The sequence below is a fragment of the Methanobrevibacter oralis genome (assembly GCF_001639275.1).
GTDB lineage: Archaea > Methanobacteriota > Methanobacteria > Methanobacteriales > Methanobacteriaceae > Methanocatella > Methanocatella oralis.
Window position 1 is genome coordinate 1 of sequence record NZ_LWMU01000048.1, and the last position, 57,671, is coordinate 57,671.

Annotated in this window: 57 protein-coding genes and 2 tRNA genes (1 of these 59 running past the window's edge); 14 read left to right on the top strand and 45 right to left on the bottom strand. The window is 28.5% G+C overall.

Annotated features, from left to right (window positions below; genetic code table 11):
- Positions 1-642: 642 nt before the first annotated feature.
- On the bottom strand, positions 643-1,428 hold the full coding sequence (gene dph5 / locus MBORA_RS02235; protein ID WP_106787292.1) for a diphthine synthase: 786 nt from the start codon (positions 1,426-1,428) through the stop codon (positions 643-645).
- Positions 1,429-1,464: 36 nt separating this feature from the next.
- Here dph5 and MBORA_RS02240 point away from each other — a divergent pair, with 36 nt between their 5' ends.
- Complete coding sequence (locus MBORA_RS02240; protein ID WP_042691239.1) at positions 1,465-2,469, top strand: class I SAM-dependent methyltransferase; 1,005 nt, start codon at positions 1,465-1,467, stop codon at positions 2,467-2,469.
- Here the strand turns inward: MBORA_RS02240 and mtnA are convergent.
- From mtnA to mmp3, 10 genes are all read right to left on the bottom strand, one after another.
- Positions 2,466-3,395 carry an S-methyl-5-thioribose-1-phosphate isomerase gene (gene mtnA, locus MBORA_RS02245; RefSeq protein ID WP_042691242.1) on the bottom strand — a complete coding sequence of 310 codons (930 nt, stop codon included), beginning with the start codon at positions 3,393-3,395 and terminating at the stop codon, positions 2,466-2,468. The two genes, MBORA_RS02240 and mtnA, sit on opposite strands and share 4 nt — an antisense overlap.
- A 14-nt stretch (positions 3,396-3,409) precedes the next feature.
- On the bottom strand, positions 3,410-4,330 hold the full coding sequence (locus MBORA_RS02250) for a manganese-dependent inorganic pyrophosphatase (RefSeq protein ID WP_081738301.1): 921 nt from the start codon (positions 4,328-4,330) through the stop codon (positions 3,410-3,412).
- A 506-nt stretch (positions 4,331-4,836) separates the two neighbouring features.
- Entirely contained in the window at positions 4,837-7,488 is a 2,652-nt protein-coding gene (locus MBORA_RS02255; protein WP_052331718.1) for a transglutaminase domain-containing protein, read from the bottom strand.
- Between the two features lie 476 nt (positions 7,489-7,964).
- Entirely contained in the window at positions 7,965-8,441 is a 477-nt protein-coding gene (locus MBORA_RS02260; RefSeq protein WP_042691248.1) for a hypothetical protein, read from the bottom strand.
- Positions 8,442-8,527: 86 nt separating this feature from the next.
- On the bottom strand, positions 8,528-9,394 hold the full coding sequence (locus tag MBORA_RS02265) for a radical SAM protein (protein ID WP_042691251.1): 867 nt from the start codon (positions 9,392-9,394) through the stop codon (positions 8,528-8,530).
- Between the two features lie 70 nt (positions 9,395-9,464).
- Positions 9,465-10,025: a methanogenesis marker 17 protein gene (locus MBORA_RS02270; protein WP_042691254.1), complete on the bottom strand. Its 561-nt coding sequence runs from the start codon at positions 10,023-10,025 to the stop codon at positions 9,465-9,467.
- A gap of 18 nt (positions 10,026-10,043) precedes the next feature.
- The gene (locus MBORA_RS02275) at positions 10,044-11,279 is read right to left on the bottom strand and encodes a methanogenesis marker 15 protein (RefSeq protein ID WP_042691256.1); all 1,236 of its coding nucleotides are present in this window, start codon (positions 11,277-11,279) and stop codon (positions 10,044-10,046) included.
- 1 nt (position 11,280) lies between these two features.
- Positions 11,281-11,733, bottom strand: coding sequence for a methanogenesis marker 5 protein (locus MBORA_RS02280; RefSeq protein WP_063720172.1), 453 nt, complete (start codon positions 11,731-11,733; stop codon positions 11,281-11,283).
- Positions 11,734-11,749: 16 nt separating this feature from the next.
- On the bottom strand, positions 11,750-12,217 hold the full coding sequence (locus tag MBORA_RS02285; RefSeq protein WP_063720173.1) for a methanogenesis marker 6 protein: 468 nt from the start codon (positions 12,215-12,217) through the stop codon (positions 11,750-11,752).
- Positions 12,195-13,736 carry a methyl-coenzyme M reductase-associated protein Mmp3 gene (mmp3, locus tag MBORA_RS02290; RefSeq protein ID WP_042691263.1) on the bottom strand — a complete coding sequence of 514 codons (1,542 nt, stop codon included), beginning with the start codon at positions 13,734-13,736 and terminating at the stop codon, positions 12,195-12,197. The genes MBORA_RS02285 and mmp3 overlap by 23 nt, the downstream gene beginning before the upstream one ends.
- Before the next feature lie 131 nt (positions 13,737-13,867).
- Here mmp3 and MBORA_RS10785 point away from each other — a divergent pair, with 131 nt between their 5' ends.
- On the top strand, positions 13,868-14,587 hold the full coding sequence (locus MBORA_RS10785; protein WP_063720174.1) for a thermonuclease family protein: 720 nt from the start codon (positions 13,868-13,870) through the stop codon (positions 14,585-14,587).
- 12 nt (positions 14,588-14,599) lie between these two features.
- Here MBORA_RS10785 and MBORA_RS02300 read toward each other — a convergent pair whose 3' ends face one another.
- Genes MBORA_RS02300 through MBORA_RS02310 form a run of 3 tightly spaced genes read right to left on the bottom strand, consistent with a single transcriptional unit; the run spans position 14,600 to position 17,213 of the window.
- Positions 14,600-15,574 carry a methanogenesis marker 2 protein gene (locus tag MBORA_RS02300; protein WP_042691266.1) on the bottom strand — a complete coding sequence of 325 codons (975 nt, stop codon included), beginning with the start codon at positions 15,572-15,574 and terminating at the stop codon, positions 14,600-14,602.
- A gap of 17 nt (positions 15,575-15,591) precedes the next feature.
- Positions 15,592-16,710, bottom strand: coding sequence for a DUF2117 domain-containing protein (locus MBORA_RS02305; protein WP_042691268.1), 1,119 nt, complete (start codon positions 16,708-16,710; stop codon positions 15,592-15,594).
- On the bottom strand, positions 16,707-17,213 hold the full coding sequence (locus MBORA_RS02310; protein WP_042691271.1) for a PIN domain-containing protein: 507 nt from the start codon (positions 17,211-17,213) through the stop codon (positions 16,707-16,709). The genes MBORA_RS02305 and MBORA_RS02310 overlap by 4 nt, the downstream gene beginning before the upstream one ends.
- 161 nt (positions 17,214-17,374) lie before the next feature.
- Between MBORA_RS02310 and MBORA_RS02315 the strand changes: the two genes are divergently transcribed.
- From MBORA_RS02315 to MBORA_RS02330, 4 genes are read left to right on the top strand one after another with little or no spacing between them, the layout of a single operon-like run.
- The gene (locus MBORA_RS02315; RefSeq protein ID WP_042691274.1) at positions 17,375-18,166 is read left to right on the top strand and encodes a helix-turn-helix transcriptional regulator; all 792 of its coding nucleotides are present in this window, start codon (positions 17,375-17,377) and stop codon (positions 18,164-18,166) included.
- Complete coding sequence (locus MBORA_RS02320) at positions 18,166-19,005, top strand: helix-turn-helix transcriptional regulator (RefSeq protein WP_063720175.1); 840 nt, start codon at positions 18,166-18,168, stop codon at positions 19,003-19,005. The genes MBORA_RS02315 and MBORA_RS02320 overlap by 1 nt, the downstream gene beginning before the upstream one ends.
- Positions 18,966-19,274, top strand: coding sequence for a winged helix-turn-helix domain-containing protein (locus MBORA_RS02325; protein WP_042691277.1), 309 nt, complete (start codon positions 18,966-18,968; stop codon positions 19,272-19,274). Before MBORA_RS02320 ends, MBORA_RS02325 begins: the two co-directional genes overlap by 40 nt.
- A complete protein-coding gene (locus MBORA_RS02330) occupies positions 19,274-19,780 on the top strand; it encodes a MogA/MoaB family molybdenum cofactor biosynthesis protein (protein ID WP_042691279.1) in 507 nt (168 codons plus the stop codon). The genes MBORA_RS02325 and MBORA_RS02330 overlap by 1 nt, the downstream gene beginning before the upstream one ends.
- A 34-nt stretch (positions 19,781-19,814) precedes the next feature.
- Here MBORA_RS02330 and pyrE read toward each other — a convergent pair whose 3' ends face one another.
- Entirely contained in the window at positions 19,815-20,342 is a 528-nt protein-coding gene (gene pyrE, locus MBORA_RS02335) for an orotate phosphoribosyltransferase (protein WP_063720210.1), read from the bottom strand.
- A 5-nt stretch (positions 20,343-20,347) separates the two neighbouring features.
- Positions 20,348-20,581, bottom strand: a complete 234-nt coding sequence (locus MBORA_RS02340) for a PRC-barrel domain-containing protein (protein WP_042691281.1) — start codon at positions 20,579-20,581, stop codon at positions 20,348-20,350.
- Positions 20,582-20,741: 160 nt separating this feature from the next.
- On the opposite strand from MBORA_RS02340, the gene xseA reads away from it, so the two are divergent.
- On the top strand, positions 20,742-22,064 hold the full coding sequence (gene xseA / locus MBORA_RS02345; RefSeq protein ID WP_063720176.1) for an exodeoxyribonuclease VII large subunit: 1,323 nt from the start codon (positions 20,742-20,744) through the stop codon (positions 22,062-22,064).
- Between the two features lie 8 nt (positions 22,065-22,072).
- The gene (locus MBORA_RS02350) at positions 22,073-22,291 is read left to right on the top strand and encodes an exodeoxyribonuclease VII small subunit (RefSeq protein ID WP_042691284.1); all 219 of its coding nucleotides are present in this window, start codon (positions 22,073-22,075) and stop codon (positions 22,289-22,291) included.
- Here MBORA_RS02350 and MBORA_RS02355 read toward each other — a convergent pair whose 3' ends face one another.
- Together MBORA_RS02355 and thsA are read right to left on the bottom strand one after the other, a co-directional pair.
- Positions 22,292-23,308 (bottom strand): adenosylcobinamide amidohydrolase, encoded by a 1,017-nt coding sequence (locus MBORA_RS02355; protein WP_063720177.1) that lies wholly within the window; start codon positions 23,306-23,308, stop codon positions 22,292-22,294.
- 42 nt (positions 23,309-23,350) lie between these two features.
- Positions 23,351-24,964 carry a thermosome subunit alpha gene (thsA, locus tag MBORA_RS02360; RefSeq protein ID WP_042691287.1) on the bottom strand — a complete coding sequence of 538 codons (1,614 nt, stop codon included), beginning with the start codon at positions 24,962-24,964 and terminating at the stop codon, positions 23,351-23,353.
- Positions 24,965-25,222: 258 nt separating this feature from the next.
- On the opposite strand from thsA, the gene MBORA_RS02365 reads away from it, so the two are divergent.
- Positions 25,223-25,843 carry a cyclase family protein gene (locus tag MBORA_RS02365; protein ID WP_042691289.1) on the top strand — a complete coding sequence of 207 codons (621 nt, stop codon included), beginning with the start codon at positions 25,223-25,225 and terminating at the stop codon, positions 25,841-25,843.
- 11 nt (positions 25,844-25,854) lie between these two features.
- On the opposite strand, the gene MBORA_RS02370 is transcribed toward MBORA_RS02365, so the two are convergent.
- From MBORA_RS02370 to MBORA_RS02420, 11 genes are all read right to left on the bottom strand, one after another.
- Positions 25,855-26,991, bottom strand: coding sequence for a coiled-coil domain-containing protein (locus tag MBORA_RS02370; protein WP_063720178.1), 1,137 nt, complete (start codon positions 26,989-26,991; stop codon positions 25,855-25,857).
- Between the two features lie 230 nt (positions 26,992-27,221).
- Positions 27,222-28,271 carry an aspartate-semialdehyde dehydrogenase gene (gene asd, locus MBORA_RS02375; protein WP_042691291.1) on the bottom strand — a complete coding sequence of 350 codons (1,050 nt, stop codon included), beginning with the start codon at positions 28,269-28,271 and terminating at the stop codon, positions 27,222-27,224.
- Positions 28,272-28,280: 9 nt separating this feature from the next.
- Positions 28,281-29,102: a 4-hydroxy-tetrahydrodipicolinate reductase gene (gene dapB, locus MBORA_RS02380; protein WP_042691293.1), complete on the bottom strand. Its 822-nt coding sequence runs from the start codon at positions 29,100-29,102 to the stop codon at positions 28,281-28,283.
- 12 nt (positions 29,103-29,114) lie between these two features.
- Positions 29,115-30,008: a 4-hydroxy-tetrahydrodipicolinate synthase gene (gene dapA / locus MBORA_RS02385; protein WP_042691296.1), complete on the bottom strand. Its 894-nt coding sequence runs from the start codon at positions 30,006-30,008 to the stop codon at positions 29,115-29,117.
- Positions 30,005-31,225: an aspartate kinase gene (locus tag MBORA_RS02390; RefSeq protein ID WP_042691298.1), complete on the bottom strand. Its 1,221-nt coding sequence runs from the start codon at positions 31,223-31,225 to the stop codon at positions 30,005-30,007. The genes dapA and MBORA_RS02390 overlap by 4 nt, the downstream gene beginning before the upstream one ends.
- Before the next feature lie 320 nt (positions 31,226-31,545).
- Positions 31,546-31,743, bottom strand: coding sequence for a 30S ribosomal protein S17e (locus MBORA_RS02395; RefSeq protein ID WP_063720179.1), 198 nt, complete (start codon positions 31,741-31,743; stop codon positions 31,546-31,548).
- Positions 31,730-32,071, bottom strand: coding sequence for a chorismate mutase (locus MBORA_RS02400; RefSeq protein ID WP_042691301.1), 342 nt, complete (start codon positions 32,069-32,071; stop codon positions 31,730-31,732). Before MBORA_RS02400 ends, MBORA_RS02395 begins: the two co-directional genes overlap by 14 nt.
- Positions 32,072-32,391: 320 nt before the next feature.
- Entirely contained in the window at positions 32,392-33,258 is an 867-nt protein-coding gene (locus MBORA_RS02405) for a shikimate kinase (protein ID WP_063720180.1), read from the bottom strand.
- On the bottom strand, positions 33,258-34,337 hold the full coding sequence (locus MBORA_RS02410; RefSeq protein WP_063720181.1) for a glycosyltransferase family 4 protein: 1,080 nt from the start codon (positions 34,335-34,337) through the stop codon (positions 33,258-33,260). The genes MBORA_RS02405 and MBORA_RS02410 overlap by 1 nt, the downstream gene beginning before the upstream one ends.
- Before the next feature lie 14 nt (positions 34,338-34,351).
- A complete protein-coding gene (cbiD, locus tag MBORA_RS02415) occupies positions 34,352-35,425 on the bottom strand; it encodes a cobalt-precorrin-5B (C(1))-methyltransferase CbiD (RefSeq protein WP_063720182.1) in 1,074 nt (357 codons plus the stop codon).
- A 32-nt stretch (positions 35,426-35,457) separates the two neighbouring features.
- Positions 35,458-35,718 (bottom strand): thioredoxin family protein, encoded by a 261-nt coding sequence (locus MBORA_RS02420; protein WP_042691304.1) that lies wholly within the window; start codon positions 35,716-35,718, stop codon positions 35,458-35,460.
- Positions 35,719-35,820: 102 nt separating this feature from the next.
- Here MBORA_RS02420 and MBORA_RS02425 point away from each other — a divergent pair, with 102 nt between their 5' ends.
- Positions 35,821-37,890 carry a DEAD/DEAH box helicase gene (locus tag MBORA_RS02425; RefSeq protein ID WP_063720183.1) on the top strand — a complete coding sequence of 690 codons (2,070 nt, stop codon included), beginning with the start codon at positions 35,821-35,823 and terminating at the stop codon, positions 37,888-37,890.
- A 13-nt stretch (positions 37,891-37,903) separates the two neighbouring features.
- Here the strand turns inward: MBORA_RS02425 and MBORA_RS02430 are convergent, their stop codons facing one another.
- Entirely contained in the window at positions 37,904-38,200 is a 297-nt protein-coding gene (locus MBORA_RS02430; protein ID WP_042691306.1) for a DUF2098 domain-containing protein, read from the bottom strand.
- Between the two features lie 12 nt (positions 38,201-38,212).
- Positions 38,213-38,494, bottom strand: a complete 282-nt coding sequence (locus tag MBORA_RS02435; RefSeq protein ID WP_042691309.1) for a PRC-barrel domain-containing protein — start codon at positions 38,492-38,494, stop codon at positions 38,213-38,215.
- A gap of 120 nt (positions 38,495-38,614) precedes the next feature.
- Here MBORA_RS02435 and MBORA_RS02440 point away from each other — a divergent pair, with 120 nt between their 5' ends.
- Positions 38,615-40,276 carry a tRNA uridine(34) 5-carboxymethylaminomethyl modification radical SAM/GNAT enzyme Elp3 gene (locus MBORA_RS02440; protein ID WP_063720184.1) on the top strand — a complete coding sequence of 554 codons (1,662 nt, stop codon included), beginning with the start codon at positions 38,615-38,617 and terminating at the stop codon, positions 40,274-40,276.
- A 48-nt stretch (positions 40,277-40,324) separates the two neighbouring features.
- Positions 40,325-41,056 (top strand): deoxyribose-phosphate aldolase, encoded by a 732-nt coding sequence (deoC, locus tag MBORA_RS02445; RefSeq protein WP_042691311.1) that lies wholly within the window; start codon positions 40,325-40,327, stop codon positions 41,054-41,056.
- A gap of 70 nt (positions 41,057-41,126) precedes the next feature.
- Here the strand turns inward: deoC and MBORA_RS02450 are convergent.
- The 7 genes from MBORA_RS02450 to tes form a co-directional block, all read right to left on the bottom strand.
- Positions 41,127-41,199, bottom strand: a tRNA-Phe gene (locus tag MBORA_RS02450).
- Positions 41,200-41,202: 3 nt separating this feature from the next.
- Positions 41,203-41,274 (bottom strand) — tRNA-Val (locus tag MBORA_RS02455).
- Positions 41,275-41,401: 127 nt separating this feature from the next.
- On the bottom strand, positions 41,402-41,602 hold the full coding sequence (locus MBORA_RS02460) for a histone family protein (protein ID WP_042691314.1): 201 nt from the start codon (positions 41,600-41,602) through the stop codon (positions 41,402-41,404).
- Positions 41,603-41,804: 202 nt separating this feature from the next.
- Positions 41,805-43,085 (bottom strand): tRNA (N(6)-L-threonylcarbamoyladenosine(37)-C(2))-methylthiotransferase, encoded by a 1,281-nt coding sequence (locus MBORA_RS02465; protein WP_042691317.1) that lies wholly within the window; start codon positions 43,083-43,085, stop codon positions 41,805-41,807.
- 14 nt (positions 43,086-43,099) lie between these two features.
- A complete protein-coding gene (locus MBORA_RS02470; protein WP_042691320.1) occupies positions 43,100-43,717 on the bottom strand; it encodes an HVO_0476 family zinc finger protein in 618 nt (205 codons plus the stop codon).
- Positions 43,718-43,739: 22 nt separating this feature from the next.
- Entirely contained in the window at positions 43,740-44,225 is a 486-nt protein-coding gene (hacB, locus tag MBORA_RS02475; protein ID WP_063720185.1) for a homoaconitase small subunit, read from the bottom strand.
- Positions 44,226-44,306: 81 nt separating this feature from the next.
- On the bottom strand, positions 44,307-45,815 hold the full coding sequence (gene tes / locus MBORA_RS02480; protein ID WP_063720186.1) for a tetraether lipid synthase Tes: 1,509 nt from the start codon (positions 45,813-45,815) through the stop codon (positions 44,307-44,309).
- A 151-nt stretch (positions 45,816-45,966) separates the two neighbouring features.
- Between tes and MBORA_RS02485 the strand changes: the two genes are divergently transcribed.
- Positions 45,967-46,530: a CDP-2,3-bis-(O-geranylgeranyl)-sn-glycerol synthase gene (locus MBORA_RS02485; protein ID WP_042691328.1), complete on the top strand. Its 564-nt coding sequence runs from the start codon at positions 45,967-45,969 to the stop codon at positions 46,528-46,530.
- Here the strand turns inward: MBORA_RS02485 and MBORA_RS02490 are convergent.
- The 7 genes from MBORA_RS02490 to MBORA_RS02520 all read right to left on the bottom strand — a co-directional run bounded on the left by MBORA_RS02490 (position 46,527) and on the right by MBORA_RS02520 (position 56,725).
- Positions 46,527-47,546, bottom strand: a complete 1,020-nt coding sequence (locus MBORA_RS02490; RefSeq protein ID WP_063720187.1) for a hydantoinase/oxoprolinase family protein — start codon at positions 47,544-47,546, stop codon at positions 46,527-46,529. The two genes, MBORA_RS02485 and MBORA_RS02490, sit on opposite strands and share 4 nt — an antisense overlap.
- Before the next feature lies 1 nt (position 47,547).
- Entirely contained in the window at positions 47,548-48,636 is a 1,089-nt protein-coding gene (locus MBORA_RS02495) for an ATP-grasp domain-containing protein (protein ID WP_231475702.1), read from the bottom strand.
- A complete protein-coding gene (gene wecB, locus MBORA_RS02500; protein WP_042691333.1) occupies positions 48,626-49,942 on the bottom strand; it encodes a non-hydrolyzing UDP-N-acetylglucosamine 2-epimerase in 1,317 nt (438 codons plus the stop codon). The genes MBORA_RS02495 and wecB overlap by 11 nt, the downstream gene beginning before the upstream one ends.
- An 815-nt stretch (positions 49,943-50,757) precedes the next feature.
- A complete protein-coding gene (locus MBORA_RS02505) occupies positions 50,758-52,506 on the bottom strand; it encodes a double zinc ribbon domain-containing protein (RefSeq protein WP_063720188.1) in 1,749 nt (582 codons plus the stop codon).
- Between the two features lie 450 nt (positions 52,507-52,956).
- Positions 52,957-53,820, bottom strand: a complete 864-nt coding sequence (truA, locus tag MBORA_RS02510; protein ID WP_042691339.1) for a tRNA pseudouridine(38-40) synthase TruA — start codon at positions 53,818-53,820, stop codon at positions 52,957-52,959.
- A 70-nt stretch (positions 53,821-53,890) separates the two neighbouring features.
- Positions 53,891-56,329, bottom strand: a complete 2,439-nt coding sequence (locus MBORA_RS02515) for a heavy metal translocating P-type ATPase (protein WP_063720189.1) — start codon at positions 56,327-56,329, stop codon at positions 53,891-53,893.
- Between the two features lie 9 nt (positions 56,330-56,338).
- Positions 56,339-56,725, bottom strand: a complete 387-nt coding sequence (locus tag MBORA_RS02520) for an ArsR/SmtB family transcription factor (protein WP_042691344.1) — start codon at positions 56,723-56,725, stop codon at positions 56,339-56,341.
- A gap of 204 nt (positions 56,726-56,929) precedes the next feature.
- Here MBORA_RS02520 and hisA point away from each other — a divergent pair, with 204 nt between their 5' ends.
- Positions 56,930-57,671, top strand: the 5' portion of a protein-coding gene (gene hisA / locus MBORA_RS02525; protein ID WP_042691346.1) for a 1-(5-phosphoribosyl)-5-[(5-phosphoribosylamino)methylideneamino]imidazole-4-carboxamide isomerase. 5 nt of this gene lie beyond the right edge of the window; the window shows 742 of its 747 coding nt (coding positions 1-742); it begins with the start codon at positions 56,930-56,932; its stop codon lies off the right edge, out of view.

The following is a 57,671-nucleotide window of genomic DNA, read 5'->3' on the forward strand; positions in this document are numbered from 1 at the left end:
AAGAAAATTCTCAGGAACAAATAAAAGTAAACATACAAGACTACAAAACAAAGAAACAAGACTCAAAACAGCAATATACAACATCGATAGAGTAGTAAAAATTTTAAATTAGGATTTCAACAAAGTCGTTTTTTAAAAAAGTTTAAATAATATAAGAAATATATGAATTATACGATATGAAGTAATTTTCATATCTATTTAAATATCAATCCAATCTATTATGATCCCCAAAATCAACTGCCAATTGATTAGTGAAGTATAACATAATACTTCCCCATCACCATATTCAATTAAAAATGTTTAACAAATAATAAGATTTCCATTATCAGTTGTTATATTATCAACACGATAATCAGAAAGTATGAAAATCACCACAAGAATAATTACTGCAATAACTACGGTTTATAATAGTTTCACTAATTAATCCAGATTTTGTTTCAGCTTCAAAATCTATTGAATGTTATTAAAAATGCAACCAATATAACTGAACTAAATAAATATATATCCCCTAAATCTGGAAATATAGAACAATATGTTATTACAACAGTGCAAATTAAACAAAAAAATATTTTAAAGTTAATATTTAACTCCGATTAATTCACCTACAATACAAGATTAGTGTTATAATTTAAAAATCAAACATTATTCCAATATATCTGGACTTGCATCAGCTATTTCAACTAAATATTCCGCTTCGACAATATGAAGAGTAGCTGGAATTACAATACAATGAAGAGGACCACCAAAGTCATAATCAATTAAATCTTTGATATAACCTGCTTTTACAACAACATCTTTTGAACCAACACGTGCAATACCAATAGCTAACGTATCCTCAACAATAGCTCCTTCATGATCCAATTTATCTTTAATATTCATTAAATATTCTAAACCTTCATTTATAGTCATATATCTATCTTTATGAGCTTGAATATCAAGTAATACTAAAGTATGTAAATTCATAGCTAAATTTTCTTCAATAACTTCATATGGAGATTTAGGATAAAAATTGTAATCTGGAAATGGAATAGTTGTTACTTTACCAAACTTATAACCTTGTAGACCTGAAATAGCTGGAGCTGAAGATAATATTGAAGATCCATGTATTACTTCATAATTTATTCCTCTTTTTGCACATTGAACTAAAAAATCACTATGAGTAGTTGCTATTAATGGATCACCGCCAGTTATTAATGCAATATCACTATTTAAAGCTTCATCAATAAATTTAGATTCTTCTTCAACTTCAGATCTAATTAAAACTTCAATTTTTTGACCAACCAATTCTTCAATTTTATCAAAATTAGAACCAAATAATCTAGATGTGAAAAATTCAGCATAAATTTTATCAACATTTCTTAAGGCTTCTAATCCTTTAAGTGAAATATCTTTTTCATCAAATAATCCTAAACCCACTAAATAAAACATAATATAATATATACAAATTTAAACATAAATAACTTTATGAAATGTGTAAAAGTTCCATTAAAAAAATTAAATGACACTCGTAGAAGTTTAATGGAAAAAAATCTAATGAATATGAACTATAAAATTAAAACCAAAAACGAATATGGTTTTATAGCCATAAATAAAAATATTGATGGATATGAGATAGTTGATATTGATTTAGATAAAATAAAAAGACATCCAAAAAATATTACAGAATTACTTAAAGATGAATTGTCTGCAGAAGAGATTGAAGATTTAAAAACTTCTTTTGATATTATTGGAGATATTGTAATATTAGAAATTCCTGATAATTTAAATTCAAAAAAATCTAAAATTGGTGATGCTACACTTGAATTTACAAAAAGAAAATCTGTCTATATGAAAAAAAGTGCAATAAAAGGAACAATTAGGATTAGAGATTTGGAATTTTTAAGTGGTGTTGATAATCCAGTTACAATCCATAAGGAACATAACACAAGACTAAAATTAAATGTCCGTGAAGTTTATTTTTCACCTAGACTTGCTACTGAGAGAAAAAGAGTTAGTGACAGCGTTAAAAACTGTGAAAATATACTGGATATGTTTTGTGGAATCGGATCGTTTCCAATTGTGATTGCTAAAAACAATGATGTAGATATAACAGCCGTTGATATTAATGATGTAGCTATAAATTATTTAAATGAAAATATCCAACTTAATAAACTTAAAGGTAATATCACCCCAATTATCGGAGATATAAATGAAGTAAGTAAAATCTTTAATCAAAAATATGACCGGATAATAATGAACTTACCTGGATTAGCTTATAATTTTCTTGACCTTGCAATGAATTTAATTGAAGATGAAGGAATAATTAATTATTATGAATTTTCTGATTCATATGGACAAGGTATAGAAAGGCTAAAAAAAGCTGGAAAAAAATTTAAAAAAGAAGTAGAAATAATAAATACACGTAAAGTTAAATCATCAAGTCCTGGAATGTGGCATGTAGCTATTGATGGGAAAATAAAATCCATTTAAATTGGATCAATGATCCCTTTTTCAGTAATAATACCAGTAACTAATTCTTTTGGAGTAATATCAAAAGCAGGATTTATAACCTCCGTACCCTCAGGACAAATCCTAGCACCACCATAATACCTTACCTCATCTCCATCTCTTTGTTCAATAACTGTATCAAAAATTGAAATTTCATTATCAAAAGTAGAATAAGGTGCAGCTACATAAAATGGAATATTATGATGTTTTGCAGCTAATGCAACCATAAAAGAACCAACTTTATTTACAACACCGCCACGAGCAATCCTATCAGCACCAATAACCACTTTATCAATTAATCCCTGAGACATTAAAAATCCTGATGCTGCATCAGGAATTAATTTAACTGGAATATTTTCTTGTTGCATTTCCCAAACACTTAAACTAGCTCCTTGACCCCGAGGACGAGTTTCATCACATATTACATTAATATTTTTTCCCTGAGTATAAGCTGCCCTAATAACTCCTAAAGCTGTTCCATAATCCACACAAGCCAGTGCCCCTGCATTACAATGAGTTAAAATAGTATCTCCATTATCAATTATCTCAGCACCATACTTTCCAATAGCTCTATTTGTATCCATATCTTCGCGATACATTTTTAAAGCCTCACTTAATGGATCATCGCTAGCTAATATCCTATCAACAGCCCAAAATAAATTAACCGCAGTTGGTCTTGCAGCTTTAATTTCTAAAGCAACTTTATCCAAATTTTCACCATTAATACTGGCTAATGCCATTCCAAATGCAGCAGATACTCCAATAGCTGGTGCTCCCCTAACAGTCATATTTTTAATAGCTACAATCACTTCTTTATAATTGCTGCAGTATATATATTCTAAAGTATCTGGAAGTTTTCTTTGATCAATTAACTTTAATTTATTATCTACCCATTCAAGTGTTTTCATAAACATATACTCCTTTAAGCATTTTCTGTCATAATTGGAACAACTTGTTTTTTACGTGAAACAACACCTTCAAGAAGTGCAGTATTATCCTCTAATTTAACATTATATGCTTTTTCAACTAAACTAGCAGATTCACCTAAAACAATTACTTGAGAATTACTGTTTACAATATCAGTAATCAAAAGCATGAATAAATCTAAGTCTTCTTTTTCAATGATCTTTTTAATACCCCTTTCAAGCTCATCTTTCATTTCTAAAACATCAGAAATGCTTGCAGTATTAACTTGGTTTACAATAGATTTAATATTCTTAAAATCAATTTGTTTTGCATCTAAAGCTAAAATTTCATCAATTGTAAAACCACTTAAATCAGTTCCTGCTTTTAACATATCTAAACCATAGATATTATAATCAATTTCAGCAATTTTTGCGAGTTTTTCAACAGCTTTTTTATCATCAACAGTTGTAGTTGGAGACTTTAAAAGTAAAGTATCTGAAATAATTGCAGATAACATTAAAGTAGCTATTTCTTTTGATATTTCAACATTATTCTCTTTATACAATTTAAATAAAATTGTTTCAGTACAACCTACAGGTTCTGATCTATAAAATAAAGGATAAGAAGTATTTAATGCAATTTTATGATGATCTATGACTTTTAAAATTTGAGTATTTTCTAAATTATCAATAGATTCAGAAGGGCTGTTATGGTCAACTAAAATTACATTAGCTCCATCTTCAACACTTTCAATTAATTGAGGAGCATCAATTCCCAAATAATTTAAAACATATTCAGTTTCTTTGTTTAAATTACCTAATCTACATGCAACTGCATCATCATTTCCCAATTCTTTTTCTAAGTTAGCCATTACTAAACTTGAAGTAATAGTATCAGTATCAGGACTTTTATGTCCAAAAATATAAGTTTTAACCATATTATCTCCCATAAATTCTTATAATTAATAAAATTATATTTTCATAACTATTTAATGTTTTAGGAGAAATAATAATCAAATAAAGTTTTTAAGTTAAAATCCTTTAAAAAAATAAGCAAAGGAAATTAATCCATTATTTTTTAATTTCAATTGTGTTTTTTATTTTTGATTTGCGTATTGTGTTTAGATATTGTATTTTCCTACTTTTGGATTCTTAATTTTTATTGCTGCAATTCCATTTTCTTGTTTTTAGAGAACTTAAATTACCAATAAAACTTCTCATTCAATAGCACCACCATTTGCAGCAGAATTATTAACAAAATAGCAATTATTTATTTTTTCTCCTTATCTACCATTCATTTAAATAAGATTTGATTAAAATGGTTACTAAGTTGTTTATACAAACAAATATATGGATAATGGTTTTATAAAATCCCATTAATTAATCAGTACATTATAAAACCAATCACAAAAGTTTTAAAAAAAGAGATATTAATCCAAAAGGATTAATATGGTAATGTATTGTATATTCCTCTTGGAGTATAAGAAGCAGTATTCCAGTTATTTATTTTATTATAAGTATTTCTACTGCTTGTTGTATCTAAAGCATGCCATGCACCATTTACATAAATTTGAACCCATACATGCCCATAAGTATTTCCACTAGTAAATGTACAGTATCCGGTTGCAAATCTAGCAGATAATCCTGCAGACCTCGCAAGTGCAACTAATAGTTGAGCTTGATCACAACAATTACCTGATTTGGTAATTAATGTTTTAGAAGCTCCTTTTACAGTATTATAATAAAATGAATAATCAATATTATCCCTAACCCATACAAATAATGCATTTGCTTTTGCTTTATTACTAGTTAATCCACTTGTTAGTTGTTTAGCTAATGTAATAATATTATTTGAATACTGCATTTTATAATTAATAGTTACATAATTAGGTAGTTTATTGTTTGTAGCATAATAATCTAAAATTTTTGAAAATGAATTTGCTAATTCTTGATATATTATGTTTCCAACACTAGAAGAAGCATAATTTGGAGCTCTACCATTAGATTTAATATAATTTTCAACATTTTTAGCTAAAGTAAGATAATTTGTTTTAGATAAGTTTTTTGAATTAATAGTATTACCTGAAGGAAAAGTAGGATTAGCTACTTTAATTGCAGTTACAGGAGTGGTTTTTGATTTGCCCAAGTTATCAATAGCTTTACTCATCAAATATAAAAATTCGGCTACTTTATAACTACACTTACCTGCCACTACTTCAGAAGGTAGTTTATTATACTTTGCATAATAATTTTTTAAGGATTTTGCACCAGAAATAATATCTGAAAGGTTTACAGCAATATATTTAGATTTTACAATAAGTTTTGTAATATTTGAACTTGGAGCATAAGAATTATCTCCGGCAAATTGAATATTTGCAGAAAAATTACCTGAATCTAAAATAACATAAAATGAAGCATAACCATTAGATGAAGTAGTTGCAAAATAGGTTTTAGAGTTAACTATTAATTTAACACTTTTACCAGACAAGACTTTACTACTATTATCCATTAATAAAACTTTAAAAGTATGAGCTCCCTCATAAACAGAAGTTCCGCTTTTCCAAATGATAAAATTTGGATTTCTTTCTTTAACTGTTATATTAGTACTACCACTAGCAGGATTTATCTTAGATTCACCGTTAAATGAGTAATCAACAGTATAATTACCAATAGCTAAATTAATAGGAAGCGATACAATACCCTTACTATCAGTAATTTTTTTATAAGAATTGCCATTTACCTTAATAATCACGGTTCTTTTTTCAATTGGAATATTATTTGCAGTTAAAGCTACTTTAAATTGTGTTCCAGCACCATGACCAAAAGTAGTTGTACTTTTAACAGACAAAGCAGAATTTTTATTAGAAAGAATTATGACTTTATTAGAAGCACTTGATGAATAATAATAATTATTGCCTTTAAAATTATATTTAACTGTATATGCTCCATTAGCTAAATTTGGCAACTTAAGAGTAGCTATACCCTTGGAATTTGTTTTTTTATTATATGTTTTACCATTAATTTTAAATTTAATAATTTTTCCAGAAGGCGGAGCATATCCAAACTTATTAAGTAATTTAACTTTTATATATTTAGAATCAGCCTTTAAAAAGACATAAGAATTAGTAGTGAGTTTAGTTGATGATTTTTTAATGACTATAACTTTATTAGTTTTAGTTAAACCATCTTTATTATAAGATATTATTTTATATGTGCCTTTTTTAAGCGTATTTAATTTTAAACCAGCTACACCTTTATTATTTGTTTTTACTTTGTAGGTTTTACCATTAATCTTAAACCTGATATATTTATTGGCTAATGCTTTACCATTACTTTTTAAAAATTTTGCACTAAACTTTTTACCATCACGATAAACTTTAGATATATCACTTGCTGAAACTGTTGATAAAACCTTAACTGTATTTTTTAAAGAATAACCAGTAATAGGATCATATGCATATGCAAAGTAAGTTCCTGGTCTAAGATTAATTGCTAAACTAGCTATTCCTTTATTATTAGTCTTAATAGTATATGTTTTACCGTTAATTTTTATTTTTACATAAGTATTTGTTAATGTTTTTCCTTGTGTAGTTAAAAATGTAGCTATGTATTTTGAACTACCCTTATAATATTTATTAATATTGTTAGAAATTATTGTAGGGAGTACTTTAACATAGCTAGACAAGTTAACACTAGTATAATTTGTGTTTCCTTCATAAAAGATTTGCACTGTATAGAAAGCTGGATTAATGTAAAGTTTTACACTTGCCATGCCATTAGAATTAGTTGTAGCTTCATAATTTTTAGTATCTATTTTAATAATTATTTTTTGATTAGAAATACCTGTACCATTAGAATCTTTTAAAATGATATTATAATCAGATCCATAATATATATTTGTATTTAATACCTCTAATGTAGTATTTGTATTTGAAGAATTAGATAAAACTTCATCATCAAAAGATTTCAGTGTATCATTAAAATCTTCAAGTACCTCATCATCATTTGTTGAAACATCAGATGAGTTATCAGTTAAGTTTTCAGAAAATAAATCTGTATCATTTTCATCATTTGCAGAAATTGCACTAATCGACAAGAAAATCGTCAACACAATAAATATTAATAAATATGTCCGTTTTTTCAAAATAATTATACCTCCATAACATTTCTCTATACTTATTGTATTAATATAACATTATATCAGAAAATACTATATAAAGCTATTTATTTAATAAAACCTCCCAAAATAGTTTAATTTTTAAAAACAAATCTAAAATCACATTAATTATAAGTAATTAATAAAAATTCTAATGATTTATCCTTTAAAAAATTAATATTATCTTAAATATAATTTAAACAAAATGGAATATATGAATTTTAAAACCCTAATTAAAGCTCTTATTAAAATAAATTAACAATATCTAAAATTTTTTATAAATATAAACATACATTAAAAAAGAATTATATCTATAACCAAATAATTTAAAAAGAAACAAGTAAAAAATACTATGTATAAAGAGAAATATTAAAAAAAATAAGATCTAATGCAAGAGCATTAGATTAACCAATAACCTAAATTACAACATCTTCATAAATTTTTTCATCACTAGCTGTAATTATAACCAATTTTTCATTTTTTGCATAGTTAAACATGGATAAATTTGTATCATTAACTAAATAACCGGATTGACCATTAAAAGTAGTTTTAGTTCCACCCAAGTATGCTGCTAGTGAATCATTAGCAGGATATCCATCATATACTGCTACAGCAATAGAAATGACATCCCCCTTATCATTTTGGAATGTTTTTCCATTTGTAGTGTATGAAACACCACTACTAGAATTTGTTTGATTGTTTATTGCATAATCCTTATCTTCTTGAAAACCTGCAGGGATTTGAAAGTTTATACCATCAATAGTGATATTTTTAGCTTCTGCAGTATTATCTCCACCAAATAGGGAACCTAAATCAAATGCAGAAGCCGAACCTAATACAACCATAGCCATCAAAAATACTGATAGCAAGAATAAAACATGCTTATTACTCAATTTTATACCTCCATAAAGTATGTAATACTAATTTTGTAAGTATAAGTAAATAAAGATATAAGATTTAAATTTTAAAAAAAGAAAAATTAGTAATGACTCTGTGGAGTCATTCCTAAATGATGGTCTTCACTTTTTTTACCTGGAATTCCAAATGCATCTGCTCTACATTGAGTACATGCTCTAAATACTGGTATAATTTCTTCAACTTCATCTCTGACTTTTTCCATCATGGAACAATCAGGACGAGGATAATTTTTCAATTTAGCTAATGGAATGAGTGGCAAAATATTCATTAAAGAAGCACCTCGTTTTTTAACTTCTTTAGCAATATCAACAATGTGTTCATCATTTAATCCCGGAATTAAAACAGAATTAACCTTAACAATCATACCATTAGCTGCTGCTTTTTCAACACCATCTAATTGGTTTTTAATTAAAATTTTAACTGCTTCATATCCTTTGTATACTTTTCCTTCATATTTAATGAAAGAATAAATATCAACAGCAATGTCTGGATCAACTGCATTAATTGTTACAGTAACAGAATTTACTCCTAATTCTGCAAGTTTGTCTGCATATTTAGGAAGTAAAAGACCATTAGTACTCATGCATTTAATTAAATCAGGATGTTTTTCAGCTAATTTTTCAAAAAATTCAAAAGTTTCTTCATTAGCTAATGAATCTCCAGGTCCAGCTACCCCTACAACAGAAATAGGACCATCAGCAGTTACATTGTTAATGTGAGTTATTGCATCATCCGGATTCATAACACAACTGGCAACTCCAGGTCTATCTTCTTCATTATTAATATCCCTAGTACAAAAGTTACAAAAGATATTACATTTTGGTGCAATCGGCACATGAGCCCTACCAACTTTATCATGAACTTTTTCATTAAAGCAAGGATGTGCTTTGGTAATGTGTGCAAATCTTGAACCTTTATGTTCATTCATAATATCACTACTCCCCTTTAGTATATAACTCTGTTAATTTCTATTGATACGAACTAATTTATATACTTTTCTAAATACCTCTATTTAATTCATCAATATATTCATTAGCTTTTTCAAGCCATTCATCTTTAATAAGTTCATCTGTAGATACAACTGCAATAATATTCTCAGTAGAAACATCTTTAATGATTTTAAATCCTTCAGGCAATATCCTAAATACAGCATCATAAATTCTTCTTTGAAGATTTGAATGAGGATCATCAATTACAATATGTTCTAAGTTCATTTGATTACCTTTAATTTCAAGATTATACCTAGTAGGTTGATAAATTTCTTCTCTTGAAAATTTCATCCACAATACTTTTAAGATATTAGGAAGATAATTCTCATTTTCAACAAAAATTTTAGTAATATCATTTTCTTTATCATAAGTAAATATTGCTACATCACCAAAATTAACTGCATTGGAGGTCTTCCTCATTTTAATAGCTAAGATAAATACAGGCTCATCAGGATTAACAAAAGCTTTTAAGTCATCTACAGAGGCACCTAAAACCAAATCTTGAAAAATTTGTTTTATAATTATTTCATAAACTTCTGCACCACTTTTATCATAGCATTCGATTAACATACAACCAATCCTATTTATTTAATCATGTCTATGTCCCATACCAGATACTAAAAGTGCTGCTCCAACAGCACCAATATGTTGTGAATATTCAGGGACAATAATATCGATCCCTCCTAAAGTTTCACTTACAGCTTCAACAAGACCAGATATTAAACTAGTTCCTCCTACTTGAATTAAAGGCTCACGAATGTCAATTTCTTGAAGTTGCTGTTCATAAACTTGTTCAGATACAGAATGACAAGCTGCAGCTGCAACATCCTCCTTAGAGCCACCAGCAGCAAGAGTAGTAACAAGGTCTTGGATACCAAACACAATACAATAACTGTTTAACATTGCTTTTCTCCAATCACCTCTAACGGCTAGAGGACCTAATTCAGTAATATCCACATCCAACCTACGAGAAGTCATATCTAAAAATCTTCCAGATGCACCTGCACAAATACCCCCCATAGTAAAATTATCAGGAATACCATTATTAACAGTTATTACTTTATTATCCATACCACCAATATCTAATACAGTAGCTTCACCTTTTTGAGAATCTGCTAAATATACTGCACCTTTTGCATTTACAGATAATTCTTCTTGAATCAATTCAGCCTTAAACTCTTGACCCATTGTAAATCTACCATACCCAGTTGTTCCAATACCATCAACATCATCCCAACCATAATCAGTGCTAGCAAAAGCTTCTGATGCTGCAATTTGAGCTGATTCAATAACATCCTTAGTAGCAGTCCAACCAGTTCCAATAACTTGATTGTTTTCCATCAATACTGCTTTTGTAGTTGTGGAACCAGAGTCTAAACCAAGAGTAAGTCCTTCTTGTTTTTCACGAGCTAAAATACTTCTACGTGTTACAGTTGTAGCTAATGCCTCCATACGGATAAATAGTTCATCTGCTTTTGTTCTTTCTGTAAATGAATATGTAACCACAGGAATACGAGTATTATTCTGAATAAAACGTCTTACTTCATTTCTAACTAAAGCCGCTTCAGCACATCTAAAACAAGTTGCAATAAATACCGCATCAGGTTTACATCTACCTTCAACAATAGCCATTGCTCTTGCAATCATTAATTTTAAACTTGAACTTTGAGCTGAAAATCCAAATTTTTCATAAGATTCATCAATATAATCTAAATCAATTTCTGGAAGAATAATTTCAGCACCAAATTTATTAGCTGCCTTTTCAATCTCTTTTTGAATTCCACTATATTCAGTTCCACATGAAACTAATGCGATTTTAACCATATTATTCCTCCTCACTTTCTTCAAGAGAATCTACAAAATTATTAATATTATTTACCATCATATATGTTTCATCTTGATTAGTAGGATAAGTAAGTTCTAAAATTGGAATATCTTTATTTCTAAGTAAGAAAATTGATAGTTCATTAGTCCTAGCACAACCAATACAACCAAACCCATATGGTGCATTATCTACTATAATAGCTGCTTCTGCATCATCTATAAGTGGTCCAATAATAGACATTCTACCACGAACCCCTGAAGGAACCTCAATAGCAGCATATTTAAGACCCTTAATAGGATCTTCTTCTGTAATATTCATAGGAGGGGAATCAATTTCCGGATCCTTAATTTTTTTCCTAATTTGTTTTTGAAGAACTAAAGGAGTATGACCTTTCCTTTCAATTAAATCTGCCAACACTAATGAGTTTGGAGGATAAATAGCTATATTCACCATATTTTTCACCTATCATCTATTTTTTATCTAAAACTTCATTCATAATAGCTTTAAATTCGTCAACGTCAATTGGTTTTTTTTCTTCAACTTCCACTTCTTTTGGATTTTCTAAAGCTTCAGAAACAAAACCTAAAATTTTATATTCTTTTTCCATTTGATGGAAACCTTCTCTAGGTCCAAATCTATGACCCCTACATCTCCTAGGATCACCTGGAGCAAAACCTCTCTCTTTAGTAAAAATATGATTTGGATCTAATTTTCTTACTTCCTTAATGGCTTTATAAACATCTGCAGATTTACCACTAATCATAGCTCCATAACAAGTATTTTTAACTGTTAATGGCAAATCTAACATGTGAAACTCATGTGCCACTTCTGCTTCACTTACATGAGCTCCCGGACCAATAAAAATCATACGAGTAATAACATCAGGGTCCCAATCCTCCTTACCCAATTTCGGACTAATACATAGATTCTGTGACATAAACTACAACTCCTTCTTTAATCTTTTCTAGTCTTTTAGGATCTGAAACAATCTTTCCAACCATATTAGTTGCATTAAATGATTCAGCAGTTGGTCCAAATTCCTTATTATCTTCAAATCGTACACCAATTAAACCAGCACTTTTTGATGCCATATTCGTAATACCAATTGTGCATGAAGGAACAATATCTGTCGGATTGTTTTCAGGAATAAGACCTTTAGCTAACTTCTTATCACCCTCAAAAATGAGAATGTGCATACCAGGTACTGAAAAATGAACTTTAATACTTCCAATTGGATTTTCTAAAAGTCCTGATAAGAATTTAAAGTATTTTACAGACCTTGGAGCATTTTCCGTGAATTTAATTTCGCATAAATCCTCTTTATTAATTGCTTTAGTTACAACTTTACCTTCTCTTAAAATATCAATTGTATGTTTCGGTGATTGCTCAACAATTAAAGCATCATCTGCCACTACCCCCTCACGAATCTGCTCAACACCTGCCGCATTTAATAATGCTTCAGCACCTGCTTGTGAATGATTTAATAATAATAACCTTTGTTGCTCTGATTTAACTGTAATATATTCATTTTCCCTTGCACAATCAATAAGTTCCATTCCATGAACAACTTGCCCAACAGTCGTGTGATTTGGAGTTAAAACCCGATTTTGCCTATAAATGTAAAGTCTTCCAACACCTTTACCATCATTTCTAATGGTCATTGTTCCCCTATTTCTTAGTGTTGTATTTTCTTTAGGTTTTTTAATTCCTTCTAATTCATAAAAACCTGCAAAAGATTCACTATCATAGTCAACTTGGATTTTACCAGATTCAACAATAGAAAACAAATGTTCAACACAAACTGGCGAGTTTTCATCAATATCAAATGAAATATAAGTAAATAGTTCGTTCCCCTCTTCTAAAATAACATTTAAATCAGACACAGAAGCACTATCAGTAGTTGTGCTTCTTTCAACTATTGGTTCAATAGCTGTTATTCTATCATCATCAGTTAGAGAATTTAAAGTTTTTTTACCACCAATAATTTTTGCAAAAATACCTTTATTGAATGGAGGAACCGCATATACATTAGTAGTATTTTCTTTAAGCATGATTAAATGAGTAGATTCATTACTAAAACTAGATAAACTTAAAACAACATCTCCCTCAAAATATTTATGTTCATCAGAAGTAGGTTCTAACTCAGTTACAATAGGACCAATAGCTACTTCATTTGGAGTAGACCATCTAATAGACAAATCAACAAATTCTTCATACTTATTTTTCCAAACATCAACTAAAGGTTTCGCCTCTTCAGATTCATCTAATTGTATAATAATTGAACCTATATTAGTCTTAATTTTATATTTGCTAATATTTTTCTCCAGCTCTTCTTTGCCTTTTATCAAACAAACAATACTGTTAGGAGAATAAGGAGCATTAGTTTTATCAATTACATCTCTAATTGAAGAACCCTCTGCCACATCAATTTCTTCCCCATTAATTTTGATTAACATACAATCTCCTAATAACTAATTTTTAATAAATATAAATATACCTTTGATAGTATAAAATAGTTACATATTTAATTCGTAAAAACAAAAATATAATTAAACACAAAATACTAATAATAAATAGGAGGATAATAATGAAAATTGAAAAAAAACATATCTTAATTATCATTGGAGTATTAATGATTGTATGTGCCATTTCAGCCGTTGATGCCTATACTGGAACTGGATTTTCACATGACATTCCTTTATCAAAGTATAGTGACAGTTCTTATAAAAATATTTTAGATAAGTATAATGATACTGAATGTGAAGCTGAAGTAAGTGGAATATGCACAAGAGTTGTTGATGGAGATACAATTTATGTAGATGGTGTTGGAAAAGTACGTTTTGTTGGAGTAAATACTCCTGAAAATGGTGTTGAAGGTGGAGATGTATCTAAATACTTTGTTCAAAAACTATGTATGAATCAAGAAGTAGGATTAGATATTGATGATTCTAAACAACAAGACAAGTATGGGAGAACCTTAGCTGTTGTTATTATTGATGATAAAAATTTAAATGAAATGCTTTTAAAAGAAGGTCTTGCAGAAATAATGTACATTCCTCCAAGTGAATTTGATCCATATTCTTGGAGTAATGGAAGTACAGATATAAATGAGCATGCTCATTCTAAATCAACTGATACATCATCAGATAGTTCTGGAAAATATGTAGCTAGCATGAATTCAGATAAATTCCATAAACCTAGCTGTAGATGGGCAGAAAAAATATATGAGCAAAATAAAATTTCATTTAATTCAAGAGAATCAGCAATAAATAATGGATATCAACCTTGTAAAGTTTGTAATCCTTAAAAAATAATTAAATCATTTAAACAAGAAAATTGGATTATTTTCTTGATTAAATACTTCTATTTTTTTATCATCATATTTTAAATAAAGCGAAGAGCCGGAAGTTATCTCACCAACGACATTAGCAACAATTGAATACTTAGATAAGTACTCTTTTATATAATTACAATTCTTCTCATCTGCAGTGAAAACAAAACCTGAACCTGGATATGATTTTAACCAATTTTCCCACTCAACAGAATCATTTTTAGGAATTTCTTCTAGATTAACAATAGCTCCTTTTTTAGATGTTTCTAAAAGCATTTCCAAAGTTCCAATAATACCCGGATTTGAAATATCTTTTCCAGATTTAATGTAATCTTTTTCAGCTAAATACTGAACTGCAGAAATCTGATCCTGAACTAATTGTTTATCTTTATCATAAGTAGTATCCCAATTTAGAGAAAACATTTCATGAGATTTGCCATCTAAATCAATAGCTACTATAATCTTATCACCAACTTCTGCAGAAAAACTAGTAATTAGCTTATCTTTTTGAGCAATACCTACAATAGCTACACCTAATGAATCACAATCCCCATCAGGATGCAAATGCCCTCCAACCATTGGAACACCAAATTTTAAGCAACCATCTTTAATTCCTTTTAACAACTCTTCATAAATTTCATCATTGCTAATAGACATTATATTTACCATAGCTAATGGTTTACCCCCCATTGCAGCAATATCATTGACATTCACCAAAACAGAACAATATCCAGCCCAATAAGGATTAACATTCATTATTTTTCCCCATATACCATCAGCAGCTACTAAAATAACTTGATTATTTCCAATATCAATAGCTGAAGCATCATCACCAATATCAATAACAACGTCCCCTGAAACATTGTATGCATCGCCTAAAAGAGAAATAACATTATCAATGGAACTTTTACGAGAAACCCCTTCAAATTCTTGAATTGATTTTACAAGTTTTTCAAAATCCAAAAAAACACATCCATTTATTAGTAATAGTTAATTTTATATTTACAATTAATATCTTTTATTATTTTAATAATTTCTAATTTAATATCATCTATACCCTCAAATGTATAAATAATCTGTTTATTATCGAATAACTTTTTATTGATTTTGCGACCAACAATATCATCAAATCCACTTTCAAGTTCAAAAATAATGGAATTTTTTGTTTTAAATCCATTTTCAACCACTTTATCTAAATCTCCATCTGTAATTCCAACAATTGGAATATTAAACCTATATAAAATATCTGATGAAATCAATGTTGTATCATCACCAATCGTGATTACTAAGTTACAATCCCTAAATTTATACACATCTTCACCAGCATGGTCAAGAAAAGCTACTTTAAAATTATCTAATTTATTATTTCCAATAATACGAGGTTTAACTTTAGATTTTCTTAAAAGACCAGTTTTTATAATTGCATTACTTAAATCAACCCTTCCTAATTTTTCAAGGCCGTGTTCTTTAAGTTCACCTCCAACAATATCAACAATATATCCATCTTTAGCTATAAGTTTAAGTTTATCCGAATTAGTTTTTCCAATAACAACACTATTGACCATTATATTTTCAAAAGGACTTACACCATGGACAATTCTTTCAACCTGAGTATTTAAATCCCCATCATTTTTTATATGCATATTAAAAATCTCTTCTGGTTTCACAATAGCTAAATTTAATTTATTAGCTATTTCAAAAGCTAATTTACAATCACTATTCCAATTAATGACACTGCCATCAACCTCACCTGGTCTTTCAATTTGAATTATAGGAATGTTATTTTTATTAATTTTGTTTTTATAATGACTATAAACTTTATATCCAAAAACATGACCTGTCGCATCAGATTTTCCATAATTTAATAAAAATATTACATCAACATCATTATCATTAAACATTTTTAAAGAATCACTTGGAACTAATTTTCTAGAAATATCAATAATATTTTCTAAAGATGCATCTATTACTGCAGTTCTGCCCATTGTTCCACCTAACCTTGCAGATACCTTCCCATAATTAGATAATAATTCAATTAATTTAATTGCATAACCAGAATCAATAATATTAGGACCATGAACTACAACACCAATTTTCATTTATTCACCCTAATTCTTTTCTTAAATATTTTAGATCCACATACCTCACAATCATCAAAAGGATAATCTTCACTATATTGTTTTTTACAACCACTACATACTTTTTTCCAATTGTATATTTCCTTAATTCCCTGTGTAATAATCCCAGAATAGGGAACTTTCATTATTTTTAAAGTATTTTGAATAGTATAATCATCACTTATGACTTTAACATTTTTACCTTCTTTAAAAAACATGTATGCAAGTGAGATTAATTTTTTATCTGGAAATGATAAACGTAAAATATCACCTGATTTAAATATAATATTATCGACACATTTTATGTATTTTGTAGGTACATCTTGGATAATCAATTTTCCATCTTCAAGAGCCATGTCAAAAGCTAATTTAGACTGAAAATCTTTAATTTCAGTTGTAATTTCAGGTACTGTAAAATTATTATTCGAGGTTAATTGAAAGCCATTTATAAAGGCTGATGCATCAAGTACATAAAAAATTTCCATAATTATAGTATTAATTTACAAATTAATAAATCTTAGGAAAAACAACACATTTAAATTTTGAATGAAATTTGAAAAATCTATTTAAATATAATTGTAAAAATTCAATAATATGAAAACCTTACAAAAAATACAAATTTCAAAATAATGAATGAGGTTGTAAAATGAGTGCCGAAAACAAAAACATAACAAATGAAATAAAATTCCTAGCAAAATCAGGAATACGGCTTAAAATTCTAAAAGAATTGAACATGCAGCCGTCAAGTGTAAAAGAATTAGTTAGAAAAACAAATATAACATATAGTTCCATTTCAAGTAATCTAACCAAATTAGAGAAAAATGGGCATGTTATAAAAATCGACAATGCTTTTCATTTAAATTCCATTACTAAAATTTATTTAAAAACTTTAATGGATTTTAAAATGAGCATAGAATTAATAAATGAATTTAATGATTTATGGGATAAACATAACCTTACTCCCATAAACATTAATTCATTGCGAAATATAACTGATTTAAAGGATTCAAAATTAATCGAAGCAACGCCTATTGACATATACCGAACACACAACACCATTAAAAATCACCTAAACCAAACTGCCACCATAAAAGCTATTTTTCCATATCTCCACCCAGATTACCCTGAATTAATTGAAAATACTCTGAAAAATGGTGGAAATGTGGATTTAATAATTAATAGAGAATTATTAAAAGAAATTCTCATAAATATTGATAAAAATTTAAGAAAGGAGAGTGTTAAAAATCAAAATTTAAAAATTTTCTCACATAAACATGAAATAAACCTGTATTTAGCTATATGTGATACAACAATGAATCTCGGATTGTTTAAAAATGATGGAAGTTTTGATCAAAATAGAATCTTAACTTCAAATAATTTAAAAGCAATAAAATGGGCAGATGACTTATTTGAGAATATGAAGGAGAGTATATCATAATGACCAACAGCAACACCAAAAAACAACTTGAAAATGAATTTAAAAACATTAAATACATTTTAACATCAACAATGCGAACAAGATTATTATTAAGCATTTATGAAGACTCAAAAAATTTAGATGATTTACGAAATGAGCTAAACAAACCTTCAGCAACAATATTACATGGCTTAAAAGAATTGGAAAACATAAACTTAGTAAAAAAGGTTCAAAAATACTACCAATTAACCTCTAATGGTTATTTACTTACCACAAATATGCGAAAATTAATCGAAAATTGGTATTCTATAAATAAAAATAAATTATTCTGGAACAATCACGATTTAGAAGATATCCCAGAGGATATTCTTAAAGATATTTATCTCTTAAAGGATGCTGAATATGTAAATTCAACAACAAGTGATTTATCCTATGCATTTAATAATTTCATAAAATTAATTTCAAATGCAAAATCTTTAAAAATGATTCTTCCAATTTATTCTGAAAATCATTTTAAACATATTATAAATCTTTTAAATAATGATACACTAGAAGAATTAGAGTTAATTATAAGTAATGATATTTTTGAATCAATAAAAAGTAACGAATTTTTCAATAAAGAATTGATGAACAACAAAAAAGTTAAAATATTTAGAGTTGAAAAATCCTTAAAATTATTTTTAACATTTTCAAAGGATTTCATGTCACTAACTCTCTTTTTTAAAGATGGACATTATGACGACTCACAAATATTAATCAGTAAAACAAAAAATTCGATTGAATGGTCAAGAAACTTATACGACTATTATAAGGTGATATCATGGAGGATGGAACCTACAACTTCAAAAATAAAGAGTTGAACAATCTATTATTAAACAGAAAAGGTGGTAAAACAACATCCAGGATTATAGATCTTCTTTTTGAGCAACCCTATAATCTAAACCAAATGTCAAAAATTTTAGGTTTAGACTACAATACAATCAATCATCATATTTGTAAACTTGAAAAACTTGAATATGTTGAAAATGATGGGGAAAAATATGGTGCTCTTTACTACCCCAGCAAAAAATTATTAAAACAAAAAGAGTACTATATTAAATTAAATGAAAAAATTAATCTTGTGATATAATGGGAAGTAAAAGCACTAAACAACATCAAAAAGAATCATCTTCAAATTTATCTTGTGGAATTATCACTCTTAGTGATAGTAGAAAGTCTAAAGTTGAGGATTTATCTGGACAATTCTTAACTGAAGAACTTGAAAAAAAATATCAAGTATCTTCTAGAGTAATAATACCTGATGAAAAAGAAGAATTAATAAAAGCTATTGAAAATATGATAGCTTTAAATATTGATGTTATATTAACAACTGGAGGAACTGGACTAAGTAATCGAGATATTACAGTTGAAACTGTTGAAAAACTTTTTGATAAAAGAATTGATGGTTTTGGCGAAATATTTAGACATGAATCTTATGAAGAAATAGGCTCTGGTGCATTATTATCAAGAGCTACTGCAGGAGTTTACAAAAAGACAACAATTTTTTCAATGCCTGGCTCTCCAAATGCTGTTAAAACTGCTTTAAACATGATAATTGATGAACTACCCCATGTAGTTAATCATGCCAAAAAATAGATAATAAAATGATGAATTAACTTTCATCATTTTTTTAATCAAAAAATTCATCGACATTAATTAAAGGTTCTAACTCAATTCCTTCTTTTTTAAAAGTTTCAATAGCACCTTCTTGTCTGTCGACAACAACAAAAGCTCTTTTAACTTTCCCACCATTTTTTTGAATAGCTTTAATAGCTTTAAGAAGAGATCCACCGGTAGTTGTTACATCCTCAACAACAACCACATCATCTCCAGAATTAAGATCCCCTTCAATAAGTTTAGAAGTACCATAACCTTTTTTTTCTTTACGAATCATCAATAGTGGAATTTTAGATTCTAATGAAACAGCAGTAGCTATTGGAACTGCACCTAAAGCTGGACCAGCTACTTTATTTATATTATCATTAGCAATTAGTTTCGTAATTAATTTAGAAATAGTAGATAATATTTCTGGCTCAGTAATCGCCTTTTTCATGTTAATATAATAATTACTTTTTTTACCAGAAGATAAAGTAAAATCTCCTTCTAAAAACACCCCATTTTCTTTTAATAAGTTAATTAAATATTCTTTAGAAAGCATAAGAATCAAATAATATCTTCATTACTTTTAAGTAAAACTTTATCACCAATTGTTTTTACAAAATCTATTGGAACAATGTTTTCACTAGATTTAATTTGTTCAGTTAAACCACTTTTTTTAACAACAATATCCGTAATTTCAAAGGTATTATCATCAATAATGACATCATTAACCTTACCAACGATTTGTATTTCAGCATCAAGTACTTCTTTACCTATAAGATTTTTATTAATTCTCATAAAAAAACACCTAATTTAATTATTTTAATTTCAACATATTTAATTTAATTGTTTTAATTATATTAACAACACCAAGACCACATTATTAACACGAAAATAAAAAATTATATTAAGCACAAAAAAATATTATAATTAATATTAGTTCTCCAATGGTGAAAAAATGAATGAAGATTATATGACAGTATCACAACTTACAAAAAAAATTAAACGCAGAATTGATACTGATTTCCAACTTAAAAATATTTATATAAAAGGAGAAATATCAAATTTTAAAATTAATAAACGAAGCAAACATGGATACTTCACTTTAAAAGATAAAAATACTCAAATAAAAGGAATTATATTCAGTAGAGTTCTAAAAACCCTTAAATTTCAATTAAAAGATGGAATGCATGTTCTAATAAAAGGCAGTGTTGAAATATACGAAGCATATGGACAATACCAATTACAAGTAAATAAAGTTACAGAAGATGGGATTGGAGATTTATACATTGCTTATAAACAATTAAAAGAAAAATTAAACAATGAAGGATTATTTGACAACGAAAAGAAAAAAAATATCCCTAAATTTCCAAAAAGAATCGGTGTAATAACCACCCCTACTGGAGCTGCAATTAGAGACATTATTACTACAATACACAGACGACACCCAATTTGTGAAATATTAATTTTTCCCTCATTAGTACAAGGAGATATAGCATCTTTTAACATTATTAAACAAATAAAAGCTAGTGAAAAATATAATCTTGATACATTAATTATTGGGCGGGGTGGAGGAAGTATAGAAGATTTAAATGCTTTTAATGACGAAAATGTTGCAAGAGCAGTTTATAATTGTAAAACACCTGTAATCAGTGCAGTAGGTCATGAAATTGATTATACAATAATCGATTTTGTTGCAGATTTAAGAGCTCCAACACCAACTGCTGCAGCAGAACTAGCTGTTAGTGACCTAAAATCTATTGAAAATGAAGTTAATCATTATAGTTTAAGATCAAAAAGAGCAATCGCAACACAAATTTTAAAGCAAAAAGAAAATGTAAATAATATTTGTAAAAACCCCATATTAAAAAACCCCTACAAATTAGTTAATACTCATGAAATAACTTTAGATAATTTAGTAAATAGATTAAACCATTTCACAATTAATATTGCAAAAGATAAAGCAAATAAATTTAATCAATTAAAAATACACTTAAATTATGTTCAAAAAGAATACTTAGATAATAAAAAACATGATTTAAAAAAAATTAAAGAAAACTACACTTTAAAAAATCCAAAAATAATTACTCAAAAAAAGAATAATAGATTTTTTAAAAATATAGAAAAATTAGAAATACTTAACCCTTTATTAACTTTAAAAAGAGGATACACCTTAACTAAAATTAAAGGCAAAATTATATCCACTTCAAAAGATGTTAAAAAAGGAGAAGAATTAGAAATTGAATTTAAAGATGGAAATGTAAATACAAAAGTTATTTAGGTGGTAAAATGGAAAATATTAGTTTCGAAGAAAGTCTAGAAAAATTAGAAGAAATAGTTGCAAAATTAGAATCAGGAAATGTGCCTTTAGATGATGCTATTGACGAGTTTAATACTGCAATGACCCTTGTTAAAGCATGTAATGAAAAATTAAATAATGCTGAAGAAGCAATTGCTAAGATAGTTGAAGAGAATGGAGAAGTAATTGATTTTAATATTGATGAATAATCACATAAAATAGCTAATCCAATAATTTAAAAGCTTTTTAATTGAATAGCTATCACAATTCTTTACAATTTTAATTGCTAATTTACGAGCATCCTTTTTTTTAATTAAATTATCATTAATTTCATCAATTAAATTCAAAACTGATGAAGTGATAGCTACATTTTCTTGTTTTCTCGCATCTATTTGAAGTTGGCGAATAAATATTTCTTTATCATCGTCTAAATTATCATAAAACTCATTAATATCTAATTTATATCTATTTAATCTTACTAACACATTAGATTGAGATTTATTTGTAATCCAAACTTGTTTTGAAATTGCTTTTGTAATTGATTCAATTACACACTTAGCTATTAATTCTCCAAGTTTTGAATGTTTACCCGCATTTGTTAAAATGTTATTAGAATCTAAGTTTGAAAAAATAGCTATTCCATCTGTTCCTGTACCTGTTGCATAAAAATTAGAAAACTGAGAAGGTATTCTTAAATTATTTAAAGCTACTGTTTTAGCTTCTGTAGCTGTCATGAATGCTTGTGTTAATGTTTGTGTATTTAATTTTGAATTAATAATTAAAATTACATTAATAGTTCCAACATCAAATTGAAAATTACCATTTTCTTCATAATATGATGCATTATCACCAGCTCTTGAAGCGTTTGTCCTAACTCCTGCTGTGGATATAGCTGTAACGTTTAGTTTTTTAAAATTTTTAGATACGATGCTAACATTATTCATTTTAGCTAATGTTATAAGACCAGTTGATGAATTTGAATCAATATCTAAATAGCTACAATGATTTATTAAGTAATCTTTCACATCATGATTTTCAAGAAAATTCAAACTCTTTTGAGATAAATGGTGATTAAAAACACTTTTAAAATTATCACTAAAACCAGAATTTAACTCAGAAGTCGAAATTCCATTACGATTAACAAGAAAATTAATTAAAATACTGTCTTTTAAATAAAAGATTTCATCACGATCAGATGTCTTAAAAATAATACGATTATTGTACATAAAAAAAGAAAAAAAAGAAAAGAAATTAAAAAATTTCTTAATCTACATCATTGGAGGCATTCCACCCATACCCGGATCCATACCTTCCATATCAGCAGGTGCACTGCTATTAGATGCAATTACATCATCAATTCTCAAAATCATTTCAGCTGCTTCAGAAGCAGATTGAATAGCTTGTTTTTTAACACGTTTAGGTTCGATTACACCAGCTTCTTTCATATCAGTTACTTTACCAGTAAAGACATCTAATCCCATGTAACAACTGTTTTCATGAGCCGCTCTTAAATCTACTAAACAGTCAATACTATCTAAACCTGCATTTTCAGCTAAAGTTTTTGGTACAATTTCTAAAGCTTCTGCAAATGCATTAACTGCTAATTGTTCCCTTCCAGAAATAGATTCTGCATAATCTTTGAGTTTTTTAGCAACAGAAATTTCAGGAGCTCCTCCACCTGCAACAACTTTGTCATCTTCAACAGTAGCTGCTACAACACCAATTGCATCTTCAATAGCTCTTACGATTTCATCAACAATGTGTTTTGTACTACCCCTTACGAACAATGTTACAGATTTAGCTGCACTACATTCTTCTACGAAGATCATGTCTTCACCAGAGATTTTTCTTTCTTCTACAATACCTGCTTCACCTAAATCATCAGCGGTTAAATCGTCTAAGTTAGAAATAACATTAGCACCAGTTGCTCTAGCTAATTTTTCAATGTCGGATTTTTTAACTCTTCTTACTGCTAAAATACCTGCTTTAGATAAGTAATGTTGTGCTAAATCATCAATACCTTTTTGTGCGAATAAGACATTTGCTCCAGAATCTGAAATTTTGTTAACCATGTCTTTAACCATTTTTTCTTCTTGTTCTATGAATGCTTGCATTTGAGCAGGATCAGTTATTCTGATTTCAGCATCTACTTCAGTTTCTTTTACTTCTAAAGGAGTGTTAACTAATGCAATTTTAGCATTTTTGAGGCTGGAAGGCATGCCTGGGTGTACTTTTTCTTTATCTATGATCACTCCTTCAACTAAACTAGATTCTTCAACAACAGCCCCATCTTTTTTCTCGATTTTAATATTATCAGCGTCAACAATGCCGTCTTCTTCAACTTTTTGTACAGCATCGACAATTAATTGTGCTAATGGTTCACGAGCTGCTTCAGTTCCTTTACCAGTCATTGCAGTTATTGCAACTTTTTTCAAGGTATCTCCATCTACAGATTCAATAGCAATATCATCTAAAATTTCTTGTGCTTTCTCTGCTGCTTTTCTGTATCCCATAGCTATGATAGTTGGGTGAATATCAGAGTCAAGTAAACTTTCAGATTTTTTTAATAATTCACCAGCAATAATTACAGCAGTAGTAGTTCCATCTCCAACTTCATCTTCTTGAGTTTTAGCTACTTCTACGAGCATTTTTGCTGCAGGATGTTCGATATCCATTTCTTTTAAGATTGTAACTCCATCATTAGTTACAACAATATCACCAAGTCCATCGACTAACATTTTGTCCATTCCTTTAGGACCTAAGGTAGTTCTTACGGTTTCTGCAAGAACTTTACCTGCTAAAATATTATTTCTTTGAGCATCTCTGCCGACAGATCTATTTGTACCTTCTGGTAAAATAAAAATTGGTTGACCTTGTGCCATTAATAATCACCTTTTAATTTTTTAATTTATAATAGAATAAGTTTAAGTATCAACATAAAAAATAGTTATAGTGTTGAGAAAAACCTTTCTACATATTACTGGGTTTAAGGTTATATAAATATTTTACTATTAATAAAATTAGAAATTATTATTAATAAAAATAGATAAAAAATCTTTATTTTAAAATTAAAGGAATATTAGATTTTAATTACTTAAATACAGTTAAAATTAAAAAATGTATAAATTAATATGATAAACATGAAGTATATTGATTTAACTCATAAAATTACAAATGAAATTAAAGAATATCCTGGTGATCCAAAAACTAGTATTAGCTATTTTAAAAAAGCTGATAATAAGGATAGTTGTACATTATCTAACTTTAAAACAGGACTACATACAGGTACCCACATTGATGCGCCTTTTCATTACATAGAAAACGGAAAGAGCATAGATAAAATTGATATTTCAAAATTTTGTAGTTATGCAAGTATTCATCATGCAGATGTATCTAAAAATGAAGAAATTACAATCGATAAAATCACATTTCCAAACAAATTCGAAAAGATAGTTATAATAATCACAGGAGAGAATAATAATTTTGGTAGTTTTGAATATTTTAATGAAAATCCTTATATCTCAAATGAGTTAGCTGATTTATTAATTGAAAAAAATATTAAAGGTATTGTACTAGATACATGTTCACCAGATAAATTTGGAGAAAATATAATTCATAAAAAATTTTTAAAGAATAACATTTGGATTGTGGAAAATATAACTAATTGTTCTAAACTAACAAAAAATAAATATGAATCCTTCTTTATTCCCCTTAAAATTAAAGCAGAAGCATCCCCTATTAGAGCTTTTGTAAAAGAATAAAATAGGCAGAATTATCTACCTTGTTTTTTCTCTAATCTAAAAGGTGGTACCTTATCAGCAGTTTCATAAGCTTCTTGTTCCTCCTGAAGCTCATTAAAGAAATTATTAATTTCTTCTAACCTTTTAATCTTATCATTTTTCCTATTTAATTCATTTTTAAGATTAATATAATCCTCTTTAGGAATAGTTTGCTCCCTTAAATACGCAATCTCATTATTCTTAACATCGATTTGATTTTGTAAATTATTCTGAAGTGAAATAAAGTCTTCTTTAGGAACAGATTTTTCTTTAATGTGTTTAAGTTCATTAGTTTTTGTAGCAAGCTCACTTTCTAATTTATTTTGAAGATTTATATATTCTTCTTTAGGAATTGACTGTGTTCTTAAATTATCAATCTCATTATTTAAAACATTGATTTCAGATTCAAGTTTAGATTGTAAATTAACATAATCTTGTTTAGGGATGGATTGTTCTCTTAAATTAATAATTTCTGCATTCATAGCATTCATTTCAGATTCAAATTGAGATTGTAAATTAAAATATTCTTCTTTAGGGATTGTTTGTTCTTTTAAAACATCAATTTGTTCTGATTTATAAGATAATTCACTATTTTTAAGTTCAACCTGTTTTTCAAGCTTCATGATTTGATTTTGAGATTCAACATTGTTTTCTAATTTAAGAATTTTAATTTTATACTCATCAATAGTTCTTGAAAGAGAATTAATCTGAGCATCTTTCTCAGCAATACTTTTAAAAGAATCAGTTAATCTCTCATTAACATCAGATAATTCTTTTTTCTTGTATTCCTTTAATTGTTCAGCAAAATATTCCTTAATTTCATCAAGAGAAGTATTTACGTAGTCAAGTTCATAAATTTTATCTTCTTGATTTTTAATTAGAATATCTTTTTCTTCAAGTTGTTTTTTCAAAAGATTGATTTCATCTTCTGCTTTAAATTTAATAACAGAAACTTCTTTTTCCTTCTCTACAATGTCTTTTTCAAGCTCTTTAATTCTTTGTGGAGCATTATTCTTTGATTTTTCAACTTCAATTTCTGTTAAATCAAATTTAAGCTTATTAAGCTCCAACAAACAAGAACGAATTAAGGATTGTAGAGTATCCCGTTCAGCTTCAATTCCTATTTCCATTCTATCCCTTAGTTTAAATTTTATCCCAATTATAGTTTCAAGTTAAAAATCATTAGTAACATTAAAAACTATAAAATATTGTACAATATTATTCCTTAATGTAAATTATAAAACTCATACTATTTAAATTAAACCCTTAAATTAACTAAAATATGAAATAAAAAAGAAATATAAAAAAGAATTAAAAATATAGAATAAATAAAAAAAATAAAAAAATTACTTTAAAAAAATCAAAGTATTATGTCATTAATCAATTCAGCATTCAATAAAGAAGCTCCTGCAGCACCACGAATAGTATTATGACCAACAAGAACATATTTAAATGAATTATCAAAATATTGATCTTTTCTAAGTCTTCCAACACTAACTGACATGCCATTAGAAGCATTTCTATCCATTCTAGGTTGAGGCCTGTCCATTTCATCTTTAACAATTACCGGATTTTCGGGTGCGGAAAATAAATTTAATTCCTGAGGCAATGCTTTGAAATTCGCCATATTATCTTTAACATCATCAATTTCAAATTCATCATCTAACTCGATAAAAACAGACTCGGTGTGACCATCAATAACCGGCACCCTATGACATGAAGCACTTAATTTAAAATCTGCATTAATTACCTCATTACCATCAAAAGAACCTAATAAATGCAAAGTTTCACTTTCCATTTTTTCTTCTTCTTCCCCAATATAAGGTAAAATATTATCTACAATAGCCATTGAAGGTACACCATTATAACCTGCACCAGATACTGCTTGCATAGTTGAAACTCTAACTGATTTAATGTTAAAATTGTCTATAATGGGTTTTAATGTTAATGTTAAAGCTATAGTTGAGCAATTAGGATTTGTTACAATAAAACCATCCCAATTATTTTCTTTTTGTTGAAATTCAATCATGTCCAAAAACTGAGGATTAACTTCAGGAATTACCAGTGGAATATTCTTTTTCATCCTATTAGCACTAGCATTACTAGCAACGACAAAATCTTTTGCAAAATCTCTTTCTACTTTTTCAGCGAATTCAGATGGAAGAGATGAAAAAACAATATCAACATCACTATCCATTGCTTTTGGATCTGTTTCAACAACAATCATATCTTTAACAGATTTTGGCATTTCATCATCAAGATACCAATTTGTAGAATCCTCATATCTTTTACCTGCAGAACGAGATGATGCTGCTAGAGATGTAATTTCAAAATCTGGATGATTATCAAGTAATTGAATAAATCTTTGACCAACCATTCCAGTTGCACCAAGTACTCCTACATTCACCATATTAATCACCTATTTTATACCTAAAACATCATTAATACTACTTACAACCCCACATTTAGCATTTGGAATATATCTAATAGCCCTAATTGCACCTGCAATAAATACTTCCCTAGTATGAGCTTGATGTTTGAATTCAATTCTTTCTCCTTCACCAACAAACATAACGGTATGATCGCCAACAATATCTCCACCACGAATAGCATGAAGACCAATTTCTTCTTTAGTCCTTTTACCAACCATTCCTTTTCTTCCAAATATTCCAACTTCTTCAGGATTACGGTTAAGTTCATTAGCTATTACTTCAAACGCAGTCATAGCAGTTCCAGATGGAGCATCTTTTTTCTGATTGTGGTGAGCTTCAATAATTTCAATATCATAATCATATAACAATTGAGACAAGCTTTTTAATGTATTGAAAAATACATTAACTCCAATTGACATGTTTGATGAAATAACTGCCGGAACATTATTATTTTCAATATTATTAATATTTTCTTCCATTTGTTCATCACTAAATCCAGTTGTTCCAACTACAACACCAACTCCACAAGAAGTAGCTATTTTGATAGTTTCAACAGCAGCATGAGCAATAGTAAAATCGACTAGCACATCAGCTTCTGAAGATTCTAAAGTTTTTCTTAAATCTTGAGACCCAGTAATTTTAACACCAATATCATCAATACCTGCTTTCTGACCTGCATCAATACCAGCTAATGGAGTGTTTGGCATTTCAATAGCTGCTACTACTTCCATGTCATCTAATTCAGAAATTTTTTTAATAATACCAGAGCCCATTCTTCCTGCAGCTCCAGTTACTGCGACTTTTATCATGAAAATACCCACTTAAATTAAATTAGATTCTTTTAAAGCTTTTTTAAGAACTTCAAGATTATTCTCTTTCATATCTATTAATGGTCTTCTTAATGGGCCTGATGGAAGATTCATTAAGTTCATTGCAGTTTTAGCTGGAACGGGATTAGTTTCGATGAAAAGAGCTTTGATTAAATCCATCATTTCATAATGAAGCTCTTGAGCCCTTGTATAATTATCATTTAACATACTATCTACCATCAATACCATTCTTTTTGGATCCACATTTGCAGATGCACTAATAACTCCAGTTGCTCCAAGAGACATTAGTGGTAATGTTAATCCATCTTCCCCAGAAAGTATATTAAAATCTTCTTCAAGGCCCTCATTTAAAAGAGATCCATAAATTTCAGACACTTTAGAAACACTACCACTAGCTTCTTTAATAGCTTCCATATTGTCGATTTTTGCAATCTCTACAATTGTTTCAACATCCATATTTACACCAGTACGTGATGGAACATTATAAGCAATGATAGGAATTTCTGAATATTCACTAAGAGTTCTATAATGTTCTATTAATGCATGTTGTTGTGGTTTATTGTAATAGGGAGTGATAACAAGAGCAGCATCAGCACCGACATCACCAGAAAATTTAATTAAACTAACAGCTTCATCAGTAGAATTACTACCTGCACCAGCTAATGTCTCAACTCTCCCATCAACTTCATCAACTAAAATCTCAATGATTTTGTGATGTTCATCATGAGTTAAAGTAGCTGATTCACCAGTAGTACCTGCTGCAAGTAAACCATTAACCCCATTATCAATTAAAAAGTTTATATTAGACCTAAAACCTTCTTCATCAATTTGTTTATCTGATGTAAAAGGAGTTACCATAGCAACATATGTTCCTTCAAAATTCATTTTAAAACCTCTTTAACTAAATTATATGCTTTTTCACCATCTTTCCAATCAACAAAAACCACTACAGCAGTTTGAGATGAAGTAATCTCAACAATGTTAATATTATTTTTTCTAAGTGGTTCTGTAATGCCTGAAATAATTCCAGGAGTATCAATAATATCTGGACTTACTAGAGTAATCATTGCCGTATCTTTACCAAGTGATAAAGAACTTAATGAATCATCTTCAATGACTAATTGATGTAATTTATGATATGCTTTAATTGAATCATTTTTATCAAGAAAGGCAGTCATTGAATTTTGACCTGCAGAAATGCCAAAGATATTAATATTATTTTCTGCAAGAACTCCTGTTAAATTTGCTAAAAGACCAACTTTTTTAAGCATGCGTTCTCCAACAAGTGCAATAAGAGAAATAGGATTTGGATAAATGGATACTGATTTAAGCATGTCTCCTTCAAAAGGGCCAATTATTTTAGTACCTTTAGTGTCTAAATCACCATTAGCAAAATTAATAATTTTTGCACTAATTAAAGGATCTTTATATTTTAATGCTTGAGGATGTAATACTTGTGCTCCATGTGTAGCTAAATCCATTAATTCTTCTACGGTAATTTCATCTAATAACTCTGCTTCTTCAATTTTATTAGGATCAGTTGACATTACACCATCCACATCAGTAACAATTATAATCTCATCAGCACCTAAACAATGCCCCATTAAAAATGCAGAAATATCACTTCCGCCCCTTCCAAGAGTAGTAATTTCTCCAACTGGTCCTTTTCCTAAAAATCCACAAACAACTGGGATAATTCCTTGATTTATAAGATTTTTAATATTTTCAGATTTTTTACTAGTAGCATCAAAATCTATCTTAGCTTCTAAAGAATTAGAATCTGTAATTATTGGCCAAATATCTTTATAAGGATCTATAACTTCAGATTTAACACCTAAAGATTCAATAGCTGCTGAGAATAATCTAGCACCAGTTAATTCACCCATAGCCATTATTGCTGCCTTTTGACTGTCAGTTAAGCCAGCACCAATAGCATCATTAGATAACTCAATTAACTCATCAGTAGTTTTGTTAACTGCAGAAACAACAGCTACTATTTGATTGCCTTTCATAAACTCATTCACAACAGACTGCGCTGCTTTTTTAATTCTGGAACCGTTGCCTACCGATGTTCCTCCAAATTTTGCGACTATTAAATCCATAAATTCACACCTATTTCTATAAAACTTTTAAAGTTTGACTTATTTTTGAACCAACAAAAATATTCATATATATTTCTATCTAACCTTATTAATAAAGTTTATATTAGTTATTCCAAAAAATTCTTTGATTTATTGTTTTAAAACAGAATATTGAATTTATAAATACCAAACTATTCTAAAATCTTTATTTTAAAAGTTATTTATTTTTTTTAAAGATTATTAACAAAATTAAAATAATAACAAGATAAATCATTGTAAAAAAAATAGGAATGTATTAAAAAAAAGTAATTTATTAAATAAAAAAGAGAATTGAAACAAGATTATTGTTGGGTTTGCTCTAACCTTACAATCCTTGTAACATAACCTGCAATTTTATTTCTTAAATGTTTAGTACTTACAGTAGAATGTTCCATAACTAATTTTTTGTTTTCTTCAAAATCAGCTGTAAAAACACCTTGATGAGTTTCTACAAGTTCTCTTGCTAAACGTTTAACAAATGAAGTTCTAATATTGCCCATTAACATTCCTCCCTAAAATTTCTTTTTGCTCATTTTTACTTAAAATAGTTAGCATATTAACTATTTGATTAATAATATCAACATCAAGCCCATTCTCTTGAGATAGTTTTTCAACTTTTTTATAAATTTCATCTTCCCTGCTTTTATCATAAATTGGTATTCCAATATATTCCTTAGCAAGAGCAATATCCTTTGCAAGAGATGTTCTCTGTGAAATCAAGTTAAATAATTCATTATCAATCTCATCAATGCGATTTCTAGAATTTTTAAGAAGTTTTTCAGCTTCATTTTTATTATTAAAAGATTTAACCTCATAATTAATTTTCAAAAAATCACCATTCGCTGATAATAATGATAATAATATAACTTATAAGAATTCTAGTATATAAATTATATGTTTTAGGTAATTACTTATTAAAAACTATTAAATAACATTATTTAACATCAATTTATTATTTTATTAAACTTCAATAATTCTTTCATCATAGAATATGATAATTAATAGTTTTTTTAGTTAATGTATTGTGAGGAAGGATAATTTCACAATAACAGAAGAATACCTTTTTTATTAACATTATCTTGACAAAATGGAATTATAATCATTACCTAAATTAAATTTAATTTATCGTAAATGCAAAATCATGATAATTATATTACTTTACATCCTACATTATCCACTTTAGTTTCAATTACACGACCATTATATTCACTCCAAGCCTCTTTAATATCATCAATCTTATCTTTGTTACATACTGCAATAAAAGAAGAACCTGTTCCAGATAAACCTGAAGCTAACGCACCAGATTCCAAAGCATCAATAGCTATTTTTGAATCAAAATTTAAGGTTGAACAATATAATAATCCATTTAAAGTAAGTGCTTTAAAGTAATCTTTTTTTTTAGCAAAATCAAAAGCAACATCAACCAAAGGAGCTAAAATTTTCATTCTTGAAGGATTTGAATCAACAGATTTTGAATAAAAATTAGGCATATAAACTAAAATCGAATATTCATCCATTTTTTCACGGATAATAAATTCCCTAGTTTTATTATTTGATACAACAACACCACCAAAGTAAGATGCTGTTGCATCATCAAATGAGCCAGTTATTGTAACATTTGCTTCTATAGATGCATCAATAGCTAAATTAATAATTTCCATATCATTTAAAGCTTTTAAATTAAATTCTTCAGAGATTATTTTTGAAACAACACTAACAATAGCATTAGAAGAAGCACTACTACTAGACAAACCTGAAGCCATTGGTAAGTTAGATTTTGTTTTTAAATCAATACCAAAATCATTTTCATCAATATTATAATAACTAAATACTTTTTTAGCACATATTTCCATTAAAAACGTATCTGCACCAACATCATTTAAGCAAGTTATTGAATTATTTTTAGTCTTTGCAATACAATTAATATCTAAATCAATTCCAAAAGCAGAACCATAACCAGTAGCAATTGCATTTACAATTGTTGCTGAACCTGGAGATCTAATTGTTTTTTTCATCATTTTACCTCATCATAAGGGATATCCACTTTTGAAAAGTCTAAAGCCCTATTTCTTGCATTTAAAGCAAAAATTTCTCTTAATTCACTATTATTTATCACTTCATCAATAGCTTGGGCAATAGATGAAACTTTATTTGGATTCACTAAAAGACCAACATCATCAGTGATAATTTCAGAAATTCCACCAACATCACTTCCAATAACCGCTTTTCCACAAGCCAAAGCTTCAATTAAAACTAAACCAAAACTTTCTGAGAATGACGGTAAAACTAAAACATCACAACTTGGAATAATGTTTTCAACATCCTCTCTAGCTCCTGTAAAAAGCACATCATTAATATTTTCTTCCTTGACTTTTTTATTTAAATCATTGAATAATGGTCCATCACCAACAATAACAAGACAGTAATCACTATTTGCAATTTTTTTAGCTTCAATTAATGATTCAACATTTTTTCTTTTAATTAAATTGCCTAAAAATAATACAATTGGTTTTTTGATATTATTTACATTTTTAAAAGAATAATCTTTTTTATCTAAAAATTTATTGATATCTACTGAATTCCAAGATAATCTAGTCTTATTTGAAATTCCATTAACACCAGTAGCAATAATTTCATGTTTTAATGCATTACTTACGGCTAAAACAACATCTGCATTTTTTAAAACATTTTTAATAGTTGATTTCATGAATGGTTGTTTTTTATACATTTCAAACATGTCAGAACCATGTGCTGTAACATATGTTTTAATTCCACGTTTTTTACCTACATCAACAGCAGCTGCACCTGCAGGAAATAAATAATGACCATGAATAATATCTATATCTTCTTTTTTTAAAAGATCCTCTAGAGCTTTTTTAGCATTTTTTTTAAATAATAATCCTCTTAAGCCTAGAATATTAATCCCACGAGTAGGAATAACATGAATACCATCAATATCTTTAATATCATTATGGGGATAAGTTATTACATAAACTTCATGTCCATTTTTTATTAATTCTTTTGATAATGTATGAATATGAACACCTACACCACCAATATGGGGTGGAAACTGACCAATCATCGCAATCTTCAAATAAAACACCTATTCTAAATAAAATTATCATTTAAATAATTACCTTCCATATCGACAAGAATAACATTTAAATCTAAATCAAATCTTTGTTTACATCTTTCTTTAATAGCTAAAGCAATACTATTCAACACTTCCTTAGAAACGCCCATTTCATCTAAAATAGAAAGCATGTCCTCAGTAGTTTTAGAATCATATAATCGTTTAATATGTTCTAAATCACACCCACATAACGCTGCATGAGTAATCATTATTTCACGTCTACCATCCGCAACAGCATGCTTTGTATCAAAAATTCCTCCAGCTATTTTAACCAATTTACCTAAATGTCCAAAAAATGTGAATTTTTTTATTCCTCTTTTTTCAGCCTCTTCAAACATGAAACCTACAAAATTACCTGTTTGAATAATTTGCGCTTTACTAACATTTAATTGTTTTAAAGCTAATTTTTCACCAATATTTCCAGGTACAAAAACTAAATCTGAAATATCAGATGCAATAGCTACATCTAACTGAGCAACAATAGAATTTTTATAAGCATCACTAGACATTGATCGTGCAATACCTGTTGTTCCAAGAACAGAGATCCCACCAACAATGCCTAATTTTGGATTCATAGTTTTTTTAGCTATTTTTTCCCCTTCAGGGATGGAAATAGTAACTTTAGCTATTTTTCCTCTAGGAAGGTTATTTTCTATATTTTTTTGAATCATTTGGCGAGGAATAGGATTTATTGCATATTCCCCAACTGGAATTTGAAGTCCTGGTTTTGTGATTTTACCAATGCCTTTACCCCCAGTTATAATTACTTTTGAATCTTCACCATTATCATCAAATAATTCAACAGTAGCAACAATAGCTAAATCAACAGTGACATCAGGATCATTATAAGGATTTTTATGAGCAGCAGCACAAGCTTTAAAAGAAGATAACTTTTGACAACTATCAATTATAATATCTAAAGTTTTTTTAGGAGTTTTTACCTTCACACAAGCAATGTCCTGCGATTCTAAAATACAATCAAGAGCAGCTAATGAACAAGCAGTAGCCACAGTACCAGTCGTGACTCCTGTATAATTCTCATCAGTCATATTAAATAAAAAAGAATAAAAAAGGATTGAATCTATAATAATGATTCAATTTTTTCAACAAGCTGATTGTAAGTAGGTGCACCTACAAACTCAACAGCATTATTTACAGCAATTGTAGGAACAGCCATGATTTGATAATCTAAAGCCCTTTGTCTATTAGTTGGATTACTAACATTAAGAACCTCAACATTAATTTTATCACCTAAGCTATCTTTAGCTTTATTAGCGACATCTACTGCACCTGGACAATGAGGACAGGTATCTGATACAAATACTTCAACTTTTATTACCATATAATCACCAGTTCATTTTTGTAACTATTATATAAAAACTAATATATAATATTTTACTTGGATTCAAAATATATTTATTATTATATTAATATAAATTAAAATATGGAAAGTTTAGCAGATAACATCAAAACAATAATACAAAGCGCATATCCTTATATCAAAGACTTCAATCCTGCTCAAAAAGCAGTTATAGAATCAGGATATTTAGAAGATAAATCCAATTATATAATTTCAATCCCCACAGCAAGTGGAAAAACTGTTTTAGGAGTATTACCTGCTTTAAAAACCATATTAAATGGTGGTAAAGCCGTTTATGCTGCCCCATTATTATCAATACAAAATGAAAAAGTAAAAGAATTTAGAGCATTTGAAGAACATGGAATTAAAGTGGGAAAACACCCATCAAGCGCTGATTTATCTGTTATGGTTTTCGAATCCTTTGATACATTAACAAGATTTTCCTGGAATGTTTTGCGTGATGTTGATACATTAATTATTGATGAATTTCATATGATTGGAGAATTTAATAGAGGCCCAACCTTAGAAGCTGCTATTACAAGAGCTAAAATTATTAATCCAAATATGAGAATTATTGCCCTTTCAGCAACACTTAGAAATATTGAAGAAATAGAAGGTTGGCTTGATGGAAAATGTGTTGAACATTATTATAGGCCCGTGCCATTAAATAAAGAAGTGTTAGATGCTGAAATGTTTAATACTAAAAACAAAAATGATGTTATTGTGAAGGTTATTGAAAAAGCAATGAAAGATAATTCACAAGCATTAGCTTTTGTATCAACTAGACGATTTACAGAAAGTTTAGCTACTTATGTTGCTAAAAAAATTAATAAAAAACTTAGTAAAGAACAAAAAATTAAATTTAAAGAAGTATCAGAAAAGATTTTAGAAGTTCCAGAAAAAAAAGGATCTCAGCCAACAACAACTTGTATCAAATTAGCAGAATCCATTGAAAAAGGTGTTGCATTCCACCATGCAGGATTATTTAATGAGCAAAAAGAAATTATTGAAGATGAATTTAGAAATGGGAATATTTTAATGATAACAGCAACTCCAAGTTTGATGTATGGAGTTAATTTACCATCAAAAACAGTTATAATTAGAGACCATACTCGTTGGACTAGTCAAGGCCCACAACCAATTCCTGTTTTTGATTATGAACAAATGTCTGGGCGAGCTGGAAGACCTCAATATGATGATGTTGGATATTCTTATCTTATTGCTAAATCAATTGATGAATCCCAAAATTTAACCGATTTTTATATTAATGGAGAAATTGAACTTACAAATTCAAAATTAATTGATAATAAAGATGCAATTTATAGGCAAATTATAGCTCAAATAGCATCTAGTCTTTCTAAAAATTTAGATGACTTAATTGACTTTTTTGAAAAAACATTATATGGATATCAAATGATTAATAACCCTTCAATGTCACTTTTTGCCAGTGATAGTTTAAAATGGGAACTTGAAAATGCACTACAATTCTTACTTCAAAATGGGATAATAAGAGCAACCCCTGAAGGACTTAAAACAAGCGATTTTGGTGATTTAATAGCTAAATCAAATTATAGTGTTGAAACTGCTGTTAAAATTAAAGAATATATAACTTATATGGATGAACTTAAAGCTGAAGAATTTATTTATGCATTAGCTGAAACTCCAGATTTACCATTAATTACATTTAAAGGAAGAAAAAGTAAAGATCCAGTACGTGAAAAACTCTCAGAATATGGATTATTTGCAGTAGATATCGGAAATCCTGAGGCAACATCTGTTTCATTAATTGAATGGATTAATGAAAGAAGTGAATATGAAATTGAAAATAAATACAATGTTTACTCTGCTTCTACTAGAAGATCTGCATATGAAGCATCACGACTTGTTAGATTTGCTAAAAATACTGCAGAAGTCCTTGGAGATTATTCTAATTTAAAATATTTCGATTTTTTATCTGCAAGACTTTACTATGGCGTGAAAGAAGAATTAATACCATTAGTGGTTGGTGTTAAACGACTTGGTAGAAAAAGAGCTAGAAATATAGTTAATGTCTTTGGAGAAGATTTAAGACATGTTTCCGAAAAAGAGCTTCAAAAGGTAGATGGGGTGGGTCCTAAACTAGCTAAAAATATAAAAACTTTTGTAAATAATTAAAAGAAAGTGGAAATTATCCTCCACCTTCAGCAACATTAGAATCTAATTCAACATTTTCTAAATCCAATGCTTTTTCTTTTAAAGCTTCAATATCCATTTCATCATCATTTGAATCATGTTTTGTTTTCAAATCTTTTTCATCTAATAATTCTAATAATGATGAACGATACCATAAATCTGTTTTACCAATTTTCACCCAATCAATGCCATCTTCTGTTTTTACATCAACAACTTTACCAATTGTTCCAGTATCAACATATCTAACATGAGATTCCATGGTGATTTCTTTTTCTCGGGCATCTAAAACCATGATAAAACCTGTTTATTTCTCATCAGCATCTTCAATTTCAATTTGTTGTGCTTCTATTTCATCTGCTTTTTCATTAAAATCGATTTCTTTGTTTAAGATAATGTATGCACCAATTGTTTTAATGTCATCAAAACTAATTTCAAGTTCATCTGTTGTAAAAATATTTTTTTTCAAAGTTAAAACAACAGTCTCAATTTTACCAGTTTCTTTATTGAAATCAATGTCAGATACACGACCTACTTCATAAGCATCTTTATCTAAAACAATTGTATCTATAAATTCTTTAATACGCATTGTATCACCTAAAAATTTATCATTCAATTTAATCTTTGAAACACTTAATATAAAACACTAACTATTTAATTAATATAAACATATAAAAGTAACTATTAAATCTAAATGGTGAAAAATAATATGGAAAAAGCCTGTCGAATAATAATAGATGATATTATTAGCGGGAAAATATCCACTAAACAAGAGTTAGAAATTGAAAAAAGGCAACTTTGCCGTGAATTAAAATTAAATAAGTTCATGAGTAATGCAGATATTTTAGAATTTACAACTCCTCAAGAAAAAGAAATTGTGTCAAGTATCTTAAAGAAGAAACCAACAAGAACCTTGTCTGGTGTTGCAATAGTGGCAGTAATGTGCCATCCTCATGAATGTCCTCATGGAAGATGTTTATATTGTCCAAAAAGTAATACTGCGCCGCCCAGTTATACTGGTGAAGAACCTGCTGCTTTAAGAGGAAGAATGTATGAATTTCATCCATATATCCAATGTTTTAACAGATTAAAACAATTGAAAAAAATTGGCCATCCAATTGACAAAGTAGAATTAATCATAATGGGTGGAACATTCTCTTCACGAGATATATGTTATCAACAATGGTTTGTTTCACAATGTTTAAAAGCAATGGTGGATTTTGGTCTAATAATTGAAAACAAACCCAACAACCAGGATTATGAATTAAATCCTTTAGAAATAAAATCTTTTGAAAAAAATATTTTAAAAACATATCCTCCAAATGATTATGTTTTAATAAATAATGTTCAAAGGGCTAATGAAAATTCAAAAGTCAGATGTGTTGGAATGACCTTTGAAACACGTCCCGATTTTTGTAAAAAAGAACATATTAATAGAATGTTGGAATTTGGAGTTACAAGAGTAGAACTTGGAGTTCAAACATTATCTGATGATTTATACAACAAAATAAAACGCGGCCACACAATAGCTGATGTTATCGAGTCAAATCAACTTTTAAGAGATTCTTCAATAAAGGTAGCTATGCATATGATGCCTGGCTTATTTGCAGATGAAAAAGAAGATTTAAACATGTTTAAACAATTATTTAATGATGATAATTTTAAACCAGACATGCTTAAAATTTATCCTTGCCTTGTTACTAAAGGTAGTGAATTATATGATTTATGGAAAACTGGTGAATATACACCTTATAACGATGAAGAAGCAGTTGATTTAATCGTTAAAATTAAAAAAATTCTTCCAAAATGGGTAAGAACTATGAGAATTCAAAGAGATATTCCATCTACCTTAATTGAAGCTGGTGTTAAAAAATCAAATCTTGGAGAACTTGTTTATAACAAATTAGACCAGAAGCATATAAACTGCCAATGTATACGTTGTCGTGAAATTGGACATAAAAAAACAACACAACAATATGATTTTGATGATTTTAAACTATTTAAAGAAAATTATTCTGCATGTAACGGAATAGAACACTTTTTATCTATTGAAGATAAAAATGAAGAAAGTATTGCTGGATTTTTAAGACTCCGACTCCCTTCTAAGAATCATTTTAGAAAAGAAATAACCGATAAAACTGCTCTTATAAGAGAGTTGCATGTTTATGGCAATATGATTGAAATTGGAGATAAAAATAAAAATATTGGTCAACATACAGGATTTGGAGAAAAGCTTCTAAAGGAAGCTGAAAATATAGCTATGGATAATGGAAAAGAAGAAGTAGCTATTATAAGTGGAATTGGATCTAGAAATTATTATCGGAAATTTGGATATGAAAGAGTAGGTCCATATATGATTAGAAAATTATAAATATATAATTCGTATAAATACTAACTAAATATATGAGGGTGTTTTAATATGTACAATATAAAAAATTCAAAAGAATTAGCTAACTTAATTAACTACACAAATTTAAATAATATTATTTCTGAAGGAGAAATGAGAGAATTTTTAGAAACAGCAAAAGAACTAAACTTTAACTCTGTAATAATCCCTCCAACCTATGTTTCTTTAGCTAAAGAAATATTAAGAGATAGTGATATTAAAATTGGTAGTGTAGTTGGATTTCCATTAGGTTTTGAAGATACTGAAGGAAAATTAGCTGAAACTAAATCATTACTAGATAATGGAGTAAGTGAAATAGAAGTAGTAGTGAATTTAAGCCATTTAAAAGATGGAAAACACAAAGAAATCAAAAATGAACTTAAACAACTTAAAGACCTAGTTGGAGATAAAATTTTAAAAGTTATTATCGAAACTAAAGCTTTAACTGATCCTGAAAAAGCAACTATTGCTAAATTAGCTGAAGAAACAGGTGTTGACTTCATTAAAACTTCAACAGGATTTGTTACACCAAACCACATTTATGAAAACGTAAATGACATCAATGTTATCCAAAAATATGCACCAAAAATAAAAATTGAAATCTATGGCGGTATAAACAACTACAAACTAGCAAATCAAGTTTTAACAGCAGGTGCAGATAAAATTGGTAGTAATCAAGGTTATGAAATTGTAACTAGATACAAAGATTTACGTGAAAACACTCAAATTACACCAAAACCAATTACTTTAAAGAAAAAAGATTAAATTAATTAAATCATCATCATTAATTTAATTTTACTAATTAAAAAAAGAACTATTTTTAAAAAAATACAAATGCCATGGGCCGGACTTGAACCAGCGACATCTAGATCTTCAGTCTAGCGTTCTCCCAACTGAACTACCATGGCATGTGGACCGAACGAGATTCGAACTCGTGATCTCCTCCATGTCAAGGAGGAATCATACCCCTAGACCACCGGTCCTATACAACATACTAATATGTACTAAGAAATATATAAACTTTTCTTAATCAAGAACAAGTAGCTAAGCTAAAAATAAAAAAAATTGACCAAGAAAATGGCCAATAGATTTTCATATAAGTTTAAAAGCCTATTTGATAGCTAATTTGATATCTTCAGCTTTTACAGTTTTTCTACCAGCGTGGCGTGCGAAATTTACAGCTTTTTGTGCGATTTCGTCACCTTTTTCTTCTAATGCTTCAGCTAATGCAATTTTTGCATCATCACTAATTCTTTGTGCGCCAGCATTTTTTAAGATACGACCGACTGGTGCGATTGGTAATTCACTCATAATGACACCTCCAATTAAAAGATAGTATAAGCTAGTATATAAAGGTTTTGGTAAAACTCCCTTATTTTTACTTAATATTCCATTATAAAAGCTATTTTATTATTGTTTTATTAAATGAAAATAAATAATAAAATTACAAATAATTAAAGTAAAAAAAATGTATGGATTATAAAAATAAGAATTATTAAAAAATAATAAAAAATTACTCGACTAATAAGTCTCCTTTAAGGTAAGTAGATGTTGCTTGCTTTATTTTTACTTTAACAAAGGTTCCAATATTTGCATCCTTGATTATGACTGGAATATATGAATCTGTTTTAGCTATAAATCCACCTTTAGAACCTCTTTCAGTAACCAAAGCATTTTGAATTGAACCAACCAATTCTTTGTTCTCTTCTTCGGTTATTTTACTTTTAATATTTGACAAATATTTAGATCTTTTTTTCATAATTTCATGAGGAATTTCCTTAAGTGAAGATGATATTGCTCCTTTTCTATGTTGATATTTTGATAAATGAATTAAACTTGGTTTTATTTCTTCAAGTAATTTTACAGTTAACATGAAATCATCATCACTTTCTGTTGGATAACCTACAATAATATCAACTGCAAGAGTTAAATCTGGAATTTCACTTTTAAATTTTGATATAATATTTAAGTATTGAGAGACACTATGACCTCGTTTCATTTCAGATAAAACTTTATCACTTCCTGATTGTACTGGCAAATGGATGAAACTATATACATTAGGATGTTTCATAGCATCAATTACATCATCAACGTCATCTAAAAGATTTTTAGGATGCATCATTCCAACACGAACCCGGAAATCTCCATCTAAATTAGCCACCTCTTTAATTAAATTAGATAGTTTTTCGCCACTGTCTTTTCCAAATGCTGCAGTATCTTGAGCAGTGAGTTGGATTTCAGAAGCTCCATTTTCAATAGCTTTCTTTGCTTCTTGCTTAATATCTGAAATTGAATAACTATTTAAAGGTCCCCTTGCAAAACGAGTACAACAAAAACTACATGCTCCTAAACAACCTTCACAAATTTGGATTATATGAACATGTTCATCATCACTAATTTTTGGAAGACCCACTTTACTATCTTTTGAAAGACCATACTCTCTCATAATCTCTCCACAATAAGCACTCTCAACTACTTGAGCAGATTTATTTAATTGATGAGGTCCAATCCATGAACAATTAGGTCCAATTTTTTCAAGTTTTTCAGGGTCTATTTCAACCATACATCCACTAACAACAATCTTTTTTTCAGGATAATTTTCTTGTAATTGTTGGATTTTATAAACAACCTTATTTTCAGTTGGTAATTTTACATAGCAAGTATTTAAAATAATTACATCGGATTCCTCAATTGAATCAACTAAATCTATTTTATTTTCTTTTAAAATCCCTGCAATTATTTGGGCATCAGCTTTATTAAATGTACAACCATATGACTCTATATATACCCTCATATAAATTTCCTATCTTATTTTTTGTTAAAAATATCTTTTGTTAAATCATAATCATAATTATTAAATTTAACAGGTTTAGAGTAAACTCTTTTAATTATTCCTGCTTTTGCAAAACCTGAAGTAAGTTTTCGTTCTTGTGTTTTAATAACATGTACTTTTACAATGTGTTTATCTATTTTAACAATATCTCCTGGAGCTATTTCAAAATCTCTATCTAAATCAACTTTATATGAATCTACTTTACCATGCAAGTCAACAGAAAACCCTATACGAACAGGTATTTCAACAGATGAAGCCCAAATAGTATCTACGTTTTCGAGTACAGCTTTATCAACCCGTTTATCATTAACTTCAATGCTTGTTACTTCAACTTGACCAATATCAGAAAGTAATATATCTCCCTTTTTTAACTCATCATTAGGTAATAAATCAATTGTAGTTTTAATAGATTCATCCTGCTGAGAAATAATCAACCTATATACTTTTGGTTTTCTAAATGAAACAGTGTCTCTATAAACATGGCCACAAGATTCACATTTTAATAAATATTCTTCCATTATCTTTTTCTTAGATGTTTTTTGTTTCGAGTTTAAAATTTCAGCATCTGTCGATCCACATATTGGACATTCCATAATTTATACCTCCCAAATATGATTAATCCTTTTTATTTAAATAATGATTCACTAATCCATCATCTTCTAAAATTTCTAAAAGGAATTCTTTAAATGGTTCAAAATCTTTTGAATTTCCTGTTGTTTCATTTAATATAACCCCTTTAGATAAATCGATTTTTATAATATCTCCATCTTTAGCTTCAATATCTGAAACAATAACTGGCAATCCAATATTAATTGCATTTCTGTAAAAAATCCTTGCAAATGATTTAGCTATAATAGCTTCAACACCTGCTGTTTTAATAGCTACCGGAGCTTGTTCTCTTGAAGAACCACATCCAAAATTTTCATCAGCAACAATAATATCTCCTTTTTTAACATTTGCAGTAAAATCAGGACGTTCACCTTCAAGAACATGATCCGCTAAATCTTGTGGATTAAATGTTCTTAAATATCTCCCAGGGATAATTACATCAGTGTCAATATTTTCACCAAATATCCATGTTTTTCCTTTAATAAGATTCATAAAAATACCTTATAAAAATTTAATTAAAATAAACAGTTGGTTTATAATATATAACATATCATAAACATTAAAAAAGTGATTTTATACTTTGTTTTTTTGTTTTAATGGTGTTGAGAATCTTTTTTCAACACCTTCACGATACATAGAGTTCATAGTACAAAATGGTATTATTCTTCCATCAGGTGTTGCATAGTGAATAACACATTTTTTAACTCTATCTTCATCAAAATTAAATGCATCCATAAAGTGCATGCAAGAAATAAGCATTGCATCTTTAGAAAAATCCCCTAAAGCATCATAAGACCTTTTAGTAAATACATTTAACAAAATTTTTCTTATATCTAAATTATTAGGAGCCCTACTATTGTGAATCATAGTTGGAAGATGTGTTGTAGCACTAGCTAAAACTCTTTGTTTAATCCCAAAACCACCTTTTAAAAGCCTATCAGAATATTCTTGTAATTTTTCGAATAAATCATCTACATCTACAAATCTAGTAATTGGAATTAACTTATCCTTACCTGATCCTTCAGTTTTTTCCCTAAATACATAAGTAGCTATACCACAATGTTGATGGCAATTTAAAGTAACCGGTGGTTTTTTACCATCAAGCGCTCCTATGAAGTTTGCAATAGGCTCAACTGATGATGGAGGATAAAAATCTGTTGTAGCAACTTCCCCATCAGTTTGTTCTTCAATGATTTTAATGAAATCTGGAATAGTGATTCTTTGCTCTTCTACTTGATTTGAAGGTGTTCTTCCAGCAAACGAAACAGGTTGGAAGTTAACTCCATAAATAATATCATTATTATCAAAAGCAAATTTAATTATATCTCCAACTTGATCATCATTAACTCCTTTAATTAAAGTAGGAACTAAAACAACCCCTAAACCTGCTTTTCTACAATTTTTAATAGCTTGAAGTTTATGAGGAAGTAAATCTCTGTTTCTACTACTAATATAAGGTTCTGGAGTAATACCATCAAAAGATAAATAAACAGTATTTAGTCCTGCTTCTTTTAAGTCTTTTGCAAAATTTTCTTTAAAAGCTAATTTTAAACCATTAGTAGCTATTTGAACATGTGTAAAACCTTCCTCTTTAGCCATTTTAATAAGATCCACAATATCCTTTCTAACAGTCGGTTCACCTCCAGCATACTGAATAGCTAGGCATGGATTAGGTTTTAAATTCCTGAAATTCTTAAGCATCTGTCTAATTTCGTCTTGGGTCGGTTCATATAAGCGTCCAGAAGCTGCAGCATTCGCAAAACAAACTGGACATCTGAGATTACACCTATTTGTCACATCAATTAAACCTAAAACAGTTGAAGTTTCATGATTTTCGCATAATCCACATGCACTAGGACATTGACCTTTAAACTCCACATTAGGATTTTCAACTGAGGTTATTGAAGGTTCATACTTATTAATCCTTTCATATATCTCATCATCGCTCCAATAAGTGTTTATAAATTCCCCATGATCTTTACAAGTTTTTTTGATGTAAACCTTACCATCTTCATCATAAACTTCTGCATCAAGAGGCCTACCACACTCAGGGCATAAACTTTTTGTATCCTTAATTTTCAAAAAATCACCTTACTAACAATAACAATCATTAGTACAAACATCACATAATATAATTATATTATCATAATTTAATATTTAAACTTAATTAATTATTTAAAAGATAAGTATCAAAACATATTAATTAATAGTAAAATAGTGAGGAAAATAATAAATGAGTTTGACTGTTAATCTAATATCTGCATGTATAACAACCCTATACTTCATACTTCCAGCATACTTTTCTAACGCTAGTGGATTATTATTTGGAAGAGGTGCACCAGTAGATTTTGGTAAGTATGATAAAAATGGCGTTCGTTGGATTGGAAACGGAGTTACTTGGAAAGGATTAATTGCAGGAACACTCATTGGTACCCTTACAGGACTTGTACAAGGATATTTTGCACCTGAGATACTTCAAAATTACTCCCAATATATTATAACACCAATAATTGTCAATATTGGAAACGGAATAATTATTGGTTTTTTACTTGGTTTTGGTGCATTAGTAGGGGATGCCCTCGGAAGCTTCATTAAAAGAAGAATTGGAATCAAAAGAGGGGAACCTGCTCCAATTTTAGACCAAATTGATTTTATAATTGTCGCATTAATATTTGTAAGTCCAATTACAGGATTTAATAGCATTTTTATAATTATATCAATCGTACTAACATTAATTATTCATTTATTAGCTAATACAATTGCATATTTACTTGGAATGAAAGATGTGTGGTATTAAACATATTTATTCATCATTACAGCTGTTCCAATAGCTGGAGCTACAACACACTCTTCATCTGTTAATATATCACCCATAGATTTAACTTTCAATCCTAATGACTCAGCAGCTTTCTTATCCAAAATATCCTTCCCAAGACCTGTTGTAATAATTAAATCTAAATTTTGAGCATCACAGACTTGTTTTAAGCCATCAGCAATTTGTTGTACTTGTTTTTTATGTGCAAATTTAGCTATTTTTATAATATCTGATTCATTTAACATTTCTAAATCAGCACAAAGTATTCTAGCTATTCTTTTAGCACAATCAAGTTTAGATTTACCCTCTCCGTCAAAAGTATCACACACATAATCATCTTCATCGATTAAACCTAAAACTGTGTAAATATCTGCTGTTTGTGCAAATAGCTCTGATGAAACTCTAAATTCCTTTCCATTAAGTTCTACTTTATCTAAAAAGCTTGTAAGATTAGTTCTTAAAGTACCAGTATAAACAAGTTCACCAGTTGCAGACCTTTCAAAATCGGATTTACCAATAGCACATTCATGACCATTTTTAATAGGGATTATATCAGTTGTAGTACTGCCAGTATCAATGAAAATGCAATTATCAGAAATTAAAGTAGCTATTTGAGCAGTAGCTATCCAATTAGCAGCTGCTGCTTTAAGAGGAGCCTTTTCAATTTCTTCTTTTGATAACATCCCATCAATACACACATAAGCTATTGGACAATTAAATGTTTCTTCACACTTCATAACAACATCCAACACCCCATCTTTTTTGGTATCATATGCATCTACAAGCTCAGCAGTCATAGATATTCCTACAGCATCAATTTCAGATATTGGACAAATCTTTTCGATTAAATTGATTAATACTTGTGATAAATCATTATTATTACTCCACATTGGAAGATAGGCAAAATTAACCTCAATGTTTTTTATTTCATCTCCCTTAAAATCAATTACAGCTAAATCAGTATTCGCTCCACCAATATCAAAACCGGCTATCTTCAAATTAAAGCCTCCTAATATTTAACGAATTTTTAAGCTTTTTAAACTCAACAACTCCGTCTAAAGATACATCAATATCTCCAATATCTATTTTACCATCAATCATTTCGATTATGCTTTTTCCTATATTAAAATTAACTATTTGTTTTAATCCGACATAAGGGGTTGTAAATCTAGAATTCAGCTCTAAAAAGTAAACATCATAAATATGTTCATTATCAGTATTTATTTTTAAATCAACACCAACAAAACCTTTTAAACCTTCAACACTTTCACATGCCTTAATGGCCATTTCAAAAGCTTCATCTTTATGTTTACTCGTAAAAGGTGATCTTCCTCCCAAATAAGTTCCCCTATCATTTTTAAGTTCAACAAATTGTTCATTTAAACAGATTGGAATGGCATTCCTACCATCACAAAGCAGACTAACACTTACATCAATCCCTTCAATATAATCTTGAACAAGAATTCTAGAACCTGGAGGAAATATTTTTTCCAAATCATAACTTAAATCGTCAATGTCTTCTAAAATCACAATATCCTCACAATCAACACCATTTAAAGGTTTTAATATGATTTTAAATGAAGATAATGGATCTTCTGATTTCCATTTTTTATATAAATTATCAATAGCTCTTTTCCAATAACCTTTTGGATCTATTTTTATTTTAAATGATCTGGGTTGTGGAACAATATTAAATAAAGATTCATATGTTTTAAATTTATTAGATGAAATTGAACAAGCTTCAGCAGAAGAATTATAAGTTTCTACATTGTTATCTTCCAATATTTTAGAGATATTATACAAATTATTATCATTTTCCGCAGCAATGAAAATAGCCTTCTTGTATTTTGTAGCATTATTTTCAAGCCAATCTATTAAATTTTCTTCAATTAAAATTGGATTGACATTTTCATATTCACCAATTAAATCCTCATATGATTTATCAATAACCAATGTTAAGTTGTAGTCTTTTAAATCGTCTAAAAGATTAAAAATTAATGCTTCTGCTTCTGAAATAATGCATTTATCTTTTTCACCTGAAGCTGTAAAATACTCAAAAATTAAAATCGAATCTTCATTAGACATCATAAGTAAGCACCATCCCATTTAAGTTTAAATCATCATATGGAAACTTAATTTCATCCTCATCAAAAATCATATGAATTAAAGCATTATTCTTTTCCTCAAAGTCTTTAACTGTTATATTTTCATTGATTTTAACAATTTTTCTTTCAAATGAAGTCATGATATTTTTGGGAGCTTCAATATTTAGCAAACCATCATTATAATGTTTTTCAATTGCATCAACACATTTAACTGCGGATTGCCCATCACCATAAGGATTTAAAGCATTTTTCATTTTATTTGAAAAGTCTTCATCATCTAATATTTTATTAGCATTTTTTAAAATTAAATCCTTATTAGAGCCTACCAATATGTTTCCACCAGCAGTTACTGTTTCTGGCCTTTCAGTATTGTATCTTAAAGTTAAAGAAGGCACATTCAATGTAATAGCTTCCTCTTGAAGACCTCCTGAATCAGTTAAAATCAAACTGGATTTAGATGTTAAAACTAAAAAATCCAAGTATCCTAATGGTTTTACAATGTGAACATGTTCTAAGCTATTTAATTCATCAAATAAGTCAAAATTCTCTAAAGTCTTTTTAGTTCTTGGATGAATAGGAAAAATAATATTCGTATTTGTTAATTCATTTAAAGCTTCAATAATATTAGTAACTCTCGATTTATCGTCAACATTTTCTGCCCTATGCATTGTTAAAGTTAAAATATTACTCATATCATCAATGTTTAAATTTTTAAGAGATTCTTCCTGAATTCCCCTTTTTTTAGCAATTTCCAAATGTCTAAAACAAGCATCAACAACAGTGTTTCCAGTGATAAATAAGTTTTTGTGAGAAAATCCTTCAGCAAGTAAGTTAATAGCTGATTTTTCAGTGGGGATAAAATACATTGAAGAACAAATATCGGCAGCTCGACGGTTAATCTCTTCTGGCATTGTCATGTCAAATGATCGAAGACCCGCTTCAACATGACCAACAACAATATGTAATTTAGAAGCAACAAGTGCTCCTGCTAAAACTGCATTAGTATCCCCTTGAACCAAAACAATATCGGGTTTTTCTTTAAGTAAAACTTCCTCAATACCTTCCATCATAAGACCCGTTTGTTTTCCATGAGTTCCAGAACCTACATGAATATTATAATCCGGAAACGGAATCTCCAAATCTTTAAAGAAATTATCTGACATTTCTTTATCATAATGTTGGCCGGTGTGAATAAGAATTTGATTAATGCCTCTTTTTTCAATTTCATCAATAATAGGAGCCATTTTAATAATTTCAGGTCTTGTTCCTAAAACAGTAGCTATTTTCATAATATCACATAATATATCAATAGTTTATACCCTCAATTCAATAACATTTATAATAATAATTTTGAATTTGATATCTAATTAAATTTGTGGAAAATGTTCATATTACATGTTTTAAACACATGTTTAATAGTTAACTATAAATTGACTTTATTGAAATCCTTTATTTACAGTTGAAATTTCATATCGAGTTTGTTTTTTTCTGTTTTAAACTCTTCTTTTTGGTGTTTTATGATATATTTATTTTTATTTTATTTATATTAGAAAAATTACATGGTGTTTTTTTAAAAAAAGTCTTTAAAAAGTTATTTATGGTAAAATAGATAATATATATTTATATAAGTCAAAATAAACATTCTCCAAGCATAGTTAGGTTTTCTGAGTATAAAAGTCTTTTAGATTTTTTCCATTGCTATCAAGTTAAGTATTTTTAATTTTTTAGAATCCCTCGCTTTGCTTGTTTTTGCATTTTTTATTCCAGTACCCCCTTTTGTCTCTTTTTTCCTTTGTTGGTACTGGTATTTTTGTTGCTACTAGTTCTTTAGAGTCTAATTCTATTATTTTCTTGGATTACTTGTTGTATTTGGTCTTGGTTGTCTATTAGTAGTTTTGGTAGTTGATCTTTGATTTTTCAGATGAGTATATTAACATTAGAGTAATATTCGTAGGCATATTTTGTGTTTTCTTTTGGTTTTAAGTTCACTATCGTGTTTAATTCCCATTAGGAGATTTAATGGAATATTTGGCTTTATAAATCCTTGTTTATGATTGTTCGCCCTCTTCCAGTGAATTTTTGTATAAAAATTTATATTTTAACATTAGAAAAACTGTTCCTTATATTCTTCATATGATATTCCCAAATAATCCCATTCATCTTCATATATAGTAGCATTAAAATTAAAATACACACCACAATTTGGGCATTTTTGAGTATTTATAAAATCAGAAGTTAAATAATGAAAATAATTAGAACATTTTGGACAACTTACAATTCCATTAGAAGCATATGTTATATCCCCACCATTATCTTGGCAAATTTTTTTTACATTATAAGAAAAATCATCATATTGTCCCAAAAACATTTCTACCTTAACATTACCCTTATTAAATAATACACTTAAATACGGTACACTTTTTTTCATACCACAAGATGGGCAATATAAGTTATATTGTTCAAATTCACCACCACAGTTTATACATCTATTTTTAAAATATATATTCCATACATTTTTTATAAGATATGAAATAACATTATTTTCACCATATTCCTTAAAAAGCCTTTGTCTGTATTCTAATTGAGATTCCCCAATTACAGGTGCTAAAGAATTTAAATAATCTTTTATATCTGTGTCACTAAGTTTATAAGTCCATTTTAGATTACTTAATTCATTAATACCTCTTTTAGTTTCAGTGTAATTATTTTTAATAGTTTTTAGTTCTTTAACTCTATTATCATAATGATCGCTATGATGAGTAATATTACATTTCGGACAATTGTCTTCCAATGGCTCTATTTTACTTTGACAAGATTTACAATAATTTGGAGAGACAATCCACCATCGAGAACATATTTCATTAATTATTTTATCTAGTTTTAAATATCCATTTTGTAGTACTTTCGTATAAACTTTATCATTTATTTGATATGGATCTTTTAATAATTCTTTTTTAAGAAACTCCATATCTAAAAGTAACCCATTATTATCATCACGTATGCATCCCTGAGGAGATTTATGTGGAAATATTACATTATAACTCCTGAGTGTACTTTCACATGAAGTACAATAATTATTTGTGTAGAGATTATATGTTTTACAATGCGGACATTTTATATCTACAAATTCATATCCACATTCACATTTTGTTTGGCCTTCTTTAACTGGTCTTCCACAATTAAAGCAATATACTTCTTCAGTTGAATCAAAATCAAATTCATTACCACAATGTGGGCAGGCATGATTTATAATAAAATAAGGAGAGATAAAACTAAAAAATTTTAAACATTGGGGGCATTTTATCATTCCGACATCAAACCAAGTTAGATTAATATTATTTTCAACACACATCTCGTTAAATTGAAATAAAAATGTATCATAATCATTGAATTTGTTTATATCTTTAAAAAAATCAATATTTTTTGTATATTCTTTATATTGAGGATGTTTCTCCAAAAAATCATCAAGAGAATCGCAACCAATTACTAGAAACTCATATCCACATATCTCACAAAGATTATCATTTGGGAATAATATGTTACCACATTTAGGGCATTTCTTATATTTCTTTTCATTTGAAGTGCGAAATGACTTTTTAATATCCTTATTTAATAAATATCCACACTCCTTACACTCAATACTTCCTTGATAATTTAAGGTGTTGCATGCTGGGCAGTTAATAAATTCTTGCTCTTCAGTAGTTTGTTCATCTTCAGAATTAGAAACATTATCACCAATATCTAAATTAAACTTATCATCACCAATTGGAAGTTCTTTACCACAATTAAGACAAAATTTGTAATCGATTTCATTTAATTCATTGCAAAAAGGACACTTTATTTTATTTACCATACTATCATCAAATGTTAATATTTAAATTATAGCTAAATTTATCTCCCCAATGAAGGCAATATGCATTTTAACCATGTTAATATATAAATCATCACTATTATGCATTATATCACCAAAATTTTGACAAAAATTATTTTAATCTTTATTTACTTCACCACAGCGATTGCACTTTTTCATCTTATCTACCTAAATAATGCATCATTAGATTGATTAAAATTTTTCAGAAGTGTAAAAATCAAAGTTATACTTCCAGTTGATATTGCACTAACTGTAAGTGTTAAACAATTAAAATTATGAAAAATACACATGTTAAATATTTTATTTACACAAGATCAACCCATAGGATTTATTTTATAATGGAAAATATTTATAATTTTTGGAAATTCAAATATGCGATTTTCCACCACAATACTTATCATTATATACCACAATACTTATCATTATATAATATTAGTATAATTCTTTTAAGCTTGTTATCATTGATTCTGTTATTGCATATTTCTTTTGTAAATTATCAAGTGAATCAACTAAATATCTTCTAAAACGCTCACAGGCATAACTATCATATTCAAATTTAATACCATCATACATGATATCCATTAAAATTAAATAATCAGATTCTAAAACTTTAATGCTTGCTCTAGGATCTCCTTCACAAGGATTTAATAATTTTTCAACATCATCAAGACTCATTTTTTCACTAGACACATCAACAAAAACTCGCATCATCTTTCTAACCATGTTCCATAAAAAGGATTCTCCATAAATATCTATAAAAATTGGGGATAATGTATCGTGTAAGTTAGGAAATTCTTTTTTGTGATAATCATTTAGTTGAACTTGATTGATTATAATATCCTCGATTGTTCTTGTAGTTGTTTTTTGAAAACGTTTTGTGAAATTAGTAAAATTATGAGTTCCTTTAAAAATTTCTGCAGTCTCTCGTAACTTATCAATATCTAAATCATTTCTAAAAAGCATGTAACGATATTGTCTCATTTGAGCATATCTTGGTTTAAAAGCAAATCTAACTGGGGCTTTAGCTAAAATTTGAATATCATCAGGCAAGCTATTATTAATTTCATTAATCCTTACTTCTTTTTCTGATTGAAAACTAATCACATTGCCTAAACTATGAACTCCAGCATCAGTTCTGCCTGCAATTCTAAATCTAGATTTTTTTAAATCATCGATATAATTCAATTTACGTAAATGATAAATTAGCTCTTCTTCAACTGTTCTTAAATCTGGTTGTCTTTGAAAACCATGAAAATTAGTTCCTACATATCCAATTTTTAAAGCTATTCGTTTCATTAATACTTATTTTGATTAATTTATCTTAATTAATCTTTTGATATGGAAAAAATAAAAAAAAAGTTAATGGTTAAAATAACGGATCTTTAACCATTCCAATTCTAAATGAGTTTAAGATAACAAGTAATGTTAAACCTAAATCTCCAATACCCACAGACATCATTAAAGTAATTAAACCAAGAATAGCTAATACTACAAATAATGCTTTTATAGCAATGGATACTGTAATGTTTTGTTTAATAATTCCCATGGTTTTTCTACTTAAGCTAAATAAGTAAGGAAGTTTTGAAATATCGTCTTGCATTAAAGCAATGTCTGCTGTTTCAATAGCTACATCAGAACCTGCTGCTCCCATTGCAATACCAATGTTTGACCTTGCAAGAGCTGGGGCATCATTTATTCCATCTCCAACCATAGCTACGTTACCAAACTTATTACGGATAACATCTAGAATATTTAATTTATCTTCAGGAAGTAAATTTGAATAAACATAGTCCATTCCAATTTCATTAGCTACTTTAGAAGCTGCCAATTTATTGTCTCCTGTTAACATGATAGTTTTAACACCTTGATTTTTAAGATCTTCAATAACTGTAGGTGCATCGTCTCGTATTTTATCACTTACACTAATCATACCAATAACTTCAAGTGAATTACCTACAAATATTAATGTTTTACCTTCTTCGGAATATTTATTAATCTCATCATGCGAAATTTCAAACTTGGAATCTTCAATTATTGATTCATTAGCTGCATAGAACTCTTCACCATCCAAATTACCGATGATTCCTTTTCCTGGAACATTTTTAAAGTCGGAAATTTCATCAAATACTATGTCATTTAAATTAGCATGATCAACAATGGCTTGTGCAATTGGATGACTTGATTGGTTTTCAAGAGATGCTGCAATTTTAACAATGTCTTCTTTTGAATAGTCATCATCAAGTACCTCAACATCAATTAACTCAAGTTTACCCTCAGTTAAAGTACCTGTTTTATCAAAGATAACTGCATCAATATTACGCATTTCTTCAACATATGAACTTCCTTTAATAATAACTCCTTTTCTTGTAGCAGCAGTAATAGCTGAAACCATACCAATTGGAGTTGATATTAAAAATGCACATGGACAAGAAATTACCATGATTGAAAGTGCACTATAAATCCAATGATACCAATCTTGATTAAATAAAAGTGGAGGCAAAATCGCAACACACGCAGATATTACAATCATCATAGGGGTATAGTATTTTGCAATTCTATCAACTAATGTTTCTGTTTCAGACCTATTAAGTTGAGATCTTTTAACTAAAGTTACAATTTTTGAAATTACAGAATCTTTAGCTACTTTATTAACAACAATTTCTAAATAACCATCTTCATTAACAGTACCTGAAAATACTTCATCATCAACTTCTTTTAATACAGGTAAACTTTCACCAGTAATTGAAGCTTGATTAACTGAAGAAGTACCTACACTAACAAGTCCATCTAATGGGATTTTATCTCCTGGCTTTACAATTACAATATCTCCAATATTGACCTCATCAACTGGAAGAACTTTTTGAGAATCCCCCACTTTAACAACAGCAGTATCAGGAGCAATTTCAACCAATGATTTAATTGAACGTTTAGCTCTGTGTTCTGAATAATCTTCTAAAAATTCAGCAATATAATATAATAATGTGACAGCAGCTCCTTCTTCAGGATGTCCAATTAAAAATGAAGCTACACATGCAATACACATAAGTAAAGCTGGTCCGACTGTGTGTCTTTTAACTAATGAATTATATGCCATAATAGCTATTTCATAACCTGCAATAACTGCTCCAATCATATAAATACCATTTACAACAGTTGAGCCGAATGATAAAAACTCAAAAATATGACCTACAACAAACAAAATTGCACTGCTTACAATAATTTGAATAGGCCTATTATAAATTAAAGGTTTATCTTCAGCTAATAATTCTTTTTCCTCATGTTCATCATCTTCATCTGCACAATCAGGACAACCACAAATACTTATATCAACATCATCATGATCATCATCACAACCACAATCAGAATCATGACCCTCATGCTCACGTCCATGACTATGACTATGCTCATGACTATGCCCATCACCAAAATCAGAATCATGACCCTCATGCTCACGTCCATGACTATGACTATGCTCATGACTATGCCCATCACCAAAATCAGAATCATGACCCTCATGCTCACGTCCATGACTATGACTATGCTCATGATCATGGTCATCTGCACAATCAGGACAACCACAAATACTTATATCAACATCTTCATCATAATCTATTTCTTCGCTGTGATCATAAACACTTAAATCAGTATTTTCTTGAAAATCACGTAATAATTGTTTATCATAATGTTCTTGATTTATACAATGAACTTCATCACAGTCTGGATCATAACAGATATAATTGTAATGTTCTGGATCGAAACAACTTTCATCATCACAATCAGGAGAATAACATTTATTTTTTTTCATTTTTAACACCTATTTGGTCTTTTCTAAGATATGTTCCAAACCAATTTTGTATATCATTTCAATATGAAGGTCGGTTAGTGAATATCTAGCCATTTTACCTTCTTTTTCATATTTTACAATATTGTTTGCACGTAAAATTCTTAATTGATTAGATACTGTAGTTTGGTTTAAATCTAATGTTTCACAGATATCACAAACACATAAATCTTCAAAACAAAGCAAAGAAATAATTTTTAATCTAGTAGGATTACCAAATATTTTAAAAAACTCAGATAAATCAGAATAGGTTTCTTCACCAATCATATGAGTTTTTGCGCGTTTAATAGCGTCTGCATGTGGAATTAATGCTTCACAAACATCATCACCAATATTTTCAAGATTTTTTTTATCTGTCATTTTCATCACATTAAATTTTTTCTAATTAATAATATAAAACATTATCATATATAAATATTTTTATATCACAATATTATGATATGTTTTTTCTATTGAATTAATAATCACAAAAAATAATAAAAATACTGCTATTCACATGAAAAACAAAAATAATTTATAAAAATAAATCATAGATTATATTATAATAATTATTACGGGGTAGAAATGTCATTTAAAAAAAATGAGATGTTAATCATGCCAGCTGTTGATATAAAAAATGGGAAATGTGTTCAGCTTGTTCAAGGTAAACCTGGAAGCGAAATGATTGAAATAGATAATCCTGAAAATGTAGCTAGACATTGGGAAGAACTAGGAGCTGAAACTATCCATATTATTGATTTAGATGGGACAATTGAAGGTAAAACTAATTTAAGAGTGATTAAAAAAATACTGAATGAGATTACCATCCCTGTCCAATTAGGTGGTGGAATCAGAAGTATTGAATATGCTAAAAAGCTTTTAAATTTAAATATCAACCGAATAATCATAGGAACAATGGGAATTCAAAATCATAAAATCATCGAAGAACTATCAGATGAATACGGCTCAGAAAGAATAATGATTTCACTTGATAGTAAAGATAATAAAGTAGTTATAAAAGGTTGGCAAGAAAAAATTGATAAAACACCAATAGAACTTTCAAAAGAATTTAAACAACATGGTGCAGGCAGTATTCTTTTTACAAATGTTGATGTTGAGGGTCTCCTTGGCGGTTTTTATACTGATCCTGTAATTAAACTTAAAAATTCTGTAGATTTACCAATTGTTTATTCAGGTGGAATAACAACTATTAATGATGTTAAAGAATTAAATAAAACTGGTGTTGAAGGTGTTGTAATTGGTTCTGCACTTTATAAAAACAAAATTGATTTTGCTGAAGCAATAAAATATCAAAAAAGAGTGAAAA

Coding starts and splice junctions, on each gene's coding strand:
- MBORA_RS02305 (WP_042691268.1), bottom strand. CDS start 16,710: ATGAAAATTGGTGTTGTAGTTCATGGTCCTAATATTATTGATTCTGGT.
- MBORA_RS02390 (WP_042691298.1), bottom strand. CDS start 31,225: ATGGATTTAATAGTCGCAAAATTTGGAGGAACATCGGTAGGCAACGGT.
- MBORA_RS02420 (WP_042691304.1), bottom strand. CDS start 35,718: ATGGTAATAAAAGTTGAAGTATTTGTATCAGATACCTGTCCTCATTGT.
- MBORA_RS02465 (WP_042691317.1), bottom strand. CDS start 43,085: ATGAGGGTATATATAGAGTCATATGGTTGTACATTTAATAAAGCTGAT.
- dapB (WP_042691293.1), bottom strand. CDS start 29,102: ATGATAAAAGTCGCAGTAACTGGAGCTGCAGGAAGAATGGGCTCTGGT.
- xseA (WP_063720176.1), top strand. CDS start 20,742: ATGAATGAAGATTATATGACAGTATCACAACTTACAAAAAAAATTAAA.
- MBORA_RS02350 (WP_042691284.1), top strand. CDS start 22,073: ATGGAAAATATTAGTTTCGAAGAAAGTCTAGAAAAATTAGAAGAAATA.
- MBORA_RS02430 (WP_042691306.1), bottom strand. CDS start 38,200: ATGGTTTTAGATGCCCGAGAAAAAGAAATCACCATGGAATCTCATGTT.
- MBORA_RS02280 (WP_063720172.1), bottom strand. CDS start 11,733: ATGGTGAATATAGCTATTTATCCTCCAAACTCATTAGTGTTGGCAGAT.
- MBORA_RS02425 (WP_063720183.1), top strand. CDS start 35,821: ATGGAAAGTTTAGCAGATAACATCAAAACAATAATACAAAGCGCATAT.
- MBORA_RS02395 (WP_063720179.1), bottom strand. CDS start 31,743: ATGGGCAATATTAGAACTTCATTTGTTAAACGTTTAGCAAGAGAACTT.
- MBORA_RS10785 (WP_063720174.1), top strand. CDS start 13,868: ATGAAAATTGAAAAAAAACATATCTTAATTATCATTGGAGTATTAATG.
- MBORA_RS02240 (WP_042691239.1), top strand. CDS start 1,465: ATGAAATGTGTAAAAGTTCCATTAAAAAAATTAAATGACACTCGTAGA.
- hacB (WP_063720185.1), bottom strand. CDS start 44,225: ATGAATCTTATTAAAGGAAAAACATGGATATTTGGTGAAAATATTGAC.
- dapA (WP_042691296.1), bottom strand. CDS start 30,008: ATGAATTTTGAAGGAACATATGTTGCTATGGTAACTCCTTTTACATCA.
- MBORA_RS02270 (WP_042691254.1), bottom strand. CDS start 10,025: ATGTTAATCGAATGCTATGATAAAAGTGGTGCAGAAGTTTATGAAATA.
- MBORA_RS02460 (WP_042691314.1), bottom strand. CDS start 41,602: ATGAGTGAATTACCAATCGCACCAGTCGGTCGTATCTTAAAAAATGCT.
- asd (WP_042691291.1), bottom strand. CDS start 28,271: ATGGTGAATGTAGGAGTACTTGGTGCAACTGGAATGGTTGGTCAAAGA.
- truA (WP_042691339.1), bottom strand. CDS start 53,820: ATGAAACGAATAGCTTTAAAAATTGGATATGTAGGAACTAATTTTCAT.
- mmp3 (WP_042691263.1), bottom strand. CDS start 13,736: ATGTTAATCAAAATTAATGGGGAAGAAATTGATGTGGCAGAGGGTTCT.
- MBORA_RS02310 (WP_042691271.1), bottom strand. CDS start 17,213: ATGGAAATTTTTTATGTACTTGATGCATCAGCCTTTATAAATGGCTTT.
- MBORA_RS02330 (WP_042691279.1), top strand. CDS start 19,274: ATGGGAAGTAAAAGCACTAAACAACATCAAAAAGAATCATCTTCAAAT.
- MBORA_RS02275 (WP_042691256.1), bottom strand. CDS start 11,279: ATGGTTAAAATCGCATTAGTTTCATGTGGAACTGAATATAGTGGAATT.
- MBORA_RS02265 (WP_042691251.1), bottom strand. CDS start 9,394: ATGAATGAACATAAAGGTTCAAGATTTGCACACATTACCAAAGCACAT.
- mtnA (WP_042691242.1), bottom strand. CDS start 3,395: ATGAAAACACTTGAATGGGTAGATAATAAATTAAAGTTAATTGATCAA.
- cbiD (WP_063720182.1), bottom strand. CDS start 35,425: ATGACTGATGAGAATTATACAGGAGTCACGACTGGTACTGTGGCTACT.
- MBORA_RS02325 (WP_042691277.1), top strand. CDS start 18,966: ATGGAGGATGGAACCTACAACTTCAAAAATAAAGAGTTGAACAATCTA.
- MBORA_RS02515 (WP_063720189.1), bottom strand. CDS start 56,329: ATGAAAAAAAATAAATGTTATTCTCCTGATTGTGATGATGAAAGTTGT.
- thsA (WP_042691287.1), bottom strand. CDS start 24,964: ATGGCACAAGGTCAACCAATTTTTATTTTACCAGAAGGTACAAATAGA.
- MBORA_RS02320 (WP_063720175.1), top strand. CDS start 18,166: ATGACCAACAGCAACACCAAAAAACAACTTGAAAATGAATTTAAAAAC.
- MBORA_RS02340 (WP_042691281.1), bottom strand. CDS start 20,581: ATGAGAATTAATAAAAATCTTATAGGTAAAGAAGTACTTGATGCTGAA.
- MBORA_RS02365 (WP_042691289.1), top strand. CDS start 25,223: ATGAAGTATATTGATTTAACTCATAAAATTACAAATGAAATTAAAGAA.
- MBORA_RS02355 (WP_063720177.1), bottom strand. CDS start 23,308: ATGTACAATAATCGTATTATTTTTAAGACATCTGATCGTGATGAAATC.
- MBORA_RS02405 (WP_063720180.1), bottom strand. CDS start 33,258: ATGAAAAAAACAATTAGATCTCCAGGTTCAGCAACAATTGTAAATGCA.
- MBORA_RS02520 (WP_042691344.1), bottom strand. CDS start 56,725: ATGACAGATAAAAAAAATCTTGAAAATATTGGTGATGATGTTTGTGAA.
- wecB (WP_042691333.1), bottom strand. CDS start 49,942: ATGAAAATAGCTACTGTTTTAGGAACAAGACCTGAAATTATTAAAATG.
- deoC (WP_042691311.1), top strand. CDS start 40,325: ATGTACAATATAAAAAATTCAAAAGAATTAGCTAACTTAATTAACTAC.
- MBORA_RS02370 (WP_063720178.1), bottom strand. CDS start 26,991: ATGGAAATAGGAATTGAAGCTGAACGGGATACTCTACAATCCTTAATT.
- MBORA_RS02505 (WP_063720188.1), bottom strand. CDS start 52,506: ATGGTAAATAAAATAAAGTGTCCTTTTTGCAATGAATTAAATGAAATC.
- MBORA_RS02485 (WP_042691328.1), top strand. CDS start 45,967: ATGAGTTTGACTGTTAATCTAATATCTGCATGTATAACAACCCTATAC.
- MBORA_RS02495 (WP_231475702.1), bottom strand. CDS start 48,636: ATGATGTCTAATGAAGATTCGATTTTAATTTTTGAGTATTTTACAGCT.
- MBORA_RS02440 (WP_063720184.1), top strand. CDS start 38,615: ATGGAAAAAGCCTGTCGAATAATAATAGATGATATTATTAGCGGGAAA.
- MBORA_RS02470 (WP_042691320.1), bottom strand. CDS start 43,717: ATGGAATGTCCAATATGTGGATCGACAGATGCTGAAATTTTAAACTCG.
- pyrE (WP_063720210.1), bottom strand. CDS start 20,342: ATGCTTTCTAAAGAATATTTAATTAACTTATTAAAAGAAAATGGGGTG.
- MBORA_RS02435 (WP_042691309.1), bottom strand. CDS start 38,494: ATGCGTATTAAAGAATTTATAGATACAATTGTTTTAGATAAAGATGCT.
- MBORA_RS02315 (WP_042691274.1), top strand. CDS start 17,375: ATGAGTGCCGAAAACAAAAACATAACAAATGAAATAAAATTCCTAGCA.
- MBORA_RS02250 (WP_081738301.1), bottom strand. CDS start 4,330: ATGGTTAAAACTTATATTTTTGGACATAAAAGTCCTGATACTGATACT.
- dph5 (WP_106787292.1), bottom strand. CDS start 1,428: ATGTTTTATTTAGTGGGTTTAGGATTATTTGATGAAAAAGATATTTCA.
- MBORA_RS02285 (WP_063720173.1), bottom strand. CDS start 12,217: ATGTCACAGAATCTATGTATTAGTCCGAAATTGGGTAAGGAGGATTGG.